General features: G+C 45.2%; 57 protein-coding genes, 2 pseudogenes and 1 riboswitch (2 of these 60 cut by a window edge). Of the genes and pseudogenes, 19 read left to right on the forward strand and 40 right to left on the reverse strand.

The genetic code is table 11. The features are described from left to right. Positions 1–834, reverse strand: partial view of a MerR family transcriptional regulator gene (locus tag BN1546_RS05570; protein WP_090736387.1) — the 5' portion only. 9 nt of this gene lie to the left of the window's left edge; the window shows 834 of its 843 coding nt (coding positions 1–834); its start codon is at positions 832–834; its stop codon lies off the left edge, out of view. A gap of 304 nt (positions 835–1138) precedes the next feature. On the opposite strand from BN1546_RS05570, the gene BN1546_RS05580 reads away from it, so the two are divergent. From BN1546_RS05580 to BN1546_RS05590, 3 genes and pseudogenes are all read left to right on the forward strand, one after another. Next, on the forward strand, positions 1139–1702 hold the full coding sequence (locus tag BN1546_RS05580; protein WP_090736392.1) for a GNAT family N-acetyltransferase: 564 nt from the start codon (positions 1139–1141) through the stop codon (positions 1700–1702). Further along, positions 1702–3420: an ABC transporter ATP-binding protein gene (locus BN1546_RS05585; RefSeq protein ID WP_090736395.1), complete on the forward strand. Its 1719-nt coding sequence runs from the start codon at positions 1702–1704 to the stop codon at positions 3418–3420. The genes BN1546_RS05580 and BN1546_RS05585 overlap by 1 nt, the downstream gene beginning before the upstream one ends. 148 nt (positions 3421–3568) lie before the next feature. Beyond that, a pseudogene (locus BN1546_RS05590) lies at positions 3569–3844 on the forward strand (transposase); the annotation flags it as partial. A gap of 213 nt (positions 3845–4057) precedes the next feature. On the opposite strand, the gene nikC reads toward BN1546_RS05590, so the two are convergent. The 23 genes from nikC to BN1546_RS05700 all read right to left on the reverse strand — a co-directional run bounded on the left by nikC (position 4058) and on the right by BN1546_RS05700 (position 25874). Further along, positions 4058–4969 carry a nickel transporter permease gene (gene nikC, locus BN1546_RS05595; protein ID WP_090736398.1) on the reverse strand — a complete coding sequence of 304 codons (912 nt, stop codon included), beginning with the start codon at positions 4967–4969 and terminating at the stop codon, positions 4058–4060. A 35-nt stretch (positions 4970–5004) separates the two neighbouring features. Further along, complete coding sequence (locus BN1546_RS05600; RefSeq protein WP_090736401.1) at positions 5005–6009, reverse strand: ABC transporter permease; 1005 nt, start codon at positions 6007–6009, stop codon at positions 5005–5007. Between the two features lie 29 nt (positions 6010–6038). Then, on the reverse strand, positions 6039–7694 hold the full coding sequence (locus tag BN1546_RS05605; protein ID WP_090736403.1) for an ABC transporter substrate-binding protein: 1656 nt from the start codon (positions 7692–7694) through the stop codon (positions 6039–6041). A 1109-nt stretch (positions 7695–8803) separates the two neighbouring features. Beyond that, complete coding sequence (locus BN1546_RS05610; protein WP_090736406.1) at positions 8804–9769, reverse strand: glycoside hydrolase family 25 protein; 966 nt, start codon at positions 9767–9769, stop codon at positions 8804–8806. A gap of 151 nt (positions 9770–9920) precedes the next feature. Continuing rightward, complete coding sequence (locus tag BN1546_RS05615; protein ID WP_013369788.1) at positions 9921–10367, reverse strand: phage holin family protein; 447 nt, start codon at positions 10365–10367, stop codon at positions 9921–9923. An 86-nt stretch (positions 10368–10453) separates the two neighbouring features. Beyond that, entirely contained in the window at positions 10454–10720 is a 267-nt protein-coding gene (locus BN1546_RS05620) for a hypothetical protein (protein WP_090736408.1), read from the reverse strand. A gap of 58 nt (positions 10721–10778) precedes the next feature. Further along, positions 10779–11390 carry a hypothetical protein gene (locus BN1546_RS05625; protein ID WP_090736412.1) on the reverse strand — a complete coding sequence of 204 codons (612 nt, stop codon included), beginning with the start codon at positions 11388–11390 and terminating at the stop codon, positions 10779–10781. A 14-nt stretch (positions 11391–11404) separates the two neighbouring features. After that, positions 11405–13969, reverse strand: a complete 2565-nt coding sequence (locus BN1546_RS05630; protein WP_090736415.1) for a hypothetical protein — start codon at positions 13967–13969, stop codon at positions 11405–11407. Position 13970: 1 nt separating this feature from the next. Continuing rightward, on the reverse strand, positions 13971–14645 hold the full coding sequence (locus BN1546_RS05635; RefSeq protein ID WP_058829099.1) for a YmfQ family protein: 675 nt from the start codon (positions 14643–14645) through the stop codon (positions 13971–13973). Then, positions 14638–15789 carry a baseplate J/gp47 family protein gene (locus tag BN1546_RS05640; RefSeq protein WP_058829098.1) on the reverse strand — a complete coding sequence of 384 codons (1152 nt, stop codon included), beginning with the start codon at positions 15787–15789 and terminating at the stop codon, positions 14638–14640. Before BN1546_RS05640 ends, BN1546_RS05635 begins: the two co-directional genes overlap by 8 nt. Further along, positions 15789–16259, reverse strand: coding sequence for a DUF2634 domain-containing protein (locus tag BN1546_RS05645; protein WP_090736419.1), 471 nt, complete (start codon positions 16257–16259; stop codon positions 15789–15791). The genes BN1546_RS05640 and BN1546_RS05645 overlap by 1 nt, the downstream gene beginning before the upstream one ends. Next, positions 16246–16653, reverse strand: a complete 408-nt coding sequence (locus tag BN1546_RS05650) for a hypothetical protein (RefSeq protein ID WP_090736422.1) — start codon at positions 16651–16653, stop codon at positions 16246–16248. Before BN1546_RS05650 ends, BN1546_RS05645 begins: the two co-directional genes overlap by 14 nt. Beyond that, positions 16646–17626, reverse strand: a complete 981-nt coding sequence (locus BN1546_RS05655; RefSeq protein WP_090736424.1) for an XkdQ/YqbQ family protein — start codon at positions 17624–17626, stop codon at positions 16646–16648. Before BN1546_RS05655 ends, BN1546_RS05650 begins: the two co-directional genes overlap by 8 nt. Continuing rightward, on the reverse strand, positions 17623–18261 hold the full coding sequence (locus BN1546_RS05660; protein ID WP_090739129.1) for a LysM peptidoglycan-binding domain-containing protein: 639 nt from the start codon (positions 18259–18261) through the stop codon (positions 17623–17625). The genes BN1546_RS05655 and BN1546_RS05660 overlap by 4 nt, the downstream gene beginning before the upstream one ends. Positions 18262–18300: 39 nt before the next feature. After that, on the reverse strand, positions 18301–20199 hold the full coding sequence (locus BN1546_RS05665; RefSeq protein WP_090736427.1) for a phage tail tape measure protein: 1899 nt from the start codon (positions 20197–20199) through the stop codon (positions 18301–18303). A gap of 181 nt (positions 20200–20380) precedes the next feature. Then, positions 20381–20815 carry a phage tail assembly chaperone gene (locus BN1546_RS05670; protein WP_090736430.1) on the reverse strand — a complete coding sequence of 145 codons (435 nt, stop codon included), beginning with the start codon at positions 20813–20815 and terminating at the stop codon, positions 20381–20383. Between the two features lie 68 nt (positions 20816–20883). Then, positions 20884–21291, reverse strand: coding sequence for a phage tail tube protein (locus BN1546_RS05675; protein ID WP_025678602.1), 408 nt, complete (start codon positions 21289–21291; stop codon positions 20884–20886). Positions 21292–21413: 122 nt separating this feature from the next. After that, on the reverse strand, positions 21414–22880 hold the full coding sequence (locus BN1546_RS05680; protein ID WP_090736433.1) for a phage tail sheath family protein: 1467 nt from the start codon (positions 22878–22880) through the stop codon (positions 21414–21416). A 2-nt stretch (positions 22881–22882) separates the two neighbouring features. Next, positions 22883–23101 carry a YqzN/YkzM domain-containing protein gene (locus BN1546_RS05685; RefSeq protein WP_013369774.1) on the reverse strand — a complete coding sequence of 73 codons (219 nt, stop codon included), beginning with the start codon at positions 23099–23101 and terminating at the stop codon, positions 22883–22885. A 10-nt stretch (positions 23102–23111) separates the two neighbouring features. Further along, on the reverse strand, positions 23112–23972 hold the full coding sequence (locus BN1546_RS05690; protein ID WP_013369773.1) for a hypothetical protein: 861 nt from the start codon (positions 23970–23972) through the stop codon (positions 23112–23114). Next, positions 23969–24103 carry a hypothetical protein gene (locus tag BN1546_RS27730; protein ID WP_255305603.1) on the reverse strand — a complete coding sequence of 45 codons (135 nt, stop codon included), beginning with the start codon at positions 24101–24103 and terminating at the stop codon, positions 23969–23971. Before BN1546_RS27730 ends, BN1546_RS05690 begins: the two co-directional genes overlap by 4 nt. Positions 24104–24424: 321 nt before the next feature. Beyond that, on the reverse strand, positions 24425–25279 hold the full coding sequence (ant(6), locus tag BN1546_RS05695; protein WP_090736438.1) for an aminoglycoside 6-adenylyltransferase: 855 nt from the start codon (positions 25277–25279) through the stop codon (positions 24425–24427). Positions 25280–25385: 106 nt separating this feature from the next. Then, entirely contained in the window at positions 25386–25874 is a 489-nt protein-coding gene (locus BN1546_RS05700) for an ArpU family phage packaging/lysis transcriptional regulator (RefSeq protein ID WP_013369770.1), read from the reverse strand. A gap of 276 nt (positions 25875–26150) precedes the next feature. On the opposite strand from BN1546_RS05700, the gene BN1546_RS05705 reads away from it, so the two are divergent. The 4 genes from BN1546_RS05705 to BN1546_RS05720 all read left to right on the forward strand — a co-directional run bounded on the left by BN1546_RS05705 (position 26151) and on the right by BN1546_RS05720 (position 30085). Further along, positions 26151–26624, forward strand: coding sequence for a helix-turn-helix domain-containing protein (locus tag BN1546_RS05705; protein WP_013369769.1), 474 nt, complete (start codon positions 26151–26153; stop codon positions 26622–26624). A gap of 11 nt (positions 26625–26635) precedes the next feature. After that, positions 26636–27061, forward strand: a complete 426-nt coding sequence (locus BN1546_RS05710; protein WP_090736441.1) for an ImmA/IrrE family metallo-endopeptidase — start codon at positions 26636–26638, stop codon at positions 27059–27061. Between the two features lie 196 nt (positions 27062–27257). Next, on the forward strand, positions 27258–29165 hold the full coding sequence (locus BN1546_RS05715) for a 5'-nucleotidase C-terminal domain-containing protein (protein WP_090736444.1): 1908 nt from the start codon (positions 27258–27260) through the stop codon (positions 29163–29165). A gap of 248 nt (positions 29166–29413) precedes the next feature. Next, the gene (locus tag BN1546_RS05720) at positions 29414–30085 is read left to right on the forward strand and encodes a 3'-5' exonuclease (protein ID WP_013369766.1); all 672 of its coding nucleotides are present in this window, start codon (positions 29414–29416) and stop codon (positions 30083–30085) included. A gap of 42 nt (positions 30086–30127) precedes the next feature. On the opposite strand, the gene BN1546_RS05725 is transcribed toward BN1546_RS05720, so the two are convergent. The 3 genes from BN1546_RS05725 to BN1546_RS27235 form a co-directional block, all read right to left on the reverse strand. Then, positions 30128–31111: a helix-turn-helix transcriptional regulator gene (locus tag BN1546_RS05725; RefSeq protein ID WP_013369765.1), complete on the reverse strand. Its 984-nt coding sequence runs from the start codon at positions 31109–31111 to the stop codon at positions 30128–30130. A gap of 71 nt (positions 31112–31182) precedes the next feature. After that, positions 31183–31950: a hypothetical protein gene (locus BN1546_RS05730; protein ID WP_013369764.1), complete on the reverse strand. Its 768-nt coding sequence runs from the start codon at positions 31948–31950 to the stop codon at positions 31183–31185. A gap of 224 nt (positions 31951–32174) precedes the next feature. Then, positions 32175–32330: a hypothetical protein gene (locus BN1546_RS27235; protein ID WP_013369763.1), complete on the reverse strand. Its 156-nt coding sequence runs from the start codon at positions 32328–32330 to the stop codon at positions 32175–32177. A gap of 312 nt (positions 32331–32642) precedes the next feature. Between BN1546_RS27235 and BN1546_RS05735 the strand changes: the two genes are divergently transcribed. The 6 genes from BN1546_RS05735 to queF all read left to right on the forward strand — a co-directional run bounded on the left by BN1546_RS05735 (position 32643) and on the right by queF (position 37054). After that, positions 32643–33083, forward strand: a complete 441-nt coding sequence (locus BN1546_RS05735; RefSeq protein ID WP_013369762.1) for an SH3 domain-containing protein — start codon at positions 32643–32645, stop codon at positions 33081–33083. A gap of 25 nt (positions 33084–33108) precedes the next feature. Further along, positions 33109–33813 carry an AIM24 family protein gene (locus BN1546_RS05740; RefSeq protein WP_025679469.1) on the forward strand — a complete coding sequence of 235 codons (705 nt, stop codon included), beginning with the start codon at positions 33109–33111 and terminating at the stop codon, positions 33811–33813. 85 nt (positions 33814–33898) lie between these two features. Then, a riboswitch (PreQ1 riboswitch) is annotated at positions 33899–33942 on the forward strand. A gap of 134 nt (positions 33943–34076) precedes the next feature. Then, a complete protein-coding gene (gene queC / locus BN1546_RS05745; protein WP_025679468.1) occupies positions 34077–34760 on the forward strand; it encodes a 7-cyano-7-deazaguanine synthase QueC in 684 nt (227 codons plus the stop codon). Further along, on the forward strand, positions 34753–35244 hold the full coding sequence (gene queD / locus BN1546_RS05750) for a 6-carboxytetrahydropterin synthase QueD (RefSeq protein ID WP_013369759.1): 492 nt from the start codon (positions 34753–34755) through the stop codon (positions 35242–35244). The genes queC and queD overlap by 8 nt, the downstream gene beginning before the upstream one ends. Next, the gene (queE, locus tag BN1546_RS05755; RefSeq protein WP_090736446.1) at positions 35237–36130 is read left to right on the forward strand and encodes a 7-carboxy-7-deazaguanine synthase QueE; all 894 of its coding nucleotides are present in this window, start codon (positions 35237–35239) and stop codon (positions 36128–36130) included. Before queD ends, queE begins: the two co-directional genes overlap by 8 nt. A 426-nt stretch (positions 36131–36556) precedes the next feature. Continuing rightward, positions 36557–37054, forward strand: a complete 498-nt coding sequence (gene queF, locus BN1546_RS05760; RefSeq protein ID WP_007429143.1) for a preQ(1) synthase — start codon at positions 36557–36559, stop codon at positions 37052–37054. 129 nt (positions 37055–37183) lie between these two features. Here the strand turns inward: queF and BN1546_RS05765 are convergent, their stop codons facing one another. From BN1546_RS05765 to BN1546_RS05785, 5 genes are all read right to left on the reverse strand, one after another. Then, complete coding sequence (locus tag BN1546_RS05765; protein ID WP_013369756.1) at positions 37184–38017, reverse strand: AraC family transcriptional regulator; 834 nt, start codon at positions 38015–38017, stop codon at positions 37184–37186. 217 nt (positions 38018–38234) lie between these two features. Beyond that, positions 38235–39626, reverse strand: coding sequence for a glycoside hydrolase family 32 protein (locus tag BN1546_RS05770; protein WP_090736449.1), 1392 nt, complete (start codon positions 39624–39626; stop codon positions 38235–38237). Next, positions 39619–41877 (reverse strand): beta-glucosidase BglX, encoded by a 2259-nt coding sequence (gene bglX, locus BN1546_RS05775; protein ID WP_090736452.1) that lies wholly within the window; start codon positions 41875–41877, stop codon positions 39619–39621. Before bglX ends, BN1546_RS05770 begins: the two co-directional genes overlap by 8 nt. Positions 41878–41895: 18 nt before the next feature. After that, a complete protein-coding gene (locus BN1546_RS05780) occupies positions 41896–43302 on the reverse strand; it encodes a sucrose-specific PTS transporter subunit IIBC (RefSeq protein ID WP_013369753.1) in 1407 nt (468 codons plus the stop codon). Positions 43303–43578: 276 nt separating this feature from the next. Then, a complete protein-coding gene (locus BN1546_RS05785; protein WP_090736454.1) occupies positions 43579–45348 on the reverse strand; it encodes an acid phosphatase in 1770 nt (589 codons plus the stop codon). 287 nt (positions 45349–45635) lie between these two features. On the opposite strand from BN1546_RS05785, the gene BN1546_RS27240 reads away from it, so the two are divergent. Both BN1546_RS27240 and BN1546_RS05805 read left to right on the forward strand, forming a co-directional pair. Beyond that, the gene (locus tag BN1546_RS27240) at positions 45636–46322 is read left to right on the forward strand and encodes a hypothetical protein (RefSeq protein ID WP_058829086.1); all 687 of its coding nucleotides are present in this window, start codon (positions 45636–45638) and stop codon (positions 46320–46322) included. Between the two features lie 207 nt (positions 46323–46529). Beyond that, positions 46530–47797, forward strand: a pseudogene (locus BN1546_RS05805) (MFS transporter). Between the two features lie 112 nt (positions 47798–47909). Here BN1546_RS05805 and BN1546_RS05810 read toward each other — a convergent pair. Continuing rightward, on the reverse strand, positions 47910–48833 hold the full coding sequence (locus BN1546_RS05810) for an EcsC family protein (protein ID WP_090736457.1): 924 nt from the start codon (positions 48831–48833) through the stop codon (positions 47910–47912). 130 nt (positions 48834–48963) lie between these two features. Here BN1546_RS05810 and BN1546_RS05815 point away from each other — a divergent pair, with 130 nt between their 5' ends. Beyond that, positions 48964–49440 carry a GNAT family N-acetyltransferase gene (locus BN1546_RS05815; RefSeq protein ID WP_090736460.1) on the forward strand — a complete coding sequence of 159 codons (477 nt, stop codon included), beginning with the start codon at positions 48964–48966 and terminating at the stop codon, positions 49438–49440. A gap of 62 nt (positions 49441–49502) precedes the next feature. Here the strand turns inward: BN1546_RS05815 and BN1546_RS05820 are convergent, their stop codons facing one another. After that, positions 49503–49928: an Lrp/AsnC family transcriptional regulator gene (locus tag BN1546_RS05820; protein WP_090736464.1), complete on the reverse strand. Its 426-nt coding sequence runs from the start codon at positions 49926–49928 to the stop codon at positions 49503–49505. Between the two features lie 158 nt (positions 49929–50086). Here BN1546_RS05820 and BN1546_RS05825 point away from each other — a divergent pair, with 158 nt between their 5' ends. After that, on the forward strand, positions 50087–50839 hold the full coding sequence (locus tag BN1546_RS05825; RefSeq protein ID WP_040101953.1) for an MBL fold metallo-hydrolase: 753 nt from the start codon (positions 50087–50089) through the stop codon (positions 50837–50839). A 79-nt stretch (positions 50840–50918) separates the two neighbouring features. Then, complete coding sequence (locus BN1546_RS05830) at positions 50919–51824, forward strand: glucose 1-dehydrogenase (protein ID WP_090736467.1); 906 nt, start codon at positions 50919–50921, stop codon at positions 51822–51824. A gap of 105 nt (positions 51825–51929) precedes the next feature. Here the strand turns inward: BN1546_RS05830 and mmsB are convergent, their stop codons facing one another. From mmsB to BN1546_RS05855, 5 genes are all read right to left on the reverse strand, one after another. Continuing rightward, the gene (gene mmsB / locus BN1546_RS05835) at positions 51930–53093 is read right to left on the reverse strand and encodes a multiple monosaccharide ABC transporter permease (RefSeq protein ID WP_013369743.1); all 1164 of its coding nucleotides are present in this window, start codon (positions 53091–53093) and stop codon (positions 51930–51932) included. Next, positions 53077–54627 (reverse strand): multiple monosaccharide ABC transporter ATP-binding protein, encoded by a 1551-nt coding sequence (mmsA, locus tag BN1546_RS05840; protein ID WP_040101956.1) that lies wholly within the window; start codon positions 54625–54627, stop codon positions 53077–53079. Before mmsA ends, mmsB begins: the two co-directional genes overlap by 17 nt. A 32-nt stretch (positions 54628–54659) precedes the next feature. Continuing rightward, positions 54660–55745 (reverse strand): multiple monosaccharide ABC transporter substrate-binding protein, encoded by a 1086-nt coding sequence (gene chvE, locus BN1546_RS05845; RefSeq protein ID WP_058829081.1) that lies wholly within the window; start codon positions 55743–55745, stop codon positions 54660–54662. 382 nt (positions 55746–56127) lie between these two features. Then, positions 56128–56454 (reverse strand): nucleoside triphosphate pyrophosphohydrolase, encoded by a 327-nt coding sequence (locus BN1546_RS05850; RefSeq protein WP_090736469.1) that lies wholly within the window; start codon positions 56452–56454, stop codon positions 56128–56130. Positions 56455–56491: 37 nt separating this feature from the next. Next, positions 56492–56995, reverse strand: coding sequence for a hypothetical protein (locus BN1546_RS05855; RefSeq protein WP_025678889.1), 504 nt, complete (start codon positions 56993–56995; stop codon positions 56492–56494). A gap of 210 nt (positions 56996–57205) precedes the next feature. Between BN1546_RS05855 and BN1546_RS05860 the strand changes: the two genes are divergently transcribed. Further along, entirely contained in the window at positions 57206–57553 is a 348-nt protein-coding gene (locus tag BN1546_RS05860) for a helix-turn-helix domain-containing protein (RefSeq protein ID WP_025678887.1), read from the forward strand. A 42-nt stretch (positions 57554–57595) separates the two neighbouring features. Here BN1546_RS05860 and hcp read toward each other — a convergent pair whose 3' ends face one another. After that, a protein-coding gene (hcp, locus tag BN1546_RS05865) for a hydroxylamine reductase (RefSeq protein ID WP_025678878.1) crosses the window boundary here: on the reverse strand, positions 57596–57671 show its end. Its footprint extends 1217 nt past the window's final position; the window shows 76 of its 1293 coding nt (coding positions 1218–1293); its start codon lies beyond the right edge, outside the window; the stop codon is at positions 57596–57598.

Genomic DNA, 57671 nt, shown 5'->3' on the forward strand with positions numbered 1-57671 from the left:
TTGATAACTCGCCTCACGCGTTTTTACTTTCACACTAATTTTTGTAATATAATCTTTTTCCTCTTTTGCTGCAATCGAGTGCAGTAAATATTCCTCATAAATATCACCATCTAACGCCAACTGCTCCTGTTCTAAATAAGCTAGTAGCGTATTATAAGTCTCAGTCTGTGAGATTTCATCATAAGGTCCTTGATGATAAATGACCGCGTAGTGTCCAGCTGGTTTCATTCTTGCTAACGGGTCATCTAGGCGACAAAATAGGTAGCTTACGCCTTCAAACTTCTTATTTAAAAAATCTTCTTTTGTATACACAGTACCGTATGCGGCTGTGCTTTTAATCCCAAGCTTTTTTAAAAATGGCGTAGTTTGCTCGTAAAGTTCCTCCATTGATAACGACGACCAATCTATTTTCTCGTCGCTATACACAACAGGTTCGGCTGGTAATTGCTTCATCAATACTTCTTCAAATGATACTTCTTCCATCTCTTTTGTCAGGGCAACCGTTCGTTCTAGGAAAAACTGAATATCTTGTAACTTTTGAATTTCCATTGCCACTTTTTCTTGCTGTTCCATTGCTAATTGTTGTAACGCTTGTACGTTAGGCGCGTCAAAATACGTTTTGAGTTCTTTAATCGGTACCTCAACTGCACGAAGCGATTGAATCGCTACAAATTGATCGAACTGCTCAAATGTGTAGTAGCGATAGCCATTATCAAAGGTGCCTGCAGGCTTAAATAAATCGATTTTATCGTAATAAAGTAATGTATCTTTATTGATTTCAAGTAACTTGGCAAATTCGCCTGTCAAATATGTTTTTTCGAATGTATTTTTCATCTCTTTTCACTTCTTTCTTTACTCTAGAGTTACTCCATACCTTACACTATTCCTTGCAAACATAACACGAAAACATAAATGAGACAAGCAATTACTAAGGTGTTGAACGCACTTAGGTTGATGAGGAAGAGTGCCATGGGGTATATTGATCAATTAATTGAAAACTACGGGTACGCAGCGGTTTTTATATATGCCTCTAAAATCGTACATGCTATATGCTGGGGTGAGTGCTTTACTTTGGAGTCTACTATTTTTAACAATTGGACGAATATTTTAATCAGTTTAAGAGAAAGGTGTTTTAGCGATGACAAAACAAAATGAACAAATTACGATAGTCCCTGTACCGCAGGAAGAGCTAGCAATATTTAAGGAAGAATTACAAGAGGCATTTATGAAAGGGTTACAAGATAGTTTTCAAGAAGCAGAGGATCCAACAGAAATGGGACCAATCCCATCCGATGAGGATTTCGAGCATTCACTCACTGCAAAAGATTCAGTTGTGCGTCAAATTGTACTAAATGGCGAAAGAATCGGTGGCATCGTATTAAAAATTAATCCCGATACACAGCGAAACGAAGTGGACTTCTTGTATACAAAGGCTAATGCACACGGCAAAGGTCTTGGTACAAAGGCATGGGAAGCGATAGAAGCAGCGTTCCCAAAGACGAAGGTTTGGGAGTTACATACACCGTATTTTGAAAAGCGGAACATCCATTTTTATGTGAATAAATGTGGCTTTAAAATTGTGGAGTTTTATCACCGAGGCAATCCAGGACCGAGTATTGAAGGAGAAGAGCCTGAATCTGATGCAGATTATGAGTTTTTCCGTTTTGAAAAGGTCATGACAAAAGAAAGCAGTGAAGCGTAATGCAAGGAAAGGTCTCACAGCTTTGGGCATTGATGAATCGCAGTCAAATGGCGAAGGGGCAATTAGTCTTTTTATTTTTCATTAGTTTAGTGGAGGTAGCAGCTGGGCTTGCTGTCCCCCTGTTAACGATGAAGCTCATTAATCAAATTTCAGATGCGGGTTTTGCCGTAACATCACTCTTGCCAGTCATTGCGATTTTAATTGTTCAAGCGATGTTAAGTGCCATTGCGTTTTATCTGATGCGCCGTTTAGGTGAAAAGGTTGTCGCGAATTTAAGGACAGAAGTATGGGAACATATGCTACATTTACGTTTATCGTATTATGATGCGCATGAATCAGGCGAAACGATGAGCCGCATTACGCAGGATACAAATGTCGTGAAGGAGTTTGTGACCGAGCAGCTCGTGTCCTTTGTGTCAGGACTATTTGCGATCCTCGGTGCCGTTGTTGTTTTACTATGGATTGACTGGAAAATGACATTGCTACTCCTGATTGCTGTGCCACTGACAATTTTTGTGACGTATCCATTAGGCGAAAAAATGTATGCCATCTCAGTAGAAAATCAGGATGAGCTAGCAGGCTTTGGTGGACGATTAGGACGTATTTTATCGAATATTCGTCTTGTGAAAGCGTCGCAAACGGAGCAGCAGGAGCTAGCAGGCGGTAAAAAGCAAATTCAGCAGCTGTACAAGTACGGTTTAAAGGAAGCGAAGATTGTTGCGATTCTTTCGCCACTGATGACGCTACTCATGATGGTCGTATTGATTGCGATTTTCGGCTATGGCGGCTCACAGGTAGCAACAGGAGCAATCACTTCAGGCGAGCTTGTTGCCATTATGATTTATTTAGTGCAAATTATTATGCCATTTACACAAATGGCGACGTTCTTTACCAATTTACAAAAAACACTTGGTGCGACAGAGCGTATTGTTGAAGCACTCAATGTGAAACGTGAAGTGCAAGACGGGAAACCAGTATCTGCTACACCACTACCTATCCACTTCCAAAACGTATCGTTTAAATATAATGAAAAGTATGTATTAAATGACATGACATTTACGTTAGAACCGAATGAAACGACCGCCTTTGTCAGCCGAAGTGGTGGTGGGAAAACGACGATGTTCTCCCTTATTGAACGATTTTATGACGTGACATCAGGTGCGATACTGTATGGTAACGAAAACATTGAGCAATTTAACTTAACAGAGTGGCGTGGGCTGTTTGGCTATGTAAGTCAAAATGCACCGTTATTAAATGGAACGATTCGTGACAACATCATGTACGGGACGAATGGAGCAAGCGAACAAGAGGTACTTGCCGCATTAAAAGCAGCCTATGCCTATGATTTTGTCATGCAGCTGGACAAACGCCTCGATACAGAGGTTGGTGAAGGAGGTATTAAGCTTTCAGGTGGTCAAAAACAGCGTATTGCGATTGCTCGTGCGATTTTACGAAATCCGAGAATCTTATTACTTGATGAGGCGACATCGAACTTAGATAACGAATCAGAGCGTGAAGTGCAGCTTGCCCTTCAAGCGTTAACGAAAAACCGGATGACGATCATCATCGCCCATCGATTATCTACGATTACAAGTGCAGACCAAATCCTTGTCTTTGAAGAAGGACGCCTGTCAGGTCAAGGCACACATGAAGCATTACAAAAAACACATCCGTATTATCAACAACTTTGGCATAATGGTCGTTTGACTGAAGATTAGACTATAGGATCATTGCTTCCTTCCATTCCCATACGCTGCGAAGCAGCGGGGAGAAGGTTAGTAGCGTCTCCAGTCGGGTACGGCTCTCCTCTACCAGCGATTCCGCAGGCGGATTGAGTAAGCGATGGTGGGCTTTTAGGTAAGTCCTTCATCCTCCCACTATGGGATGGTCGTCAAGGTAGATATAAAAAGGGATGTACGCCGCTATTCAAGTCCGCACCGAGATACGCAACGTTGGAAAGAACTATACAACGAAAGAACGAGCGTGGAACGTTGTAATTCTCGGATGAAAACCTATTTGACCGCAGATGCCATGCACATCTGGGGGATTCAAAAGGTGACCACTCACCAATACCTAAATGCCATTGTGTTGCTTGCTTCTGCGTTAGCCATGGCCCTTCCATTAAAGAAAGCTACCGCTTAAATTTTTGATTCAACAGAAATTCTTCAGGTCTGTCCATTTTTGGAATTCAAGGAGAAACCGAGCTAAAATGCTGTTCGAGGCTTAAGATACTGATGCCTAATTTTCAAAAACGGAATTATGCAAAATGCTCATGTAAAAAGGTGTCCCCCAGCCATTTGATTCAGGCCAGAGAACACCTCTTTGCTCAACTTTATATACCTCACCACTTTTGCTCTAACGCTTTGCTCTTGGGTCCAATACATCCCGCAGGCCATCCCCCATCAAATTAAAGCCCAATACGGTCAGCATGATAGATATGCCTGGGAAAATAACTGTCCACGGCGCATTTTGGATATATTGCCGCGAATCGGACAACATTTTGCCCCACTCGGGTTCAGGAGGTTGTGCACCCAAGCCCAGAAATCCGAGCGCTGCCGCTTCAATAATGGCCGTTCCGATCCCCAACGTCCCCTGTACGATGATCGGTGTCAGGCTATTAGGCAGAATATAACGGAGTATGATGCGCCGATTATTAGCCCCAAGCGCCCGCGCAGAAGTAATATACTCCTCCGTTTTAACACTCAGCACCTTGGAGCGAACCAATCGCCCATACGTTGGTACATTGACAATGGCAATGGCGTATAACGCATTTTCCAACGAAGGCCCCAGAATGGCCACAATAGCAATTGCCAGCAAAATCCCCGGAAATGCCAGTAAGATGTCGAATAGGCGCGAAATGATCATATCAGCCCATTTTCCATAAAATCCGGCAATTAATCCTAAGGCCGTTCCTACAATCATTGAACCAATAACGGACAAGAAACCGACCCACAACGAGATTCTGGCGCCATACAGCGTACGAGTCAGCAAATCACGACCAAGATCATCGGTACCGAACCAATGCTCTGCGGAAGGAGACTGCAAGCGGCTCACCAAATTTTGCTCTTTATAGTCAAAAGGAGCGATCCAGGGCGCGATCAAAGCAATGATGACAAAGAAGATAATAATGCTCAGACCGACGAATGCCATTTTATTGTGACGGAAAGCTCTCCACGCATCTCTCCAAGGGCCTGACACCGCAGGCAAATGCGCCAATGTACTACGTGTCGTCGGTATGTTATTGGGTTCGATTGAAAATTGTGACATCGGACATGCTCCCCCTTGACCAATTGACGACTTGATTACTGATAACGAATACGCCGGTCGAGAACAGCGTACAGCAAATCGACAATCAGATTAATGATGACGAACAGGAACGCAATGATTAAAATTCCGCTTTGGATAACCGGATAGTCACGCGAGCTGATCGCTTCAAAAATGTACCGTCCGATGCCAGGCCAGGCAAATATGGTCTCTGTCAGTACGGCGCCTCCCAGTAACGACCCAGTCTGAAGACCGATGACAGTAAGCACAGGGATCGCAGCATTTTTAAGCGCATGTTTGTACACGACTTGAAAAGATGCCAGCCCCTTCGCCCGAGCCGTGCGGATATAGTCCGCATCCATAACCTCCAGCATGCTGGAACGGGTAATACGCGCTATGACCGCCATTGGAATCGTCCCCAGTGCGATACTGGGCAGGATCAAATGCTTGGTGACGGTCCACACCTGATCCATACGTCCACCTATGAACGCATCAATCACGGCTAGATGTGTCACAGCTTCCACCGGATCACGGGAATTCATGCGTCCGATGGAAGGGAGCCAATGCAGCTTATTAGCAAAGATCCATTGCTCCATCAAGCCTAACCAAAAAATCGGCATCGATACTCCGACCAGGGCAATGACCATGCTGACATAGTCAAACCAGGAATTTCGCTTCCAGGCACTCACGATGCCTGCATTCATACCCACGACAACGGCAAAAAACATGCTTGCTACCGTCAACTCCAGCGTAGCCGCCAGATAAGGGACCATTTCCCGGGCAATCGGCTGCCGGGTGCGAATGGAATCGCCCAAGTCCCCTCGTGCCAGTTCACTTAGATAGGTCCCATATTGCTGTAACCACGGCTTATCTAGCCCTAATTGCTCACGCAGCGCCTGTTTGGACTGTTCCGTGGCCTTGTCCCCGAGTATCGTTTCTGCCGGATCACCGGGAATAGCATGAATAATCGAAAACACGATAAGCGTCATCCCCAGCAATACGGGAATCAATATGGCCAGTCTTTTTACAATATATGAGTTCATATGCTATTCACCGCCTGCTTGCGTTTAGGCTATTCAAAATAAATATTACTATACGCTTCCATACCTGCTGGAGAAGGTACAAAACCCTTAAGATTGGCTTTGCCTGCCATCAACGGTGTGCTGTGAACCAAGGGAATCCAAGGTGCATCCTGTTTAATAATGACTTGTGCTTGTTTATACAATTCCGCACGCTTATCTTGATCAACCTCAACCTGCGCCTTCACCAGTATTTTGTGAAGTTCCTCATTCACATAAAAACTGCGGTTATTGCCTGGGATCGTATCCTTGTCCAGCAATGTGTAAAGGAAATTATCCGGGTCGCCATTGTCCCCATTCCATCCCAACATGTACAGATCATCCTTCTCTCCAGCTTTAAGATCATCCAGATACGTAGCCCATTCTGGAGATTGGATGTTGACTTTGACTCCTATTTTTTCAAAATCAGCTTGAATGGCCTCTGCTACCTTTTTGCCGTCAGGCATGTATGGACGAGATACAGGCATTGCATAGAAGGTTAACGGCTCTGGAAGTCCGTTAGGGAAACCCGCTTCCGCTAGCAAAGATTTAGCCTTATTCAGATCATAAGTGTAGTCCTGAATGCTTTCGTCGTATCCCCATAACGTAGGTGGCATCGGATTGACCGCAGGCTTGGCCTCCCCCGCAAACAATGCATCAATAATGGCCTGTTTGTTCACTGCGTGATTCAGCGCCTGCCGCACCTTGGGATTATTAAATGTCTTTTTCTTTAAATTAAATCCAATGTATGCCACATTAAAGGAGGGACGTTCAATTTTTACCAACTCGCTGTTACCTTCCAACTGCTTCGCATCATCTGGATTCAAATCTTCCATCAGGTCAATTTCCCCGTTTTGCAGAGCATTAAATCGCGCAGTGTTGTCTGGGATAGAACGAATGATGACCTTAGCCAGCTTTGGCTGTCCTTCTTTCCAATAAGTTGGATTCTTTTCTAATGTGATCGTATCGTTTCGTTTCCATTCCTTAAATACAAACGGCCCTGTGCCGACCGGATTACTCTTAAAATCAGCCTTTTTCTCCTTAATAGCCTTGGGACTTGCAATACTAAAGGATGGCATAGCGATATTTTGTAAAAAAGGAGCCTGCGGCTTGTTCAGTGTAAACTGAACGGTACTCGCATCCACCGCTTTAACCTCCTTAATCACTCTACTTCCATCGGGCCCGAACATAGAATCATAATAGTCAAACGAGTCACCCTCAAATTTGTATGGACTTTTCGGATCAACCCAGCGGTCAAAGTTAAACACAACCGCTTCTGCGTTAAAGTCACTTCCGTCATGGAATTTTACGCCCTGACGCAGCTTGAACGTATAGACAAGTCCGTCCGGTGATACTTCCCAGCTCTCTGCGAGCCCCGGCTGAATCTCCGTGGTACTTTCCTTGTATTCCAGTAGTGTATCAAACACCTGCATTCCGATTTTTAACGACTCACTTTCAGTCACAATGGCAGGATCTAGCGCCACGGAATCCCCGCCACGCCCATAAATCAACGTGTCCTGCGCGCCTTCTCCCGCTCCACCTGAAGGTTGTCCTGCTTCTGGTTTTGCTCCTTCACCTGATCCCCCACAACCGGAAAGCACCAAAACAGTTCCTAGCGCAAGTACCAGCAATACGGTCCAGATTTTGTGTTTTACGTACTTTTTGCTCATGCAGCGAACCCCTTTCACACCTTATATATTGTTAATTCGTTGATACCCGATAAATACCAATTCTTTGGATTGGCATGACAAGCTTGTCCTCAAGCTGTAGCCCCAAGTTCCGAGTTCATCAAATAGGTGTAGTAGTAGGGAAGGTATGAAGGTTCTGGACAGGCTTTTATTGAAGAATACAGGCACAGACAGCATTCATAATCTAGTGGTGTTAGAGGTGCAGTAGGGTAATGGAATAGATGTAATGTCATAAAAGGGAAGAGGATTGTGTTAGGTCATGGAGAATGTGTGATAAATACTCACAGATAGTGAATATTAGTTTCATACAAAGTTGATTATTGGATACTTTACTATAAAATCTGGAAGCAGACAAGGGGGTTTTTCATACATTACCATATGTTTTTATACATCATGTTAATTAATGTTACAAATCAATTCACACGTTCATATCAAATAAAAGCTCCTGCTTGTGGTCCTCAACCTCCAAGCAGGAGCATGTTCTTACCTCAAAAATGTATTCAGCACCAAACCTACAGATACGGCTTGAGCACCTTTTACGATGGAAAAATGATCGCCAGGCACTTTATGGGTATACATTTCCCCTTTACAATACAATTCCCATCCTTTATATCCTAATTCCCAGGTATGTTCTGAAATAAACAAACATACAGTGGCTATTACAGCTCGATCTGGCTGGTAAATATGCTGCAGTGACAGCGTCTCAGAATTGCCAAAAGCTCAACACGTTCTTTTTGCTCTTCCAATTGGCGGGTCATTTCAAAAACAATCGTCCTCATTCCGAATATGTATGTCCAAGCTATAATTCAAATCATTGATTTTACGGTTCGTCAGCAGAATGTTCATTTCACACCTTCGGACTTTGAAACTTCTCAGATTAGTCAGGAGGATATTGAGTTGCTTTTCGAATAAAGGTACATTTTGCATTTGCCCTTTTTCGGGATTCAGCATATTTGGAGGTCATGAAGAACATTACTTAACCATAAGGGCAGGCGGCCGCATTTAACCGCCTGTTTATTTAGGCTTCGAACGTAGCTGTTTTACTCATTTTATTTAAAAGTGGGATGGGCAGTAATGAGGTCCTTCGAAGATTACTTGGTTGTTTTAAACGCACCCAGACGGTTCAGCACGACCAGTAAGCGATAAAAATCATAACTGCTTGGCAGCTTCGCATCCACAATCGGGCTTGCCGGATTAACTGCAACGGCAGCAACCATCGCTTCCTTGGCCCAGGCCGGTACAGGCATAGCCTGACGCGCCTCCAGTTCAGCTACTCGCTGATCCACCTTTTTAATGTAAGCACTCTGTTCATTTAATGTTTGCTTGAGCACATCTCTACTATTTTCAAGGGCGGTGACCTGCTGCTGCAGGGCCTTAAATGCCGCTTTTTCCTCTGCTGTCATTGGCTCTTCCCCCTCTTCTCCTGCAAATGCTTGGCGTAGCTCAGCCTCTGTTCCGGCATATACATTCAGATCAACAGGCCCTTGAATGCCATCAACCCGTCCACTGTCGCTGTATTGCCAGAAGTCCCAGCGCCTCCATGCTGTTGTATCACTGGGTACCCGTGTACTATAACGTGCAATCCACAGCTTATAACTACCCAGTAGGGCTTTAAAATGGGCAGCAAAAGCATTGCCCGTATATACCATCGGCTTGCGGCCGCTTACTCGTTCAAATTCCGTCAAAAATGCCAGCGCTACCTCATGAATCGCGGCCGAATTAAGCTTTCCCGGATTATTTTCATAATCCATCACCGCTGGCAAGTCCAGCGCTTTCGCACCACCCACCTGATCCAGCACCTCGGCGAAATGTCTGGCTTCCGCTTTGGCTGCGTTTACACTGGTCGCATCTACAAAATGGTAAGCTCCCAGCAGAAGCCCGGCTGTCTTGATCCCTTTTGCATTCGTAATAAACGTCGGATCAACGTAACGCTGTCCTTGACTTGCTTTAATAAATGCAAACGATTTACCATCGGCTCGCACACGTTTCCAATCAATCGTTCCCTGATATCGGGATACGTCAATGCCTTCGGCAGCATTAGGGCTGCGATTTTGCATAAGGCGCTCCCTCCTTGTCATTCATAATGTTGTAGCACTCTGTCTCTGTTGTATATGCTTGGACCATGGAAACGGTCTGGGCTTTTCCACTTTTACGCCGAAAAAAGGCGAAAGGTAGTCTTCCTTTTTTGTAATGGCGACGGTCAGCACTTTATGAAGCTTTATTTTCTTTGTCGGAAGGGTCGGTTGGCTTTATTTTTTTCCCACTCGATTTGGACTCAAAAATGGCTACCGCATTCCGCAAAATATCCGGCATCGGCACTCCCATTCTGCCCACATTTTCTATAATGGACAACAGCTCGTTCGCCAAATAAAAGAAAACGACGGCATCCCGGAAGTAATGTGCATCCCCGAGAATACCGTCGATTAGATGGGCTACCGTAATGAGCAAAAACACGGTAACCTTGCGAAAAATACCGTAATACCCTTGGCGGCTTTTCAGCTCCCCATTAATCCAGGCCGCTGCCCATCCGGTGAAAAAGTCGATCACGACCATCCACCACAGCAACGTCAACATTGTAGTCCACCCCCCGAAAAAATATCCGATCAAGGTCCCCGTGGAAAACCCCAGCCAAATCTGATCGATCTTTTCATGCATGTTTGTTCCCCCTTTTGAACCTAAGTGTAAAGTGAATGCCCTTGGTTGATCCAAGGGCATAAAAACAATGAATTTTATTTTGTTCTCTATACTGTCTTCTTCCGAAAAATAGAGTTATACCATTTAACCGCTTCTTCCTGTTCATTCAGAACATCGGTTGATGACGAATCTTTTACGTTGCCTGCTATTAGATCAGAACGCTTAGATAAAATAATCTTCATTACTTGTTCACGCTGTTCCTCATTTAAAGCGTAGCTTCCCATAATCGTTGCTATATCGCCCTCACCCCGCTCATAACGAGTGATGCAAGCATGAGCACAAATACGCATTTGAGCCTCTGTTAAAGCTGTCATGGTTATGACTTCACCTCTTTTTATAAAGATTGTTGTTACATATAATCCTCAGTACACGTTATTTTCCTGTGTTACCAAGCATGAGCTGGGTCAACGTCACTTCGAGATCTGCAATCCGCTGCTTCAGTTGATCTGTCTCACTTGGCTGTTGCTCCGCTTTTTGTGTCAGTTCCTTAATTGCTTCATCACTCAGCCCTTCACTCCAGAACGTCGCCGGGTCTCTTCGTTCTGGAGTCTTAAAAGTGGGAGCAGGATATATAGGTTCGGCTCCACGCTCGTTTTCCGGCTTATTTCGCCACTCATCATGCTGCTTCTGAAATAAAGCTTGGGATTCGTTGTTCAACTGATCAAGGGCTTTTTGTGCTTCTATCAGCTTTTGATTATATTCCGCTTCATAGGTCAGCCAACCTTGGATGTCAAAACGAGGATGGTATAAACCAGGTGGCACTGGAATCCCTACTGTATAACCAGCAGGGATGCTTTCTGAATTGGTTGCATCTATGGTACCAGTGCTACTGTCAGCAAGCCGATGGGTGTCTAGTTGCTGGTTTGTATCAGATAGCGTAGGCGAAGATGGAGTATAAAAAGGAAGGATACCTAAAAAGGCATCGTCCACCAGCTCGTCCTCTAGATAGAGACCGTTTGTATTTACTTTAGGTACTGCTTTCATTTGTCAGACCTCCTTTATTTTTCTGCGAGAAATGGCGGCAAACTGTCCAAACTAACCCACCCAGCATCTGTTACCGTGGTACCAAATACAGGTACTATCAAAACACTGCCATTAGAGCCAATATTGACACGTCCTAAAACATCACGCGTATTGTCGGTATTTGCCGCCACTACTGCTACAATTGTTAGCGCTGGTCTGTACCCTACTGGCAATTGGAATACCGGAGTTCCGAATGTTCCAGGTTTAACTACACCTTTTACGTGGACATACCCCGCCGAATCCTTTAAGTAAGACACCAGACTTATATCTGTAGCCCTGTTAGTCCACCCATTAAGCAGCGTAGGCGTAAGCCATGCAGGATTATCTTTGTCAGCCTTCTTGTTCTCCAACAAGGACACCCTTGCCGTGTTTTGCTGCACACTATCCACCAAGTCCGACAGCAACGTTTTTTCATTCGCTGCATAGTTGCCCGTGAACGATACGACAGGCGAACGCTCAAAAGTAAGGTAAGTTACACTATAGGATGATCTAGCGTCATGATCGGCATCATATTGCTGCGCCAACGCTCCCGCACTCGTAACCATTCTATTGGTTATCATCCATGCGTGATCTCGTTCTCCATTTTTATAAATCGCCAAAATATCTGATGCTTTTTGTTTAAGCCACGCCGTAGCAGTGTAGTTTGCGTTATTGACATTCCATAATTTTTCCACAGGTTGTTGATACGTCTCGTTTCGTTCACGCAATACAATCCCCGTACCTACTTCAACCAGATTGTCCCCCTCGTTAAAGGATAACTGCCCCTCTAAAATAATCGGCTCTACGGCTGGAGTTGCAAGTTGGTATACAAGTTGATGCGGTGTGTACCCTGCATATGCTTGTTGCGGTACGGATTGAGTGAAGTTAGGCAATCCAATACGTTGCACCCAATACTTAGTACCTGTACCGTTCCACGTTGCCGTAGTGGAAGCTTGGGCATTGGCTGGCGTTATGGTATTAGCGTCATAGGCTTTATAACCGTAAAAGTAAGCTTTTATGTCATCGGAATTTGGAAAATAGCTGTCAGCCCATCCGCTATCAGCAATTGGGATAGCTATATAAACGTCTCCGGCTGCTGTGACTGCATTTGTATCAGGATTACTTCCTGTATTTCCTTGTGGCAATAGCTTACCGTCAAACTTCGTACCGATACCACTTCCCGCTATTGCGCCAGGTGCCAGCCCTACTACTTTTACCTGTCTAAGTCCAGCGGCAGAAGAGTCGCCAAGCACCCATGCCTTGCCACCATCCAACGTTAACCCTTGCCATTTCTTAGCCTTGAAGTATTGTCCATCTCGCTCAAATACCGTGTCCGCATTATCTCCTGTAACTGGATCTGCGTACAGGTCTGTCTGCAACGCTAGCATGGAGTCTGCACGGGGTTTAAAAGGCTTGACCGTGCTGCCGATGTTCAGCATTGGCTTTGTCATGGTGACGGCTGTTGAGGATGTGCCTAGCAATCGGATATTAGCAGCTTGACTCGTTGCTGTGAATGTGGCGCTTAACAACCCTGAACCCACTGCCTCAACTATAATAGCGGACTCAGGATCGTCCGTAACCGTAACCCTACCAGTCGCCCCACCCGATTGAACTGATACAGTGTACTTTTGTCCGGGCACTAGCGGCGATACAGTGTGTACTATTTTGTTATCCAACGTGACAGTAATGCTCTTTTCGTCCACTATGGTAGGTGTCCCCTGTTTGGCTGACCACTCAAAGAAAGAAGGCAACATATTCTCCCCATACCGAATCGCATACGGATTACGCACAGGCATAATGCTATCCACATATGGATATTTGATAGCTACCTGTTCAGCAGTCATGCTATCTAAGGCAGCATAATCTGAAGCGTTAATCTCATAAAGACGAATAGCGTCTGCATAAAAAGCTTGGCCAGTTGCTGTTGAAATTGATGTAACTTCCAAGTTCATCGCAGTATCGTTTGTCGGTGCACATTTTGTATAGATCGTTACAAATCGACTCTGATCTTTGGACTGTTTGAGCGCCTTATTACCACCTGTAGAAAAGTTTACATAGATATTATTTGAGGCATTGATGTTTTTAACCTCAGCTAGGGCGATATAGTATCTTCCACCAGTAAGCTTTAATCCGGTACTATACACGTTATACACACCGGAGGCATTCTTTGCAGTAACCTTGATAGATCCCGTACCCTGCACCTTATTAGATGTATCAACTGCAAGATCAGCTTCCCAACCTAAAAGGCTGCCGATTCGGTCACAAGAGCCTGCCCGCCCCAACAAATTCACCAACGTACGTCCGCTTAGTCCCGTCAACGAAAATGGCGCGGCCTTTTCCGCATGAACAATCTGTAACCCAGGTTCCAAAGTTACCGCCTTGCGTTCCGTCGTATCCAGACGCTTCTTAATCTCATTTACACTGTCATTCACACCACCAGCAAATTTATCAACAGCTCGCCAGTTTTGATCCAAGTACTTCTCTAGATCAAAATACGTGGTTTTGGGCGATGTACGGTCAATTTGATTTAAACCAAGATTCGGTGTTTTTTCGCTTGCCATTTTATGCGCCACCTCCTAAATATCTATCCTGTGTTGTATGTTCATTTTCATAGAGGGTCATAGACTCCACTTCGGCAATGGTCAGGTAGCGTAATTTGTACTCCACCGCCATATGAGCGGGCTTGATCTCCTCAATGGCTGCTTTCAGGTCCTCCACGTTGGGAGGAATCCCAATGGTATCTATAAATTTGACCGTAAATCCCCATTCGGCAGGATGAAAAGTAACCTCTACCGTGCCTCCGTCATACGCTTCAGCTACATTTTTAACAAGCCGGCCGGAAAAAGTTCCTGCCCCTCGCAGCTTCGATTCCACCACGGCACGCCGTTGATCCAATGGCTTCGCCAGGTCGGTTTCGATCCCCAGCTCCATTTCCCAGCGTTCCAACCCCCAGGTGGCAGTACGTACGAAAAACTGTCCCACCGTTGCGTCCATTGCCAGATACAAAGCGTCCAATTCGCTTCCTTTAGCATCCATATCAGAACGCATCACACGTGAGGTTTCATAATAGGCTGGCAAATAGGAAAGCAGCTCGCGTCCCCGCTCGCTGCTCATTTGACCCATTGCATCTTCCGCTTTCGTTACTCGATTAACAAAAGTGTCACTACGGTTTGCACGTTTTCCCTCGTCTGAGTTATTCAAAATCTCTTCAAAACTGTTCATTCCGCTGTTACTCACTGACGCTCACCGTCCCCAGCACGGCTACCTGACCTGATCCAATCTCAATATTCTGATTGCTCAGTCCATTAATTTTCAGTTCAGAGAAATCAATAATAATTGGAATGTCCAGCAGCACAGCGGAAATCCGGGTGTACCGTACCAACGGATCTGCCTTGTAAAAAGCAAGCTGCTTCAAATACGTCCGCACACCGTTTTCAATCAGTTTTTTGATTTCATCCAGTGTGGACGGCTTCTCTTTGGTGCGCTGTACCTTGACCGAAATGTTTATTTCCACTTCAGCCGCTGGCATAACCGTCACCACGGGGCCCGCTGGTGCTAGCCCTTCGCCTTGCCCATCCTGGGTCGGATCAATATACTTCTGCACTGCAGCCACGATATCCGGGCTGGCTGCTCGTTTATCCGTATCCAGCACATATAACCCCACTGTTCCTGGCCCTTTCCACAGCGGAACAACCTCCACGCCACCAACGCCAGCTATCTCATTCGCCCACTGGGTATACTGTGCCTTGTTACCGCTTGTGCCCTGATTCCGCACCTTGGCATAAAAACGCTCCAGCAACAGTTGGTCGCTCTCAACGTCTGTGCCGCTTTTGGTTTCCTCCGTATTGATCACAGAGGAAACCCCGCTAATCGGAGTAGCCATCACCTGGATGACGCCTGCTGGAACATTGCCGCGGCGTCCGGGATTAACCGCCCGAATGACTGCTTCTCCTGTACCCTGTTCATCCAGCGTGACCGATGCCGTGGTCGCATACTCAATGGAGGCTTCCCCGGATACATCATCTGCCGGAGTCGCCACCAACGTTCCCGCTGGGACAGTTGTTCCCGCTGTGCCTGTGAACCTGACCTTACCTGAAGCAGCAACGGCTTCCCGCCGTGTCACTCCATGTTCTGCTGTCCGCAAATCCAGCTCCGGCGAGCGAAAATCTGGGTTATCGCTGGCTGCTGTGCTGGCAAACCCCCGACGCAGCAGCTCCTGCGCCCAGATTGCGGCTTCAGAGAGCATAAATGCCACCGGCGCCTGCGCATCCCAAATAAAAGAGCCCTCAGACTTATCGATGTCCGAGGGCACTTTTTCCAGCATCCGATTTAAAATTTCTTCTTCCGTCTGGTCTACCAAATATTCCGGCAAGTCTGCCATTAGATCACCACACTTTCCACAATTTCCGTTTCATCCCGCACGTTCGTAATCTGGCAGCTAAAATAGCATGCCTCGCCTTTCCAGCGAAACGTGAATTGATCCACACTAGCCGTACGTGCATCTGCTAGCAACGCCTCTGTGACCATGCGTTTAATTTCACTTTCCTGCACACCGTGCCCATAGCTGCTGCCAATCAGCTCCTCCAGCTCGCTTCCATAGTCGGGTGAATAGATCACATGACGGTAGCGAGGAGTGCGAATCGCTTTTTCACACCACTGTACCCAAGCTTCTTTCTCGCCTGTAGTCACGATTTTACGGCTAGGGCTCATAACAAACTCGCCAGCTTCAAAATCAAACCTCCAGCTTCGCCCAAATACCGCACGGTTATCCTCCAGCACATCTGGATTGGTCACATCTGTGTCTGTCCAAATCATATCATCTGTTTCTGGAAACAAATTAGCCACGTCCATTCACCACCTTGCACACGACCACCACATCGTTGCCACTATTCACCCGCATCGCCAGTACACGATCCCCAGGCTTAAGTCCTTTGTTCAAACTCAGATTTACATCCTCCAGCTCATCTTCCCCGATATAAAAGGAAGTTTTCAGCTCTTTGCCTTCCCAATTTTCTGATTCCACCGAGGTTGAGATACCTTTGTACATATGGCGTGGTACAGATAGCAGTCCCGGCAGCTCGGCGACTAGATAATCCTGAAGCTCATGTTTAAAATCGTCCAACTTGAGTCCTGTGGAGGTGATGGTACCTAATACTGCACCAACTCCACTCAGCGCTTGCCGGGTGTGTCCCACCATGGACGACTGCATTACACTTACAAATGCACCATAAGGATCTTTACTCAAGAAAATACCTCCTTTTAACCATATCGAAGGAAGCGAGCTCTAAAGTCATATTCCCCGGATTCCCCAAATCCCGACTGACTGAAGTAACAATCAGTTTTAATCCTTGTAACATCACAGCTTCACCGGCACGTATGGTGTTAATATCTGGTAAATTAACTGTAAAAGTTTCCTGGATTCCAGTTAGATGACTTTTAGCTAGCTTACTGGCTCCACCAGCTACTTTAACTTGATCATCTTCCACAAGTTTTTGCAAAGTACCTAGCGCCTTAGTATCCCCTTCCGCTACAGCTAGTATCTTTGACGGCACCTCTTGTCCGCTTCCTGCGTTTTCATCAGCTGTCATTACTTTGACTTTAGTTACGGCTCCCTCAAGTGTCCGTAACTGCGTAAGGTCAATAAATCGGTCTAGTACGTAAGGGGAAGGATTACTACCGATTTTAAACAACTCCAGCCCAGAACTTGTCATACGTAACTGATACAAGTCTCCGCCCAATTTTGCTGTCTCTTTCAAATCAGCAAGCATCATGGAATATAGGGTCTGGGCACGATAGATACCTTTTCCTAACTGCACCTTCGTATCGGGTATTGAAGCAATCTGAAACTCCCAATCCTTTGAGTATTTCCGCAACCTTTGCGTGGCTGTCTGTCCTTTGGGAAATAAATATTCATCTTCAGATTTATCCAAATAAATTGTCCGATCATATACCACCAGAGAGAAACGTTTTGTGCCGCTGTTAGAGCTCTCTACCTCCCACACAACAGCAGGGTGGAGAAGTGGTACCTTCGCGTTTTTTCCAAATGGAATTCCACTGACGCGAATAGGCATTCCTGGGGTAATTGAGGGTATATCTTGAGAAGCAGCTACACGGATACTCGCCTGATATGCAATTTGGTTTAGAGCATCTTTTAAAGTTATTTTCTCAACCAGGGGGGTAAGATCATATTTATCTTGGAGTATTACTTGGTAGCTCATGGCATCACCAGCTTTTGGCCCACTTTGATCCTATTCGGATTGTTGCCTATGGTCTTTGTATTCAGTTGATATATACTTTTCCATTTGGAGCTATCCCCCAACTCCAGCTTGGCAATTTTAGAAAGCGAATCTCCAGTTTTGACAGTGTACGTCTTAGATTTGGTTTTAAGATTCGTGCGTGGAAGCTTACTAGAGTTTACTTTTTGGGGGGAATCCCCTTTTCGCAACACTATTTTGGGTTCACGCCATGTACGCAAAGTAATTTCAAAATATATATCTCCTACTTCCCCTCCCCGAAAAGTAGTATTATGGGCAATGATAAAAACAGGAACATTAATGAGCGTATTTGTAATAATAAATTGACAAGGATTCTCTGCTTTTAACATTGCATTCAACCTGTTCATCGCTTCGTTAGGGTCTGGAATATTTTTATATCGACAATAAGATGCATCATACACCTTAGGAAAAAAAGAAGAAAAGGTGATTTCTTTCACCTTTTCTCCTTGTGGAAAATCAAATTCTCCATGTGTAAGCATCGTAACTGTTTCATACCCTTTTTGCCGTGAAATATTCACCTCTTCGGGATTAACTGGGAATTGAAACACGCTTTGACCATTAATCAGAAAAAGGTCTATACCCATAGCCTCCCTCCTTTCTGCTGTGATAGATTTACATTAAACTAGTACGGCTTTACCTTTTTTAAGAGAGCTACTATCTCCTCCTCCCTTTCTATTAATAATCGCCTGCCGGACTTCATTCACGATTCGGTATCCAACTTGAAGTGCCATCGTGTCGAAATCAATAGAATCTTCTTGAACTGTTACCTGTACTGCTCCAGGAGGTAACGTTACACTAATTTGGTTGTTCGTTTCTGTCTTGAAATCCTTGAGAAAGCCTGAAAAGCTACTCATTTGTTCATCCGTTATTTGCACGAATTGAGGAGCTGGTTTTCCTCCTTTCGCCGTAGGAATCTGTGAACCACCTGGCCCCATGCCTTGAATTACCTTGGAGCGGTTTTGGGCATCCTGAATAAAAGATGGTAATGGAAGCCCCGGATCAACCGAAGGAAATCTTGACAGAGCTAACGACGCCACAGGTATAGTGGAAGCGGGATTATAAGATTGTGATGCCTTAATTACATAACCAGCAGGTTGTGATTTCTCAGGCTTATTTGAATAACCAAATATATTGGAGAGGTCATTTTTCAAACTTTCTGTTTGATTAGAAAACCAATTACTTACATCAGATGCTTTATTACTCATCCAATCCGTTGCTTGTGAAGCTTTTTCTCCAACCCAATCTTTTGCAACACCGGCTTTCTCGCCAATCCAGTCCTTTGCACCAATAGCTTTTTCTCCAACCCAATCCATTGCAGAAGTAGCCTTTTCTTCGACCCAATTACTCATTTCAGAGAACTTTTGACTCAGCCATTCACCTGCTAAACTATCTATTATAACACTTGCAATTGCACCAATAAGGCCACCGATTAAAGTACCTATACCTGGAGCAATCATTGTACCAATGGCTGCGCCAGCTGCCGTAAGACCGCTTCCCAAAACTGCTGATGTAATGACAGCCGGACGTTCTTCTGGCGAAGCAGTAGCAATGTCAGCAATATCTAAAACAATACTAATCGGGCCAAGTATCTTCTTGCCCCCCTTCATAGCTCCCTTAGCTAATTTTTTTAGTGTACTGCCAGGATTTTTGCCAAGCAGCTTTTTTCCGAAATTTAAAATTTTCCCAAGTGTCCCCGCATTCCCACTCGGTTGTCCCCCTGGAACTGGCTTAGATCCAGGTTTCGGGCTGACAATACGTTTTACCTTTTCCCACAGCTTAGGAATTCCTCGTTTTTTGCTAGGACTTTTTTTGTTGCGCTTATTTTTCTTTTTGCTTTTGCCATCAGGCCCATCTTGTTCAGCGATGCTTTTTTTACTTTTTCCTTTTTTCCCACAACAGCAACAATTACAGATCACCTTAACTTTTGGGGAAACTCGAATAGGACCTGTTTTTACGTTGATTTTAGGCGCATATTTAGGAGCTGCGACTCTAATATTCAATCTTGGTGGTTTAACTTTGATATCGTAATTAAAGTTAAAGTCAAATTTAGGATCCTTAATTTCTACCTTTGCAGTAACACTGATAGACTTGTTCACAATATTTGAAACATTTAAATTATTTCCTCCGTTGCCGCCGCTAGCTTTTTTCTTATTCGTTCCTTCTTGATCAATGCCTGTTTTAGCACGTGCAACAATATAGGCATCCCTTAGGCTTTTTAACTTTCTGATAAGCGCTTCAAGCACCGGGGTCGCCTTGTCAATGAGAAAGACTTTTGGCCTAATGCGTAGCCGGCTAAGACGAACAGCTAGGCTATAAATATTTCCAAGATGCCTATGCATATACTTAAGTTCCGTATTCAGCTTAATCAAGCTCTGATAACGGGCACGTCCTAGGCGATCAGAAAGCCGTTGTATCTGCTCAATATAGCGACTTGTTGCTTTAAGTTCCCGGTTTGTAATTATCAAATCCTCTACATCTGTAACAATATTAACTCTATAGTTACTTGATCCTGCCATTTACTCACCTCCTTACGTATCTATCATTGCTGTATTTGCTTGGATAATGCGTCTAGTTCCTCTTCAGCAAATGCAATTAACATGGATTTTTCACCTCTGTTTAAGGTCCAAAACTCTCCGGGACGGAGATGATGCCGTATCCACAGATGATACAGCACCGATGTCATTCCGCCGGAGCGAATCAGTTTTTTAGATCATCAATTTCCACACCGAAGCCGGACAATTCCAGCACCTTATCCCCTACTGCATCCAGTTCACCTGCCAGAAGCATTCGACGTACTGCCTGTTCACCACCAGACAATTTAAGTCGGCTAGTAATTCGCGGATCACCCCATCCGTTAATTTGCAGACCTTTTACTTCTAGACCAGCCGTAGCTTCTGAGATAAGCAGTGCATTGAATGTTTCTGTATCTACTTTTTCATCCACACGGCCTTTAACCGTTTTACGAATTGTGCACCGTTCACGGATGCTATCTACTTTGTTGGATGTCAAACCACGAAGTGTCAGAAGCATATCCAGGCGCTGAATACGAACAGTTTCCTCTGGTAATTTATCTGCAGCTTCAAAAAGACTATCCAAAATTTGTTCCTCTGACATATTTTCAGGCAAACTCATATTTAATCCCCCTAATAAATTTTTGAAAATTGGGCCCGGATTACTCCAGGCCCACCATAACCAATAAATTATTCAGCAACGATAGGATCAAGCAGCTCATAGCCTTCGAAGGTGAAAGTAGTTTCTTCTGGCACTTCTTCCCCTGCAGTCCAGTTAGCCAATTGAATTTTATCCGGCATGCAGCGAATCAAACGGACACGTTCATGTCCAAAAGATTCGGGATCGTCCAGCTTGGAAATAATATCGAATTTCTCAAAACCACGACGAATCATATCAGAAGTTACTTTGTAACCACTCATCGTTCCAGTACCCTTTTTAGCTCCATTTTTATGGACTTTCCACGTATTACCTACCAAATTCAGTTCTCTTTTATCAATTTCCACGCTAGCTTCCAGCTTGTTAATATGTGTCTGCCATACCCCATCAATATATGCCTGACCAAACGTACCTAAAATGACTCTTGAAGCATCCAACATTTCTTTTTCCTCCTCAAAATAATTCATAATATAGTTCGGGATTTCACAAAATCCTCGTTGTTAAAAAGCTACTTTATTTCTGCTGATTGCATGCGAAATGCTTATACGCGTAAAATGCTTATTTATTGCACGTAAAATGTGCCGAACAGCTGCTCCATCACGTCGGTGAGCTTCACATTCCATTGCAGGAACACTTGATCCGGCTCCGGTTTGATGACTGGCGCATCACCGTAGTAGGCTGGGTCGAGAATGACATCGTAGCCATTTGCCTCGATCACGTTGCTCAGCGACAGCTGTGCCAGGTATTCTTTGATCGCACCGATGAGTGCCAGACGGCCTTCCACCGTGTTGTTGATTTTGCCAATGTAAGTCTCTTCGGCTGCACGCTGCAAGTCAGCGTTAATGGCATCCATAACACGGATGGAACGGATTTTCTTCCATGCGTTGTTTTGTCCGGCAGACGGGTTCACCAAGCTGTTGATTCCACGCAGCGCTTTGACCTGACGGCCGTCGAAGAACAGGAGGAACACACCGTTACGGACAGCCTGTTCCTGCTCGGAACGTGTCCAGCGGCGGGTTACATCCTCAAAAGGCGTAACCGCGTACGTTGCGGATTGATTCAAGCGTTGGCCTGCGATCAGCCCGGCTACATAGGCAGCCGTTTGGGCGGAGCTGTAGTCCGTACCTGCCAGGCGTACACCTGTACCCACATTCACGATGCCTTCATGGTTCAGCGCCAGGGAACGTGCAGAGGCCAAGCTGACGGCTGTTTTGGACACATCGTCTGCCGCAGAACCGCCGAATACAGCGATGACGCCTTTGCCTTCGCTCCGCACACGTTTGATCCAGGCAGCAAAGCTTTGCAGCAATGCCAGATCGGCTGCATAATCGAGGGCCAGCACATTAAACTCCTGTCCTTCAAGTGCTTCCTGCATGGCGATGTAATCGGCATTAACCAGCTTGCTATTGCCGCTATTGCCGCCTGTCAGATGCACGCCGCTAACATCCGCTGGAATGCCACCTTCGCCGACAACCTCGGCCTTCACCCATACGTTTTCGCTATTTTCGTTCAGCTCCTTGGCAATCGAAGCAGCCGTACCGTCACTGCCTTTGTACGTACCCAGCAGCTTGGTTCCTTCATAAAGGCGAACCTCACGAGCTTGCTCGTCACCCAAAGTCGGCTGTACCGTTACGGCAAAACCATTACCGCGGCTTCCTGTGTACAAAGCCTTCAAACGCAGCACGTCGGTCGGGGTCTCGCCACCGCTTTTCAGCGTTACAGACGCTTCAGCAGCCGTGTCATCTGCCAACCGGTAAGCGAGCAGTTTTTTCGGACCTCCCAGCAAAGCCAGATACAATGTGGAATATGCTGTCGCACCGTTCTCACTGTCGCCGGAGAAGATTTGGCTAATAGCCGTTTCACTGCCAACCTCTACAAACTCACGTACAGGGCCCCAATTTGCCTTGACGGGTACAACGACCGTACCACGTGATCCACCTTGAATCGCTGAAGCTGCTGCTGCCTGAAAATTCATATACAAACCCGGCAATACCGGTTTATTCGTGTTTTCCCATGTTCCGCCTGCCATAATTAATCCACCTTCGCTTTCATAAATTGTTCGATTTTAGTGTGTGCTTCTGCTACCGTAAACAGCTTGTCTTGTGCGCCAAAAAAGGCGCCTGCCAGCACTTCTTCTTTCACAGAAAACAATGATTCTGCGTGCTCCTTTAGTTCCTCCAGCGTGTAGCGTGGGCCACTCGCTTCCTGCCCGTCATGTACCGGGGCCTTTTCTTGGTTTTCCAAGGTCACTCGGACCACCTCATTTCAAAATAGGATGAATTTCCACTCTGCGAATCAATGCCGCTTCCTCAGCCGGACGCATACGCCGCTGTACCAGCGTCAGCCGAAGCTGACCGTCTAAAATGGCATCTGCCTGCAAATCGGCTGATGCTTCAGCCGTAGACATATAACGGCCCTTGTCCTGCTCCAGAGGAAGCTGGATTTGAGCGGCAAAGCCTTCGACCAGCGCGGAAGCTGCGCGATTCTCTTCGGTGGTATCCGGGGCGGTGATATGCCCGATGAACCGTTTGCGAAGCTCATACATGGAAGCTCCCGCCATCCGGGTTTCGCAGCCGCTCAGCCGCCATAATACCGCGTGGCTTCCCGGCTGTGCAGGCCATGCGTCCGCGTATACCGACCACGATTCGCCCAGTTGCTTCTGCGTCCAGCGGACCAGCGCTGCCAGCCATTCTTCTGGCTGTGCTGCACCAGGTGCTGGAGTAGCCGAACCGCCTTCCGTTTCAGGCACATACACGCCAAACCGCAGCGTTCTATAGGCCTTGCCCGTAACCGTGTCCAGCTTTTCTGCATCCCGCACGCCCAAATAGTGTGCGGTAAAAGCCGACGTGTCCTCACCTTTGCCTGTCACCGATGCCCGGTGCAGTCCGGCAATCAGGGCATTCGCCCATACATCGGCCTGCGCCAGTCCCGCTTGTCCTGCATACAGCTTGATACGAACAACCTGCCGGTAACCAGCCCAGGAAGACTTCCAGATTTCCTCGCCTAGCGCCATAACAGCATACGGTTCCTCTGCCGTCTGCGACGGGGGCTGAACATCGTATACACGCCCTTGCAGTGCTGGAATAATGTCAATGAGCTTTTGCTTAAAGGCTTGTCTCATCCTGTGGCATGCCACCCTTGCGTATCCTGTGCTCGCATGTTGTGGCTGTTTAGCCAGGCTTTTTTCCACTTCCATGTTCTCATCTGGCGCAGCCTTGTACTCATGCATTGCAGCATCCCTTGCTTAGGCAACACGACTCCTCCTTTCTATCAATGAATTCCCGGGAAGTGACAGAGACGATCACCGCATGAAAAAACCGGCCCTATTGGCCGGCTAACGTTTGACTGTGTGTGTCTTCGGTATGTCCTCTTGTCTTGATTCCCGATGATATAATCTTACACCCTTATAACGAATGCGTTGCCGGAGAAATGGACGATAAAAGTAGAGACTAGGGATGAAGTTAGGCGGCATTTTGCGAACGTTTGTTCCTATGTTTAAAAATGCGTTTAATCTCCTTGTTGATGCTGTACACAAAAAATAACCGCCCTTTAAAAAGGCGGTTATTATATCGTTCAATTCAATGAATTATAAATATTTACAGTGTACCTAGTAACGGCTTCATCGTATTCCGGATACTCATATTTCAAACTGCTTGCCACAGCCTTAGCGTATGTTCTAAACAATGAATAACAAGTAAGTAAAGACTGCCACATTTCTCGATAGCCGTTCTCAGAGTAAGTAGATAGTAGGCTTTCCCAATCTTCATTAGGAAGATACTGATTTATAAATTTATAGTTTTTTCCTACACTAAAGGTGTACCCTTGCTCTGATCCAATCTTCCAAGCCATCATTCGCAACAAATTAGGTCGTGCAATCTCGTTCAAATGGTCAATAGCAAACAGGATTTCTTTTCTCGCCAATCCTTTTACGATATAAGTTGAAACCATCCAAAATTCATTACAGCAATCATCAAATTCCCTTGCAGTGGGCTTTTTAATCCAATATTGATGATCGTTTGCGATCACTTCCTCTTGGATCAGCACATCCTTGTCGAGCAGAACCTCAACTAAACCATCGCTATTCATAAAATAATCCTCTACCTCGTTTACAGGGATCAGTGTCAGATCTAATTTGTTTCCATCCTCAAAAAGAATGATATATGAAAACCAGTTACCTAGTTCTGATGGAAAAAGCTCCATATCCTCGGGTTTTTGCATCATAAGCCTATCCCCAAACACGTTCAGCCATTGATCACTTTCCTTGAAAGAATCCATATTTGTTACAAAGTAAGAAATATCATAATCTTGAAATGAATCAGGAGGAACATTGAAGTTTGTACGTGATCCTTCCATCGTGACCAATCGTATTCTTTTATCGTTCATAGCAAACTTTACAAGCATATTCATCATTTCTTGTTCACTTCTCAATACATCCGTCCTCCGTTCCCATTTTAATTGAGACCTATGCTTCTTATTCACCTTTATGGTTCATACTCCTTGCTGTCTAAGTTAATAGAGCCACAGACTGTGACCCCTATGCATTTACCGAACCCAGTCTTCGATCCGCGCCCTTCTGCAAGCTTGCCAGATTCAAAACGCCTTGGTCTGCCAGCGCTAGCGCCATTTTATAAAAAGCACGCGTGCGAAGCTTCGTATACGTATCCTTGCTGACTGGTGGGTCCAACACATAATTATAAACCTTGTAATCGAACACATCGTCATCTTTTAAATAACGTTCACGGATGAGTAGCTGTTCACGTTCATTCAAGCGGCTCACTACAGCATCCACCATTTGGCAATAGGCCAAGCGGGCTGCAGGAGCATCTACATTATATACAGCAGTCCGGGCCGTTGGATCGCTTGTCACATTCGTGGGTCCGTTCGGGCGGTCCGTATAGCCAGCAGTAATAAAGCTTTCCCGATCCATAAAGGTTATTGTTTTATAAATCCGGTATTTCTCAAATACACCCTCCAATGCATTCTGCGTTTTGCGACGGTCTAATTCGGGTAAGTTATTTCTCATGAAAAGCAACACTCCTTATATTATGCCTTTTGACAATGATGTATTTTTAAATAAAAAACGCACTTGTTTACATTTTGTTCCCCTTTTGTTCGTATCTTGAGTATAACATAACATTATTTAGGATAGGTATCCATCGTGAAAAAAAGCAATATAGCCCCAAAAACAGGATATTCGCTCTACTTTTCTATGCCTTTTGGCATATTACGTGCTTTTACTATTTACCTAATGGTATAATAGAGCTGAATCTATGATTCTATTGCAGAAAGGAGCTCCATTGTGGAACAGCCAGCATTCGGAACCTACCTAAAACAGCAGCGTGAGCACAAGCAATTGAGCATCAACCAATTGGCAGATGCCGCAGGTATTAGTAATTCACAAATTTCCCGCATCGAAAATGGACTGCGCGGAGTTCCCAAACCCTCCACCCTCCGTAAAATAGCGGACGCGCTCAGCGTATCCTATACCGAAATGATGAAGGCCGCCGGATATTGGGCAGATGATGATTCTATAGAGCAAAATCCGCATGAGCTTTATCGTTCTACTGTACCAGAATGGGCAAACTCCAAAGACCGCCGGGATTTTAAAAAAATGCTGGAGGAAGACGACGAATTAATGTTTGATGGCATTCCGCTCGATGAAAAAGACCGTCAACGGATCAAGGACGTACTGACAGGCCTATTCTGGGAAGCCAAGCAAATGAACAAACATAAAAAGCCCGCAGATCCCGGGGCGAGCAAAGATCAGGGATAGCAGGTGAACGCATGAACGAACTCATTCACAAACTTGTCCGAAAATACCGTACCAATTGTCCCTTCGATATTGCGAAAGCCCTAGGCATCCATATCCGATATTGCGATCTGGGTTCCACAACCAAAGGGTTGTATTACCACAAGCTGCGCAGAAGATTTATCGTCATTCACAACGGCCTTACACCAGAATGGGAACGGTTCGTCTGTGCGCATGAATTGGGACATGACCGACTGCATAAAGGCATTAGCCGCTTTTTTATGGAGGAACATTCCTACTTTTCTCCAGGAAAATTCGAACAACAGGCTAATCGCTTTGCCGTGCTGTTGCTGAGTGCAGGGAATCCACCGTTGGCTGACGAAACATTGGATCACTATTTACCCCGGATCGGGCTGCCCAAAGAGACTGCCCTTTTTTTTAATCATAAAACAGAACAATAGTTCCTATTCTATGAGTTGATTGTCTATTACTTCCTCTATAATATAGGTAACTAGATGGTGGATTTAACAACCGATATCTCAAAAAAAATGTAGTGCTTTGATATAAAATAAGAGTTATTTTTACAATCATCTGATAAAATGTGGACGTAAGCGGTTTCTCTAATTCATTCATTTTATGGGAGGTTGAAGGAACAACATGAACTCATGGAAAAAACTCTCGTCGATCTTGACGACCGCCGCGCTTCTACTTGGTTGTCTCGGCACAGCAGCAGCGGACCCAGTTGCTAATGCGGGAACAGCAGGAACGGGAACAACACCGTCTCCAGTCAGCGGTAAACACATCACCATCCTACATACGAATGATACCCATGCCCACGTGGTCGCCAACGACAAGGAAATGGGCTTCGCCAAGCTGGCGGGCATTATCGATCAATATCGCGCCGCCAATCCCAATACATTACTGCTGGATGATGGGGATACCGTTCATGGAACGACCTTCGCTACTTTAGTCAATGGTGAAAGTATCGTAAAAGTAATTAATAAGCTGCGCTATGATGCAATGGTTCCGGGTAACCATGAGTTTAATTACGGCTGGAAGCATCTGGTTGAGCTGAGTAAAGAGATTCAGTTCCCTGTACTGAGCGCCAACATTAAGCAAACGGACGGAACACGTTTGTTCCAACCGTATACTATTAAAGAAGTGGATGGCGTTAAAATCGGTATTATCGGCCTAACTACGCCTGAAACGGCATATAAAACCAATCCTAAAAATGTGGAAGGCATTCAATTCACCGACCCTGCGGCTGAAGCCAAAGCGGCCGTAGACGAAATCCGCAGCAAAGTGGATGTCGTTGTTGCTCTGGGTCACCTGGGACAAGATGCGTCCAGTAAAGACACCAGCCTCAAGGTCGTGAAGGAAGTGCCTGGCATTGATATTTTCATCGACGGACACAGCCATACCGTGTTGGAAAAAGGCTTGATCGGTGACAATGGCACGTTGATCGCTAGTGCAGGTGAATACACCAAGTATCTGGGTGTAGTGGATCTATGGGTCGATGGCGGCAAGGTTGTCCAAAAACAAGCGAAGCTGATCGATTCGACTCAAGCTGCTGACGTTCAGCCTAACGCTGAAATTGCTGCATTAATCGCCTCCATTCAGAAAGAACAAGAACCTATTCTTAAAGAGGTTGTAGCACAAACAAGTGTAGATCTGGAAGGGGCGCGCGAAAAGGTACGTGCGGGTGAAACCAATCTCGGCGACCTGCTCACCGATGCTATGCGTGACGTTACGGGAGCAGACGTGGCTTTAACAAACGGTGGCGGCATCCGGGCTTCCATCAAAGCAGGCACGGTTACCAAGGGAGACGTCATCACCGTACTGCCTTTCGGTAACCAAATCGTTACCCTGAAAGTGAAAGGCTCTGACCTTCAGGCCGCACTGGAAAATGGCGCAGCCTCCTACCCGGAACCGAGCGGGGGCTTCCCACAAGTATCCGGCATCTCGTTCAAAATAGACACCTTAGCAGCCAAAGGCAGCCGTGTTCACTCCATCCTGATTGGTGGAAAGGCCCTTGATCCTGAGGCAACATACACACTGGCTACCAATGATTTTACTGCTGTAGGCGGTGACCAATATACGATGTTCGCTAAATACCCACAGGCAGGTATGTTCGGATCGCTGGATGAAGCGTTAATCCGCTATATGCAAAAAGTGGGCTCTGCTAGCCTGCAAGCACAAGCGGCCGGCCGTATTCAAGAAGCCAAGGCAGACGGAAAAACTTCTGTCCCTGCCACACAAGCTGTGCCGTCTGCTCCGACCACGACGCCAGCACCTCTGCAGGAGATACCGCAATCCGATTCCATAGCGGCTGCGAAACCAGCACCTGTGAAACCGGCACCTGCAAAGTCTCAAACTAGCAAGCCACAGCAGGTATCGACTACTGCACAAGCTGCAAATAGCCATGTATATGTTGTGAAATCCGGGGATACACTGTATGACATTTCCCGTAAACACGGCACTACCTGGCAACAGCTTCAGCAGTTAAATAAGTTGAAGAATCCTCACCGCATTTATCCGGGGCAAAAGTTAGACCTCCCTGCCTAATTCAATAGCTAGCATAAGAAAGCAGCGTTCGGAATCCTAGTGGTTTCGGATGCTGCTATATGTTAGGAGTTTTTAGATATGCGATAGTCCAAGCCCATTTGGACATCGCATATTTTTTTTGAAAGCAAGCCTTTTAACCGCTGACAAGTTGTGAACCGAGAGGTATGATGGAGAAGAGTTATTCGGGCAGAGAACATTTGTCCCGGTATCCATCGGGATCAGTTATGTGTGTGGAAGGAGTCCTTTAAATGCAATACATTATTTATGATCTTGAATTTACCGTTAGCCGTAACGCCAGATATTCCTCCGAAATCATTGATATCGGTGCCGTCAAAGTTATTCATGGAGAAGATGGTCTATTCGTGGCGGATACGTTTCACAGTTTTGTGAGACCATCGAATCGGCCTGTAATCTCTACAGATACTGTTCAATTTACGGGTATTACTCAACGAGACATTGATGCCGCTCCACTCTTTCCTGAAGCTGTGAAGCAATTTATTGCCTGGCTAGGCACGGATTCGACCTATTATTTATGCGCATGGGGCCCGGATGACCGTCAGAAGCTGGTATCCCATTGTCGTACTCATCATGTAGATCTCGGTTGGATTCATAATACAAATGATATACAGAAGCAAATTTCCCGTCTGTTTAGTTCCAATGGAAAGTATCGTCAGTTGAGCCTGTCTCAGGCGTTGGAATTGTGCAACATTGAGTTTGACGGTCAACAGCATCGAGCACTGGATGATGCCGTGAATACTGCTCAGGTTTTCATGCACCATTTTGATCGTCTTACATTAGTTCATAATGCTGCCGATGATGAAGAAAGTCGCGGCTCAAAGCTCGTCTACTCTTCGCCAGAAGAAGAACAGGAGCAGTACAGTCCCTTCGGCAATCTCGCCAACCTGTTTAAGGACCGTTAAGCAGATAGCTCCCCGGCCCGTCCCGGGGGATCTTCCCCCCTGTTATTCTTGATTTCCAGCCTTCTTATCGAAGTAAAACGCCCCCCAGGTTCGCAGCATTTCTTGCATACGTTTGCGGTACCGTAAAGGTTCCAGAATCTCGGCTTCAGCTCCATAGGATGTGAGCCAATCCAGAAATTCACGGTCATGATTGACCGTCACCTCAAACAACAAACTTCCATCCGGCAAATCCTTGAGAAGAGGCTTGATGAACAGTTCCTCTTCTTTGACCCGATATACAGAATCGGCAGAAAAACGTACCACAAACCGAATATTTTGATTTCCTTTGGTCACCGACCAGGTACCTTTAAAAAACATTTCCATTTCAGATGTATTTTTTTGAAACGTATACGGCAAAATCCTCATATTCCGAAAGCGGCTGATCCGAAAGGTTCTCATGGCGGATTGCTTATGACAAAAACCAAGCATATAGAACCGCCGGTCTTGAGGAACCAAACAATAAGGATCTACTTGCACCAATGATACATCTTCATTTTGAGGCGAGCTGTATTCCGCTTCAATTGTCTGCTGCGTAAGACTCGCCAAAACAATCAGCCTGAGCAGATAGGGCTGGTTTTCCCGATCAAGTGTCGAGCCGAGCCGGATGATATTTTTCATTTCCTGCGCGAAGCTCGTCTGGTCCATCTTTTTTTTCTGACTAGAGGCCATCACTTTCTCATAAGCACTTTCAAAAGCTGGCGGTAAAAGAGGCTTTATCGTTTCCATCATCTCTCCCAGCTTGGTAAAAGCCTCTGCCTCTTCTTCTGTCCAATTCAGAGGATACAAAGCAAAATTGCTAATAAAAATGTACCCCTTGCCATGCCCCATATTCGCGATCGGAATATGCATAGCGCTTAGCGCCTCCATATCTCGGTATATGGTACGTTCTGATGTTTCACAACGTTCGGCAAGCTCTCTTGCCAATATCCCCGGATTTGCCTGAACAATAGTAATAATCCGCATTAAACGTATCAACCGATCAGTCAAGGAAGTCTCTCCTTTACAAAAAGATAGTAAATTAGACTCACTAATTTGCTCAAATAAACTAGCATAATTATCTATCTCAGCCTATCATTCTCCGTAAAATGAACATCTCCTATCGATATTTCCTTATTAAAAAAGACCTTAGAGCTATACGCTTTAAACGATACAAAAGGCCCACTCCATTTATTGCGTAGGGACAAAAGTAACTCGGCTTCCTCCAGATAGTCCATGTCTTCGCTTCTGGCTGCACATATAAGCAATTCATCTGCTTGTCTCGTAAGGATGAACGCTCCTCGCTCAGGTTCCCCTTTCTCGTACATACGCAATGCCTTTTTCACAATTGGGGACGTCTCATTCAGCTTTATGTATTTTTCCACCTTCGGGTTGGATGGCATGCTCAGCAAACCAAGATGATGCGTGTAATGGATATAGAGCTGGTCCGTCCGGATCAGCGTTCGCTTTTCCTGCGATGGCTTGCGCCAGCTCCACTCGATCATTCCAATCGTATGTCTTCCGGACGCGTGAGCAGGGATAGAAAACGTCAAAATAGCTTGTCTATATTTGCCCCGCCATACATCACCACAGTGAACAAACATGCAATCACCGTTTTCTGATTCTTTAAACCCGAGTCTCACCCCTTCAACTTTTAATAGATTTACCCCGTTTTCTGGATTGAACTGAAGTTGAAGGTCACATCCCGCTGCCTTCGGTATTAGGTTCCCTTTTCTTTTACGTATAGCTCCATAGCCCCATTCTATCAGTAGATTTACTTGTTTGGACCCATTCGCCGATATAGACTCTCTGTCCCATGTGTACGTTACATTGAGCATTGACTTCACCACTGGTAAATTCCCCCTAAAAGAACATGTAACTCTAAATTAACAGTGTTATCTGACACTATATTGTCAGGGAACATATGTTTGATTGTGAAAATTATACATGGTAATCTTTATGAAAGGGGACCTAATTCGCGAAATAACATTTTAATCCTTTCCAATTGCATGAATACGCAAAAATAGCCCGGCGTATGCCGGGCTACATGATAGTCTACTTCATATATTTAAACTTATGAAATTGAAGTTTCCGTTAAAGAAACATTCGTCTTTGTGCAAACATCGGATATAGGAGCAAAAGTAGTGCTGTCCACGATGAGCTCCTTTGATAATGGCTTTCCATTAACAGTAATTTTTAAAATGGTATAGTTTTGCTCTCTGTCGTTCATCTTTCAAAATCTCCTTCTATATCTATTTTTAATATATTTCAGCTCATATATTCCTATTCAAGCCCTGATCAGGTGCGGGTTGTTCTTTACTCGTTTGTTGGGAAAACTGCCGGAATGTTGCCGCTTCCTTGATATACCCGTTTTAAGGTACACTTAAACTAATATATCGAGTTTTTTTGATAATCTTTTCCCGTATTTGTCGTCTGTATATTCTAAAACCTGCATCCAAATCATTATATTGTACGTAACCATGTGATATGGGTAATGATCTGTAACATCTAACATCTTGGTTTATCAAAAGGGGGACATCTCTTGGCACGAGCAACTTGTCGCTTGGCTTTGTACCGCCGCATTGTCTGCGCTGCTATAGCACTTTTGTTTATTTTTGGGGTAACTCGTGTACCCGAAGTTCATGCTGCTTATTGGGATGATGTATATCAAGGCTTTGAGCAGTTTTCGCGGTTGCCCGGCGATGTGTACCAGCTCAAGGAAAGCTACCGACAAACACAGGAAGATCTGGAAAAGGCCCGCACCAGCATTGAAACCTATCAGAAGCAGAACGCCCAACTGCTGGAGCAAAACCGCAAACTGAACGACACTGTTACAGAATTAAAAAATCTTCAAACCCAGCGCGATCAGGCTTCACACCGAAATAAAATGCTCATCATCACGGCTATCATTCTGCTGGCCGGTTATTTTATCGGTATCCGACTGTTGCGTTACGGGATGCGTCGACGTTCGGGAAGATACTAACTGCCTGAAAGGATGAAAGGTCTGAATGGACATACAAGCAGGACAACACCATGATGAAAGCGTCGGTTCAGTCGTAACGCTCGACCTGACTGAAGGGGAAAAGCTGCACGTTCTGCATCCGCAGCAAATTATCGCCTATCGCGGCCCCAGTGCAGGCCGTAGTGATAAACTGATGAATATTAAAGGCATGTACCGCAAGCACAAACTGATTCAGGCCGATTTCACAGGGGCTTGCCGGCTAATTGCCGCACTTCCTCCTGGCTTTAGTCTGAAGATGATCAAGCTTGAAGGAAGCGACGATTTGCTATACGATTTCCGCAACCTGTTCTGGTACAGCGCCGGCATCCAAATGCGTACCAAGCTACTAAGCATGAAAAACATGTTGTTTAGCCGTGATGTCATTAAAATGAAATTTGACGGTATAGGTCACATTGGTATTTTGACACAGGGATTGGTATGTCAAGAACAGCTTCATCCATCGGAGCCGATCTATGTCGATGCGAGCAGCGTCATAGCCTATCCAGAAAACGCCAAGCTGGAGTTAACCGTATACGGTAACCATCTGGCCAGCCAGCATATGAACTATCATTTTAAAATGACTGGACATGGTACTGTATTATTTCATGCCGGTGAGCATCATCGGCGGCTTCAGCAGGATATGAACGACGATGGCGTGATCAAACGACTTTTAAGGGAAATCATTCCGTTTGGTGGAGTGTTTATCAAATAGTCCTGCCATGCTATAATGGCAATGCTATTAATGAAGCTGTCTGTCCTCGTGGCAGATGCTAATGAAGAAAATCCATGCATAACGCATGGGAGAGGTTCGCGAACTCCCTCTATAAAAAACTAACGATGCTTTGTCCTCCGCATTTGAAAATGAACTTGCGGGGCAAGGCCTGTTTTTTGTTGAAGCCGGTTCAAGAACTCTCTTTCTTCCACGTGACAAGACGCTGTGTCTTACACCATTCCAAGAAGATCGAGAGGTTTTTTATGTTTACAAACGAAAAAGCAGTCGTCGTATTCAGCGGCGGCCAAGACAGTACAACCTGTTTATTTTGGGCAAAAAAACATTTTGCCGAAGTAGAAACTGTGACGTTCGATTACGGTCAACGCCACAAGCAGGAAATCGAAGTTGCCGCCGGAATCGCCAGCGAGCTGGGTGTTCCGCAAACGGTACTGGATATGAGCCTGCTCAACCAACTTGCCCCGAATGCCCTCACACGCACCGACATTGACATTACTCAAGAGGAAGGCGAACTGCCTAGCACATTTGTAGACGGTCGTAATCTATTGTTCCTGAGCTTCGCAGCGGTTCTCGCCAAGCAAAAAGGAGCGCGCCACCTCATTACAGGCGTTTGCGAGACAGATTTCAGCGGCTATCCCGATTGCCGGGATTCCTTTATTAAATCGCTGAACGTCACACTGAACCTTTCGATGGACTATCCCTTTGTGATTCATACCCCGCTCATGTGGTTGAACAAGGCCGAAACCTGGCAAATGGCCGATGAGCTGAAAGCTTTTGAATTTGTAAGAACCCGTACACTAACGTGCTATAACGGCATCATTGGCGATGGCTGTGGCGAATGTCCTGCTTGCAATCTCCGTCGTGCCGGACTAGAGCAGTATCTCGCGGTGCGCGGAGCTTCCTCCCAAGGAGTTGAAGGTCATGCGTGAGCCAGGTACCTTTCGCATTGTCGACAAGCTCCAGCAGTTCGGGACAGACATTGAGCGCTCTCAGCTGCGCTATCACCGCAAGCGTGTACTTGTTAGCAAACAATTTACGTTCGATGCAGCACACCATTTGCACTGTTACGAAGGCAAATGCAAAAATCTGCACGGACATACTTATATCGTCGTATTTGGCATAAGCGGTATACCGGGCGAAACAGGTCTAACGCTGGATTTTGGAGATATCAAAACGATCTGGAAAGAGCGAATTGAGCCTTTTCTGGACCACCGTTACTTGAATGAGACGCTTCCTCCAATGAATACAACGGCGGAAAATATGGTCGTCTGGATCTTTGAACAAATGGAGTCTGCCTTGACCTCGGATGCATACTGCAATCGTGTTGAAGGTGGACGTACCGAATTTGTAAGGTTGTTCGAGACACCTACCAGCTACGCCGAGTTTCGACGGGAGTGGATGTTCGATGAGTAATACTGTAACTGCTAATACCGTAAATGCTATTACCGTAACTACTCACCAACCTACGATAACCCTCGATAGGGCTAAAGCAGCCCCTATTCCTGTGCTTGAGGTGTTTGGTCCCACCGTTCAGGGCGAAGGTATGGTCATTGGTCGTAAAACGATGTTTGTTCGTACCGCAGGTTGCGATTACCATTGCTCATGGTGCGACTCCGCCTTTACCTGGGACGGCAGCGCCAAGGATCAAATCCGTCGTCTCAGTGCCACTGATATTTGGCAGGAACTAAAGTCCATCGGCGGCGAACGGTTCTCGCATGTGACCCTTTCCGGAGGCAATCCTGCCCTGCTGCCACAGCTTGGGGCGCTGATTACACTGCTACGCAGTCAAGGCATTGCCACCGCTGTCGAAACACAAGGCTCCCGTTGGCAGGAATGGCTGTACGATATCGATGAAGTGACCTTATCCCCGAAGCCGCCCAGCTCTGGCATGACGACCAACTGGGAGGTGCTGGATGATATCGTAACCCGTCTGTCAAACCAAAAGATAGCTGGAGCGTCCAAGTCTGCGACAAACGTCTCGATCACAACGTGCAGCAAGCAATCGGAGGATGAATCAGTCAGACTCTACACTGGTGCATGCAGTTTGAAGGTCGTCATCTTCGATGACACCGATCTTGCCTATGCCCGCACCATTCACGATCGCTACCCACATATACCGTTGTTCCTCCAGACGGGTAACCCAGATGTGAACACGGAGAACACCGGACAGATCGCGGAGTCTCTGCTCCATCGTTATGAATGGCTTATCGACCGCGTCATGGACGATTCCCGGCTCAACGATGTAAGAGTACTCCCGCAGCTCCACACCCTCGTATGGGGCAACAAACGCGGTGTATAACATGCATATACAATATATTCCATATGGTCTGTATGTGATACACAATATACGCCAAATTCACCGTAGTACTTTTCAACATCTATAACTATAAATCAAGAGAAGCCCTCGTCCGCGAGACGGGGTTTCTCAATAAAATAACGCTCCTTAAATATAAGGAGCGAAATTTCACTTCTGCCCAACCCACATGTAAACGGGTAGGGACTTTATGGTGTTGACGGCGGTCGGCAGCGGAGCGGAGGATTTGAAGCTGGAGAAGCGTTAGCGTTCGCCTTTGAAATGGGATTCTAACCTATAGATCTTTTATCAGAAAGAATCCCATTTCAACAGCGATCGGAAGCTCAAATCCTTCGCGAAGCGACCTCCCCACCACCATAACTCCCTCTCCCTTTTACCAAACTAAACCAACTTTAAGGAGCCTCACTCAACATGACCGGAAGAAAACCTGAAGAAATGACCGACGTTACCCTACTTGGCAATCAAGGCACACAATACACTTTTGCCTATGATCCCGCCATTCTCGAAAGCTTTGATAATAAACACCCGTACCGTGATTATTTTGTAAAATTCAATTGTCCAGAGTTCACCAGCCTGTGCCCGATCACAGGACAACCTGATTTTGCAACTATCTACATCAGCTACATTCCTGATATTAAAATGGTTGAAAGCAAGTCCCTTAAGCTGTACCTGTTCAGCTTCCGCAACCACGGTGACTTCCATGAAGACTGCGTCAATATCATTATGAATGACTTGATTAAGCTGATGGACCCTCGCTACATTGAAGTATGGGGCAAATTCACGCCACGCGGCGGCATCTCGATCGACCCGTATACCAACTATGGCAAACCGGGAACCAAGTATGAGCAGATGGCAGAGCATCGTATGATGAACCATGATATGTACCCAGAGACGGTGGATAATCGTTAGGCTGATCCTCTCTGTGCACTTGCATACAAATAAACAAAGGGCTGTCCCAAAGGTCACAAAATGACTCAGGGACAGCCCCCATTTTCTAGTCTATTGAAATCATCCATAAAAGGATTACGCTTGTGTCGTTTACACACTCAGATCAAATTTTGATTTTTTATATTCATAAGGGGTTTTACCCATAACTTCCTTAAAAGCTTTTCTAAACGATTTTTCGTTGGGAAAGCCCGCCTCGTAAGAAATTTCTGTAAGTGACTTATTCGTTGTTTCCAATAAATCGATTGCCTTTTCCAAACAAAGAATTTGCTTGTACTCCGTAAACGTCTGACCTGTATATTCATGAAACATTCTCGACAAATACGCCTCTGAATAGCCGCAGATTCGGGCTGTTTTCGCCAGACTAATATTTTCAGCGTAATGCTCTTTTATAAAATCCATGATCGTCTTTATCTTTCGCTGCTTTTCGCTAAATACCTCTGGCTGTATGTCTGCTGTCTGACTAAAATGATTAACGAGCAAATACTTAAGCTCAATAATTCGGCTTTGCTCTAAAATATAGTCATATTTCCCTTTGGAAATATGCAGGTTATATATATCCATAAATAACTCTCTTAATTTAGAAAGTATAGTATGTTCAACTTGTCTCTCTTGCGTGTTTAATTGGATGAATACTTGTTCATTGGCAAAAAAGGTAGCTGGAAATTGCAATACAACAACTTGATTTTCCGTAATACTTTGGGTGGAGTGCGGTACATTGCTATTAATAAAAAGTGCATCCTTTTCCTTCAAAATGGTTATCTTTCCTTCATGCCACACTTTGAGGCTTCCACTTGTACAATAGATTAATTCCATATTGCTGTGAAAATGCATGGGGATGACTCTTTCTGTATCTGTCGATTGAAACATAAAGAGGTTAATCATTTTTCTTCTGTCTATTTCAATATGTTCATAAATTTTTTTCATACGACACCTCATCAACCAGCTATGAGTAATCAACAGTAATTTATATTCAGTCATATACTCTAATACTCATACTATACCGATAGTAAAATGCCTACACAAGCTGAAATCTCTTCAGCCGACTAAGACAAAAAAAAGGCAGTTCTTCTCGCAAACGGAGAATGAACAGCCTTTCCTTGCCTGTTTTTAGCTCTGCAGGTGAAAGATAAAAAATATCGTTTTAATGATTGATTATGGCTCCACATTCCTGCAGCTGATAAAGCTCAATTTCTCCTTCATTATCTCCTGCATCAAGCATCACACTGCGCTGTTCCGTATCTTCCAAGAAATAACGCAGAGAAAATACTTCCTCGCCTTCGTTCACAAAAATCTCCAGACTTGAGCTTTCTATAAATATTTGCATGTCTACAAGTTGATTGGCTAATGTTGCTTTTCTGTACTCCCTCTGGTTCGTCAACCAGTTGGTTCTCCATACGGTTAAACTGTTTTCTTCTGAATCATAGTCAATTTCCACAGCATTTCTTACTATCATTTTGAAGTTCTCTGTAAGCTTCGAAAAATGAACAATGCATTCCACCTGCAAGGAAGGCAGCATCCAAACCCCATTTTTGTGAATGTTCTCCTTAGAATGCACACCATCCAATCTTAACAACTGTAATTCCGGTAATGGTTTCTGGTATAGCACACCGTTAGACAACACTATTTCTCTAGGAAGGGTCAGCGCATGAATCCAGCCTTCCTGAATAGTTGGAACAGCCCTCTCTGCTTCTTCATTCATGGCGCTCATCCATCCGAACATAATGGTTCTATCATTCACCTTAAATGATTGTGGCGCGTAGAAATCAAACCCCCGATCAAGCTCTTTAAAATGGGCAAGGTTCCCGCTGAATTTTCCTGTATCCATGAATTTCCCAATAATATATCCCGATTGGTTAGGGTTTCTATAATATTCGCCTGCCTCTGGTAAACCCTGAGGAGAGAAGACAAAAATATCATTTTCCGCAAATTGAAGTAGATCAGGACATTCCCACATATATCCAAATTCATGGCCATGATCCAAAAATGATCCTAGACATTCCCAATCAGACAAATCTGTAGATTTGTAGATAAGCGTTTCTCCAGTCAGATCCTCTCTTTGAGCGCCCACGATCAGCCACCAGCTCCCGTTCCGATCTCTCCATACTTTCGGATCTCGGACATGTCTGGTATAGCCTTTGGGATGTTCGAACAAAGGACCCATTTTCTGAAAATGCTCCCCATCTTCCGAAATGGCTGCGCATTGATAGCTTTCCTTGACTCCATCATTTCTGATTACATTTCCTGTGTAAAACAGATACAGCATTTCATCATGAACTATAGCGCCTCCAGAATAAATGCCATCCTTGTCATACCATTCCGAAGGCTCCAGCGCTACACCCTTTCTTTGCCAATGCACCAGATCGCTGGAAACAACATGGCCCCAGCATTTATTTCGATGTTCGGTTCCTTTGGGGTTCCACTGATAGAAGACATGATATTGTTGATTGAAAAAGGCAAGTCCATTAGGATCATTTAATAGTCCGTAAGAAGGAGTAATATGATATTTAAGATGATAAGCGTCGCTTTTATTCATGTCTATCCTCCGGTAACAAAGTAAAACTAAAGCTTAGCAAAATTTCTTGTGAGCTTGAACCGATATAAACCTCAAATTCGCCTGGCTCACTCTTATACTCCATTTCACGTCCATAAAATTTAAGCATGTCCTCATCCACTGAAAATTCCACAATTGTAGTCTCGCCGCTTTGTAAAAATACTTTTTTAAAGTCTTTTAATTCTTTAACGGGTCTTGCAACACTTGCAAATTTATCGCGAATATATAATTGAATCGTTTCTTTCCCAGCATACGTTCCAGTATTGGATACAGAAATACGGATATCCACTGACTCATTTGTTTTCATTTCCTTTTGGCTGACGGTTAACAGACTGTATTCAAATGAGGTATAGGATAGGCCATAGCCAAACGGATACAAGGGTTCGTTCACTTCATCTATATATCGGGACGCAAAGCGATAAGAGCCATTTTCCTTTAAATTCGGTCTTCCTGTATTCAGCTCATTGTAGTATACCGGAATTTGTCCGACGCTACGTGGAAAGGTCATCGCTAATTTCCCAGACGGATTTACTTCCCCATACAGTATATTGGCCAGCGCTTCTCCGCCCATCGTTCCCGGATACCAGGCCTGAACAATGGCGTCCACTTTTCCAGCAACATCGGTAAGGATCAGAGGTCTTCCACTATATATGATCAGAACAATCCTTTTGCCCAATAAGCTTAATTCATGAAGTAGTCTCAATTGCGGCTCTGGAAGCGTCGGATTCGTTCGTGATCCACCTTCTCCGCTCTGATAAATACTTTCTCCCAAGGCAAGGACTATGACTTCTGCTTCATTTGCATTCCTAATGGCTTCTTGCAGTAAAACTTCCTCGGAACCTGTTTCAACAGCCAGCTTGTCCGCATATTTATCGAACGTTTCCCTTGCATCAGGAGGTAGCAGATAACTTCCTCTGCAAACCGAAAGATTGTCGGGGCCAACAAGCTGTAACAACCCCGTTTTCAAATTTATAGTGTCTGTCTGCTCTCCCTTAATCGCCCACATGCCCAAGGTAGAATTTTCTTCTGCATAGGGACCAATCAAAGCTACCTTCGTTTCCTTTGACAACGGCAATACATTATTTTTATTTTTCAGCAGCACAACGGATTCTTCTGCCAAGGACAGTGCCGCTTGTTTATGTTCGTCTGACAGAATACTGCTTGTTGAACGTTTAACAATTTCCTGTAATCCGCGGTATGGGTCCTCGAACAGCCCCAAATCATTTTTCAGCTTTAAGACACGATATACAGCTTCATTCAGAAGCTCCAACATATAGTCATTATTAGAAATTACATCTTTCAATTGATTAGCGTACACTGCCGTCTTCATATCCACATCTACACCTGCCAACAGTGCCAGCCTGGCAGCGGAAGCCTCGTCTTCGGCATAACCATGCATGATTAACTCTTCAATAGCGGCGTAATCCGAGATCAATACACCGTCAAAATTCATTTCCTGTCTTAGTACATCACGGTTAAGCCACTCGTTTCCAGTCGCAGGGATACCATTCAACGTATTAAAAGCCGTCATGACAAGCTTGGCACCCGCTTCTATTGCAGCTTGATATCCAGGCAAATAATATTCTCGCAATGCATGCTCCGATAGATCCACAGCATTGTATTCACGTCCGGCGACAGGCGCTCCATAAGCGGCAAAATGTTTGACGCAAGCGGCAATTTTATTGGCTGGCACGGCTGTACCTTTCAAGTTGCTGCCCTGGATTCCCAGAACTACGCTCTGGGCATATTTCTTTGCCAACAATGTATCTTCTCCAGGCGATTCCATCACCCGCCCCCAGCGGGGATCTCTAACCATATCTACCATAGGAGAAAAGGTTACATGAATGCCTTCATCGTAGCATTCCTGAGCAGCAATCGAAGCCGCATTCTCTATCTCCTCATAGTTCCAACTACATGCTTGAGCAATCGGAATCGGGAAGATGGTTCGGTATCCATAGATAATATCTGCCATGAATAACAGCGGAATTTTATGAACCGATTTTTCCAAATAATCAGTTTGCAACCGGATTATTTTTTCCGGGTTGGTAATGTTTAATATGGAGCCCGTATTATAAATATTATAGTCCGTATTTAGCCCTAGTTTTTTCAAAGGGCCCGTCACAACCGTATCCATGTCGCCTTCAAAAAAATCACCGGTTAGTTGGATGAGCTGGCCAATTTTCTCTTCTATTGAAAGACTGTTCAATTTTTCAAGCAATGTTTTGTTGTCCATGATTTTCTCCACTAAATTTTATTTGTTCTCTATTTTTTCTTTAAATCCAAAGATCCACGTCAACGCAAATGCTACACCAAAACCGATTACACAAACCAAAGCATACAGAAAAATTTGATTATTCAGATACAATAACAAACCAGGTATAGCTGTAATCGACATGCCTGTTGCTTGAACATTAAAGATACGTGCAAAGAATCCTCCAACCGCTCCTCCAATCAAGCCCATCACGAATGGTTTGCCATATCGAATGTTCACCCCAAAAATAGCGGGTTCTGTAATACCGAGCAGTGCAGACACGGCAGACGGGTAGGCAATAGATTTGGTTTTTAATCTTTTGGATTTCAAGCCGACAGCTAACGCCGCACCCGCTTGTGCACAAATAGATGCCGAACTGATCGGGTTAACCATATTCCAGCCGCCATCCACCAGCATCTGTATTTCGATCAGGTTCAACGCATGGTGCAGTCCGGTAACGACAATAATCTGATTAATGCCGCCATAAATAAATCCGCCAATGCCAAACGGCAACTTCAAAATAGCTGTAACTGCCGATAATATTAAAACCTCTACTTCATGGAAGATGGGACCAATCACGAACAAGCCCAGTACCAGTGTGAGCAATAATGTCAGAAACGGTGTCAAAATCAAGTCCAGTGCTTCGGGAACGGATTTCCTGATTCTCTTCTCCATCATCGCTCCCACGATCCCTATAATGAACGCCGGCAGAACTGAACCCTGATAGCCTGCGATTTTGATGAAGCCCAAAAATAAAAGAGGTTCCTTCACATGTTGAGCGACATCCCAGGATGTAGGTAAAGAAGGACTTACCAGCATGAGTCCGAGCAATATCCCCAAGATCGGCGACCCGCCAAATACTCTGAACGCTGACCAGCATACCAGCACAGGCAAAAAGGCAAACGCGGTATCGGTCAGTATTTGTGTAAATAATATGAAATTCGCAGAAATATCATCCGGTGTAAGTCCAAATAACTGAAGCAGTGCAGGCTGAGTTACCAAGCCCCTAACTCCCATAAACAATCCGGTAGCTACCAATGCTGGGATAATGGGAACAAATACATCTCCGAAAACCCGAATCATTCTTTTGAAAAAGTTGTCATCTTGTGTTGAGGCCTTCTCTTTCAGCTCTGCCTTTGATGTAGCAGATACGTTCTGGCCGACCATTGCTTCGTAAACCTTGTTCACGGTACCGGTTCCAAAAATAATTTGATATTGTCCGGAGGTAAAAAACACCCCTTTTGCCTTATCAATATTCTCAATAAATTCATCATCAATAATGTCCCTGTCTTTTACAATCAATCTCAACCGTGTAGCACAATGTGCCATAGAAATAATATTGTCTTCTCCGCCAAGCCCTTTAATGACATCCTGGGCTATTTTAACGTATTCTTTCTCAAGACTCATCAGTCTTCTTCCTTTCCTCTGTTCCTCTTAGTTAGTCTGTACCTTTAAAACTTGGACTAATATGCTTCTTAAGAATAACATGACTGCGCTTTCAAACAGCGCGATTATTTTACTACATTAAGGTCAAATTTTGACCTTTTTATACCCTTGGCTATAAATAACTCTGAGAAATGGGCTTTTTACGGGAACAAAAAATGCACCTTAAGAATGGGCACTGGATAACTTCATGGTTTATCCGGTGTATTCCAAAGGTGCACCTTAAATTGTCCTATTTGGTTACTTCGTGACTTTTAACTGAACACTATTGGCTGTATAGACAACCTTCACTTTATAATTGCTTGGTAGACCTGCTGCTTCAATGGAAGAGAATGCCCCATTGCGTTTACCGTAGGTTAAAATGGTGGCACCGCTAGCTGGTACATATTTGTTAGAAAAATTCAGGCGTAATTTCCCGTTAAGTTGGGCTGTTCCCTTAATTTTAAGTACGTCATTTTTACTGCCTAGGTTGAGTTCAAGTTTTCCCTTGGCAGTTTGTTTGTAATTCCCGCCAACAATCAGCTTTCCAGAATTGTTTTTAAGAAGAGTTCCCCCGTTATTCGTAACTGCACCACTTCCGAAAGCTGCCTCCGAATTACCTTCGAGTATGCCTTGATCGATCTGTGTACCGCCGGAATACGTATTGCCGCCCATAAGCTTCAACGTACCTGTTCCCTTTTTAGTCAGCATTCCAACACCGGAAATATTGTTGCGCCAGCGATCCAATGCATTGAAACCGCCTTTGGAAGCATCCATATTCACCGTAACATGATTGACAAAAGCACCGTAGCCATCCGCAGCGGAAAACAGGTTTAATCGTCCCCATCCCTCAGCATCATCCAGCACAGGATAGCCGGAAGGAATCCCCGTGGTAGCCAATACCCAACGGCGTTGTGTGCTGTCAAGGTAAGGTAGGCGTGTTTCTAATAATACCTCCGCTCCCTTAGGCACTGTCATTGGCTTCGTCGTTGGATTAATCGGGCTGAATCCGTACGTTAATCGTTGATTATAATTTTTCTTGTTTGTAGCATAGTTGCTGAAACGATCTAGGGCTGTACCTTTTTGGGACAGCAATTGTTTATGAGCATCCTGATAAGCTGCTTTCTTCAAGCTGCTATTGGCTGGATCAGACAGAATAGCAGCAGCCATCGCTGTTGCCATGACACGTCCTCCCATGACATCAAGTGGTGAATGCATGCCAGCAACAACACGGTTATTGCCCAACTCCGAAGCTCGTGTCAGTAATTCCTGATAACGCTCCGGTACGGCATAGGCCATAGCAATAGAACTGAGATACGCAGCATTGGTATGACCGCTTGGAAAGCCGCCATCATTAGTAGCATCAGATTTGAGCGCAGGGACCAGGCTCGGGACAACCACTGAATTATCGCTCCAGCGAAACGGACGAGGATAACTAAAGTAAGACTTAGCCGGGTTCGTCGTAGAGTAGTCCCCGCGCAAGGTATTGACCAAATTCACGACGTTGCCGAGACTGGAGCTTGTATCCCCTGCGTTTGTTCCCTCATCTTCATATTTTTTAGTTGTAGCATCGGCCGGGACGTCGTTGATTGTTGTCGTGGCGCCTGCCTTCTTTCGATATACATCAGTGAGCGAACCCAGACCGTCGATTACACTGTAGCTCTGATTTCGACGATCATCCAAATAAGCCGCATCGGCCTCACTGGAAGTGCGACGGGCAGCGATATCAATTACCTTTTGAATATTAGCATCCAGTACATTGCTGTTTAGCTTGGTGCCCGTGTCCCAGGTAGCGCCGGGAGTCCAAAGCTTATTAAATTCAGAGAGCAGCCCGAGAGTCGGATTGGAGCTTTCCGTCTTATTAGCAGCACTATTATTTTTATAATGATCTACAAAATATCCCCATGACGGTTCTGTTGGAGTTACTGTCGTTGGCAGCGTGGCCGCACTCGCATAACTTCCACTTAGAGAACCTAGAAGTAAAGGTAAAGATAATAATGCAACTGATAGTGGTTTCCTTAGCAATTTCATTCTCAAATCAGATCCTCTCTTCTCTTGTGCTCTTCATACTGTTTCTACGGAGCTATTGTCTATACAACAAGTTGTATGACATAAAAAATCATATCTTAAGTTTGTTAAATAAAGAGCTTAGTTTTGTTAAATTCTTCTTGTTTATTTATATGTAAAAGGAATATCAGCAACATTCAACATAGAAATAGTTTTATGGTGTTTGTAATACTTTCACCATGTTGATGTGTCCTTATGATCAATATAGTTGGAGCAGTAGAGCATAAAATTTAATTAAGGTAGGTTGTCTTATGAACGAGGAAACTATTGCTTTCAAGTGTGGAGCGTGTCAACAGGTACCAGATAAACCCCTATTAGAAAACAAAGATTTTGAGATTGTAGCCATCGAAGATACTATGGACTGGGCAGATTTCAAACATGATACTCCAGATCTAAATAGTGAGATATGGGAAAGAGCATTGAACCCCCCGGCAGAAGGTGACTTAAAAAAAGTACAAGTATATTTTCCTTTTCATATGTCCGTTGGAGAAACTTTTTGGACTTTATTCAGACCTGCTTATTCACATTTTAATGGTTGGGAAGAACAACCTGATGAGATCAACTTCTCTGCGTTTATTAAATGTAGATTTCAAGACATCATCTCCAAAAATGAAAAAAGAGCTTGGATCCATGTCAGAGTGGAGCAAGTCCTTTTTTTGAAAAATGTATGTAATGAAATGCCACCCCGTGATGGAACAGGCTATCTGGATTCATTTCATATGTTTGGAGAGCCTCAGCTATTGCAATACAAGGATTGGATTCTTCTTGATGCAAACGCACAAAGTAATCTTGGGATTTGGGCATTAATCAAAAGAGTTAAGGATGATAACCATTTGGTGGCATATGGCGAATGGGAATTTCATTCCAATATAGTCTACTGTGGAAATCTAATAATCCCTGAAGACGAGTTGAACCCATTCATGCATGTTAGAGAGTAAAATGATAAGTAAAGGATATCTTATACAGATACAATGCACTCAGAGCAAGATAATCTATTGTGAATTAGAGGATCGAGCAATAAAGAGTATCCAGCAGAATGGGCAAGCAGCGATGAGTAAAGGGGGACTTTATCCCACTTTCAGCCATTTGCTGCAAACGGATTGCTTCCTATATCTTAAAATATACATACATATCCGGAGGTTGCCATGACTACTAAATCCGCTACAAAAAAAGAAACGGGCCAATCGCTCCCCCTTCAGGGCCGCAAGCGAAAGGCACCGTTTTTTCGATTCTTATTGCGATCAGTTTCGTCCATCTGTTCAATGACTCGATTCAATCGGTCATTCCAGCGATCTTTCCGATCTTGAAGGAATCTATGAGCCTGAGCTACACGCAGATCGGCTGGATCTCATTCGCCATCAACTTTACAGCTTCAATTATGCAGCCTGTAATTGGCTTGTTTTCGGACAAACGGCCTACGCCCGCTATCCTTCCTATCGGTATGGGCTTTACGCTCACTGGTATGCTGCTGCTCGCCTATGCTGCCGATTATAAAGCGGTGCTAATCGCAGTCATCTTCGTGGGTTTAGGCTCAGCTGCCTTTCACCCCGAAGGCTCGCGTGTATCCCATATGGCGGCAGGATCACGCCGGGGATTGGCACAATCCATTTTCCAGGTCGGCGGCAATGCAGGTCAATCGCTGGCACCGATGCTCACAAGCTGGATTTTTATCCCGTTGGGGCAGTTTGGCGCCATCTGGTTCACAGGCATTGCGGCAGCCGGAATTGTAGTGCAATCGTTCATTGCCCGCTGGTACGGTAACGTCCTGCGTACAGAAGGCATTGCACGCAAAAAAACGGTGACACGCCGCATGAAACCCGAAGTGCGCAGCCGTATTATGTTTGCCATGATTGTCCTCATTCTGCTGGTATTTGTTCGTTCGTGGTATTCGACCTCGATCGGCAGTTACTATTCGTTTTACCTGATGGAAGTATTTAAAATGCCATTGGCTGACGCACAGCTGTACATTTTCCTGTTCCTCGGAGCTGGAGCGCTGGGCACCTTTTTTGGCGGCCCGCTGGCAGACCGTTTTGGTAAACGCAATATGATTTTTCTGTCCATGGTATTAGCTGCACCGCTGGCGCTGCTATTGCCTTATGCCAACCAATTCTGGACGGCGATCCTGCTGGCGATTATCGGATTTATTATGTTGTCCAGCTTTTCGGTCACAGTCGTATATGCACAGATGCTCGTGCCTGGCAAAATCGGGACGGTGTCCGGTCTCATTACAGGCCTGGCTTTTGGTCTGGGCGGTGTGGGCGCACTCGTGCTCGGCAATTGGATCGACAAAGTAGGCATCACCAACATCATGTTCCTGTGTGGCTTTTTGCCACTGCTCGGCATTTTAACCTTCTTACTTCCTACAGACAAAACCCTGAATCGCTGGGCGGAAGAAAATGGAGCCGAAGTGTAACAGGCAACCGTGTGGCGGCCATCATTGGCCGCTGCACACCTTCATAAACAACTAACTCAAGCTCCATTCCTCATTTCTACCCCACTCTTCATCTCTCCTGCATTCCTTACTTCTACTCCAACCCATTCTCTACTTCTGCTAAACGCTTTAAAATACGACGCTTCCGATACAGCATTTTCCCCGCTTCAGCTACGTCACTAATCGCACTTCGATTGGCAATGGAGCCAAACAAAATGCCTGCAATCGGGACCATTTGCAGCAGCTTTTTCCATCCAAACTGATCGCGATAGGTGTTAATGACCTCTTTCCATCCCTGCATCTGGGAAAAAACCTGTGCCTGACGTGAAGGATCATCGAACAAGGCCAGTTCCTCTAATACAGCCTTTTTACCCACAATATCGGATGAAGCAAATTGCATACATTTAATAATAAAAATGCGTTCCTGCTTATCATGGGGGTTAAAGCCATAGCACAAAGCGATTTCCTGAAGCAACTTGAGTGACAAGCCGAGCAAAATAGGGATATCCGCCGCAATCGTAAACACACCGCCAATCCCCGTGGTTGCTCCCTGAGCGGTGGCAAAGGTAATGCGTCCCGACGTCATATCGTCCGCAGTCTGATCCATGATCGTTAGTGGGAGCTCTGCCGCCTGCTTCAAATCCCACGTGGATTCCTCACTATGCTCCGCATCTGCATTTTCCCCGGCACGGAGCTGATCCTCCGGATCCGAGGCGAAATCTGCACCATTTTGCTGAATTATATATTCACGGGCCGTCTTGTTTAACTTGCTCAGAACCGTTTCTTCTTTCACCAAATATTTGCCACCATTCTGAATGAAGCTGCCCATCTCATTAAGCAGTTGCTCCAGCTTGTCTTTAATGATTTTGGGCGTCAGCCGATCCAGCAGCATAAAGGGCCATCTACCGATTTTTTCCCAGAAAAAAATATCCTTCTGCTCCTTCTCCCACTTCTCAATATGCTTCAGCTCTTGGTGCAATACATCCTGACTTTCCCGATATTCTATAAGCGGCTTCATAAGCGTAGATGTCTCCTTTTGACTATGCTAGTTTATGTATGGATAATACGTAAGTAAGACGAGTTTAGGTTTCTTTTTTTAGCAACGAGATGTATAGTAAGTTGAAATTTGTACAGATCGGAGTGTAATGATGAATAATATAGAGCTTGTCCCTTACCATTGTGAGCATGATGCTATTTTACATACCTTTTATTTGCCTGAGGAGCAGAAGCAATTTACTGGAATGCCAGCTGAAATGCTGGCACTAGCCAAGGAAGACCCACACCGCCATCCTGTTGTCATTACGGCTACTGGAAGGCCGGTTGGATTTTTCATTTTATACGATGGAGATGAATTAGCAGACTATACGAATACTTCTGAGGCACTGTTGCTACGTGCGTTTTCTATTCATTATGCAGATCAAGGACAAGGGTTCGCTAAACAAGGACTGCTTCTGCTACCACAGTTTATCTCTAGACACTTTCCACATATTTGCGAGATTGTACTGGGCGTCAATGCCCGTAATCATGCTGCCCAAAATCTGTATCTCAAATGCGGCTTTATCAATGAAGGTAACACTAAAATGGGACAACACGGCTTACAGCATATTTTTAAAATGAGCGTATAACGTTGACTTCAATTGCCCTCGTAAACAAAAGCTTTCGGCACAAACGCCGAAAGCTTTTATTATTAAATTAGGCCAATTGAAAAGCTCAATTTGTAGTTACCAAACTTCGTAAGTTCATCCAGCATGGTATTTAACTCTGACTGTGATGACATGCGAACCCGCATCCAATAACAGCCCTCCCCACTTACCCGATGGATTTCGACAATAGAGGGATGCTCCCGTGCAAAAGTCTGAAAAGCACTGTGAGTCGTTCCTGAATTCAGAAAAACCGTAATAAAGGCATGAATCGTCTGCCCAATTTTCTCAGGGTTCCAACGCAGTGTATAGCCTTCAATAATACCTGCATCCTGCATTTTTCGAACACGTGCCCCTACTGCTTGGCCTGTCAAATGAACAAGCTGACCAATCTCCTTGTGCGTTAAAGAGCTGTCTTCAATTAAATGATGAAGAATGCGCAGGTCGGTCTCATCAGGTACGAATAGTTCCATAGTTATTTTTCCTTTCATGATGAAACGAGAATGCTGGTTTTCCTTTCAGCAGGCCGTAGCCTGCATGTTCTTGCGTCAGATATGATTGTAGCAGAAACAAAGAACGGCCGAAAATACATTCGGTCAAAAAACATTTACGATCAAAGGAGCTTCTATATATGAAAATCACACTAATCCGCAACGCAACCTTATGGATCGAATACGCTGGAGTAAAATTTCTGATTGATCCGATGCTGAGTGATGCTGGCCTAAATCCACCAGTTCCCAATACGGAAAACACTCTCCGCAATCCGCTGGTTCCCTTGCCACCACAATGGCAGACGCTTGGACAGCCTGACGTGGTCATCGTCACGCATTTGCATCCAGACCATTGGGACCCGGCGGCAGTACGCTGGCTGGACAAACAAATTCCTGTCTTCTGCCAGCCCGGAAATGAAGAACAAATCATGGCTGACGGTTTTACACAGGTTACTCCGATTTCGGTGGCTGGCTCAGTCGGGAAAATCGAGATTACCCGTACAACCGGGCATCACGGTACCGGAGAAATCGGGGAACAGATGGGACCCGTATCTGGCTTTGTATTTCAGGCTCCAGGTGAGCCTGTCGTCTATGTGGCCGGGGATACCATTTGGTGCAGTGAAGTTGCGGAGGCACTGGATAAATTCCGCCCTGACTGGACGATCGTGAACGCTGGAGGAGCGCGGTTTACGGTGGGTGATCCCATTATTATGACTGCCCAAGATGTAACGGCTGTTGCACAGCATGCCCCTTACACACAAGTCGTTGCTGTCCATATGGAAGCAATCAACCATTGTGTACTGACTCGCTCCGAGCTTACGGAACATATCAATCGTGAAGGTCTGGAGAAGCGTGTCCATATTCCGGCAGATGGAGCAACGATTTCGGCATAAGGTGATAACTCCCGATTCACCGTTTGCGCCCATTTCGAATATATTGGATTTCAAAACGCCTAAAAGAAGGGATTATTAAATGAATTGGCAATATCAACATCCTTATTATGGTACAGAAACCCAATGTAAAGAAGTTCCGATTGCTTTTCCTCCCCAGCATCAATATAGACAGCCGGGGTTGGAATACCTGGTGGTTCCACGCCCTATATTTGATAATCCAAAGTATATCGGCACGGGAAAGCTTCAGGATCGGGTGGCTATTATTAGCGGCGGGGACAGCGGCATTGGTCGCGCGGTTGCAGTGGCTTTTGCCAAGGAAGGAGCCGATGTGGTCATTGCCTATCTCGATGAGCATCGAGATGCTATGGAAACCCGTGATGTCATTCACAGGCTTGGCCGACGTTGTTTGTTAATTCCGGGTGATCTAAGGCTAAGAAGCAACTGCTGTCTGGTTGTTCAAAAAACGATGGAAACCTTCGGTCGTATTGATATCCTCATTAATAATATGGGTGTTCAGTTTGTGCGCGAATCGTATCTGGATATCAGTGAACAGCAGCTTCGTGACACGTTTGACACGAATATTATTTCGTTCTTCCATATGACTACAGAAGCCTTGCCGTATATGCGGGCAGGGGCCAGCATCGTCAATACAGCATCGGTTACAGCCTATGTTGGGCAAAAAAATATGATTGACTATTCAGCTACCAAAGGAGCCATTGTCAGCTTCACGCGCGCTTTGGCTAACAATCTGGTCGATCAGGGTATTCGCGTGAATGCCATTGCTCCCGGTCCGATCTGGACTCCGCTGAATCCGGCCACACAGTCGACCGAAGTCATCCGCACCTTTGGCAGCAATACGCCGATGAAGCGGGCTGGGCAGCCTTATGAATTGGCTCCTGCCTATGTGCTGCTGGCTTCGGATGACGGCTCCTACATTACGGGCCAAACGCTGCATGTGAATGGCGGACAAATGGTGACGACTTAGTTGGGTTGGCTGATAGCCATAAGGCCTAACATACAAGCAAACCTCCAGCATCCACAAGTTAAGTGGGACTGGAGGTTTGTTTATTTTACAATATTGAATATGATCTTAGACTGATCTTTTGTTTTTGTTGTAAATATCGAAGGCAACCGCCAGCAGCAGTACCAAGCCCTTGATGCCTTGCTGCCAGTCAATACCGAGGCCGATCAGAGACATACCGTTATTCAGTACGCCCATAACCAAACCACCGATAATGGCTCCAAAAACCGTGCCGATCCCGCCTGACGCCGAAGCTCCACCAATAAAGCAAGCTGCGATGGCATCCAGTTCAAAGTTCGTACCCGCTCTCGGCGTAGCCGCGTTCAGACGTGCAGCAAAGATGAGACCGGAAATGGCAGCCAATACGCCCATGTTGACAAATACCCAGAATGTTACTTTTTTCGTTTTAACACCGGACAGGCCCGCTGCCTTTTCATTTCCACCCAATGCATACACATGACGACCCATAATCGTACGGTTCATGACAAAGGAGTATACCACGATCAGGATGAACAGCAGGACAAGAATGTTCGGTATCCCCGCATAGCTCGCGAGCATGAAGGTGAACAGATTAATCACAGCAGCCACTACGATCAATTTGAGTACAAATAACGCCTGTGGTGGAACCTCAAATCCATATTTAAGCTGAGAACGGCGTTCACGAAGTTCATTCACAATAAACCATACCGTAAGAGCAATGCCGACAATGATGGATACTAGGTTATAACCGGTAGCTGAAAAATCCGGCAGGAAACCTGAACTGATTTTCTGAAATCCTCCCGGGAAAGGAGAGATCGACTGGCCTTCCAACACGATCATTGTCAATCCGCGGAAGAGCAGCATCCCCGCCAAGGTAACGATAAATGCCGGAATCCGTACATAAGCGACCCAGAACCCTTGCCATGCCCCAATCAACGCTCCGACCAGCAAAGCTGCAATCACAGCGATCCAAGCTGGAAGCTGCCAATCGACCATCATAATGGCGGCAACCGCACCGACAAAAGCGGCTATGGAGCCGACGGACAAGTCAATATGCCCAGTGATGATAACCAGCACCATCCCGATGGCCAGCACGAGAATGTAGCTGTTTTGCAAAATCAGATTGGTAATATTAATCGGCTTCAACAGCAAGCCGCCTGTCAGCACCTCGAACAAGATCATAATGACGACCAGCGCAATCATCATTCCATATTGGCGGATGTTATTTTTAAATAGTTTAGTTATGGTTTCCATGCTTCACGCCTCCTGACTTGGTCATATATCTCATCAACGTTTCCTGCGATGCGTCCTCACGGCTAACCTCTCCGGTGATCCGCCCGGCATTCATGACATAAATCCGGTCACACAAGCCTAGTACCTCTGGCAGCTCAGACGAAATGACCAGCACACCCTTACCCTCAGCGGCAAGTCGATGAATGATCGTGTAGATTTCATATTTAGCACCCACATCTATGCCGCGCGTCGGTTCATCTAGAATCAGAATATCCGGTCCGGCAAAAATCCATTTGCTCAGTACTACCTTCTGCTGATTGCCGCCACTCAGATTACCGGTTTTCTGTAAAATGCTCGGCGCTTTGATGTTCATGCTTTTTTTCATTTCCTCTGCAACGACGACTTCCTCCTGCTCATTGACCACAGCGCCCTTCGTCAGCTTGCTCAGACCAGTTAACGAAATATTACGCTTGATATCATCCATTAAAATGAGGCCATACTCCTTGCGATCCTCCGTCACATAGGCAAAACCGTTGTTAATCGCGTCCGTAACCGTGTTGTTCTGGATCGGCTTACCGTCCTTAATCAGTTGACCCGAGATATTGCGTCCGTATGACTTGCCAAAGATACTCATCGCCAGCTCGGTCCGTCCTGCTCCCATCAGCCCGGCAATACCGACAATTTCACCGCTGCGAATATTCAGATTCACCTGATCCAGCACCTTGCGGTCTGCATGATGCTCGTGATACACCGTCCAGTCCTTCACTTCCAACACAACTTTGCCAATCTCGGCATGACGCTCTGGATAACGGCTGGTCAAATCGCGTCCAACCATCCCGCTAATGATCCGATCCTCTGTGACCTCATCCTTTTTCATATCCAGCGTCTCAATCGTCTTCCCATCCCGCAAAATCGTAATCGAATCCGACACCTTTGCGACCTCATTCAGCTTGTGGGAGATGAGAATGCAGGAAATGCCCTGTTTTTTAAACTCCAGCATCAAATTAAGCAGATTTTCACTATCATCCTCATTCAATGCCGCTGTTGGTTCATCCAGAATAAGCAGCTTTACCTTTTTAGAGAGCGCTTTCGCAATTTCGACCAGCTGTTGCTTGCCGACCCCGATGTTCGTAACCAATGTATTGGGATTTTCACTCAAACCGACCTTAGACAGCAGATCGCGTGTCCCCACAAAAGTCTCTTTCCAATCAATCACGCCGCCGCTAGCGCGCTCGTTGCCCAGATAAATATTTTCCGCAATCGAGAGATACGGGATCAATGCCAGCTCCTGATGGATAATGACGATGCCCAATTCCTCACTCTGCTTGATATCCTTGAACTCACACGTTTTGCCTTGGAAAATAATATCCCCTTCGTAGGTTCCATGCGGATATACACCGCTCAGTACCTTCATTAGCGTCGACTTGCCCGCACCGTTCTCGCCGCACAGCGAGTGAATCTCGCCTTCCTTGACCTTGAGATTTACATTTTCCAATGCCTTTACGCCAGGAAAGGTTTTGGTAATTCCCTTCATTTCCAAAATGATTCCAGTCATGGGATACGCTCCTTTCGGTTGGATTCTTACTCTTATTTGAGACCAATTTGCTCTTTGGTGTAATAGTGACTGCCTACAATATCCTTCTCCACATTCGTCCGATCCACCGAGATCGGATCAAGCAAGTACGCAGGAATTACCTTTTTACCGTTGTTATAGGATTTAACGTCATTCACTTCCGCTTGCTTGCCCTGTAAAATGCTGTTGGCCATCACGACCGTTTGCTCAGCCAGCTTGCGGGTGTCCTTAAATATGGTTTGTGTCTGCTCTCCAGCCACAATAGATTTAATTGAAGCCAGTTCTGCATCCTGTCCCGTGATGATCGGCAGTGGCTTATTCGCTGATCCATATCCGACCCCTTTGAGGGATGAAATGATACCGATGCTAATGCCGTCATACGGGGAGAGTACAGCGTCCAGATTGGCCCCTGAATAGTAGGCACTCAGCAGATTATCCATCCGCGATTGTGCTAAAGCTCCATCCCATCGCAGTGTAGCAATCTGCGCCATCGTCATCTGTTTGCTGCGCACAACCAGCTTACCGGAATCAATGTATGGTTTAAGTACAGACATCGCACCATTAAAGAAGAAATAGGCATTATTGTCATCCGGCGATCCGCCGAACAGCTCGATATTGAAAGGGCCCTTGCCATCCTTGAGACCCAGCTTTTTCTCAATATATGCCGCCTGTAGCACGCCTACCTTGAAGTTATCAAAAGTCGCATAATACGTCAGATACGGTGTGTTGCGAATCAGACGGTCGTAAGAAATGACTTGAATCCCTTGGTCGTGTGCCTTCTGAATTACATCCGTCAGCGTGTTCCCATCGACCGAAGCGATGACCATAACATTGACGCCCTTGGTGATCATATTTTCGATTTGGGAAATTTGATTTTCCACCACGTCCTCGGCATACTGTAAATCCGTTTTATAGCCTTGCTCCTGAAACAACCGAACCATATTCTCCCCGTCCCCTACCCAACGCTCGGACGATTTGGTCGGCATGGAAATACCCACATAGCCTTTTTCCTTGCTGCCCGTTCCACTCTCCGCCAGATTGCAGGCCGAAAGCATCAGGGCCAAAATCAGAAGCCAAACGACAACAGCTCCTTTTTTCATATGAAGTTCCCCTTTCCTCATGTGATGCAGGTCATTTGAAGGTAAGGATTTTGTAAAATCCTCAGGTCAGTGCTAATTAGATCTGTAATTAGATAGCGCTTACATAAGTGAGGCTATGAGCACCTCTCCTTTTTTTATGTGCAAACACATGGTATCATTCCAGGCCGGGAAAGGTCTTTGCAGGTTTTGAACTTTTTTTATAAAATTTTAACCTTTGTGTGGGGGAAGGTATTACTTTAATAAAAAACAATGAGGGGCAATGGAGGGTAGTTGCAATTGATTGAAAAGCTATTTTTAGATGCGGAGCCAACAGCTTTACCCCAGAGGCATGTTGTATTCCAGCTATAAGCTCATGCGCTAAGTTATCCGAATGAGCTTGACGTTAAACTTCATCGACATCAATTAAGAACACCCGCTCCTGGAATCCGCCTCGTGCCTCGGTTTTGGCCGCCCGCAGCTTGTCCAGCTCGGTTACATTCGCTCCATGTACTTCTGCCAGCGCTCGGATGACTTCCAGCATATCCGCCAGCTCTTCCAGCGCATCCTGATCTTTGTCCGCTGCAAAATATTCCTCAGTCTCTTCACGAAGCTTCGTTCGCAGTTCCTGCTTATACTCCTCTGGGTCCAACATGCGTGTCCGACATTCCTTGCCCTGAGACATAATGATATGCGGAATCCGGTCCCGCACCAGCTTGTTGTATGTAGGCAAATCAAATAACATCCTTTCTGATGTGGAGATTAATAATTTAATTGAACGGGTTTTCTTTAAAAATAGACGGATACCTCTTCGATGGATTAGCTACAATCCGCCGTGATAGCCGCTCTAGAATAGAGTCTGTTTTATAAAGCAACAGGTCTACTTCCTCCTGCCTCATCGTCTCCCTGGATGTTTCATCCTCTCCGGAAACCAGATAATGCACGGTGCCCATAAACAGCACCATATCTAAACACGGCTCCGCATCCAAGCGAATTAGCCTGAGCAGATCGTTCATGGATAGGCTGATGGATAAAGGTATAATTTGATTTCGATGTACATATATGGCCTTCGCCATTGAAAACATGGCGCGATCACAAAGAATGAGGCAGTTTAGCCATTGATCATGATCACGCATCATCTGGGCAAGCTGCATTTGGTATTGGGCAAGCTTTTGAAAATCCAGCATGCAATTCAATATGTGGGTGTCACTATACTTAGGCAATTTAAAATCAGCTTCACTATGTAGTTGGTTGCTTAAGGAGTAATGTTTCATGGGGGGAATCAACTCCTGAATTAGAATTTCATAAACAGTGTGAGCAACGTAGCATATCAATGGACCACTAAAATGTATAATTTTCTAGCTATCGGACAAGCTTCATAATGAATATTACTATATAGTAGTTTTTAATTCAATTTACTTACTAACGCATATTAATTAGATGTAACTCTTTCTCTACACTTCTAACTATAGAGAGGTGTATTCATGTCAGAACTTTTAGAATTAGTCGGTACACGTATCCGAGATATTCGAAAGTCCAAAGGGCTTTCGCAAGAAGCTTTAGCCGAACAAGCAGGATTCAATTCGAGTTATATTGGTTTCATCGAGCGTGCGGAGAGAAATATATCTTTGAAAAATCTGGAGAAAATAGCGAAGGCATTGAACGTGGGCGTCTATCAATTGCTTACATATGTGAAGGAAAATGATGAGCTTACCGAAGAAGATTCGAGTATAAAAGCCATTTTGTCTCTCCTAAGAACTCGTGAATCCAAAGATACTGAGCTGGCCTTAAAGATTCTTACGGATATATTTATTAGAATGGATGAACGATGAAACAAAAAAAGGAACTGCACTCTGCAGTTCCCTACCTACCTCTTACGACAACGCCAGCATCGCTTTCATATCTTCCTCTGCGGTCGTAATTAGCTTCAAGCCAAACATATCCACCAAC

The organism is Paenibacillus sp. Mc5Re-14 (assembly GCF_001049835.1).
Taxonomy (GTDB): Bacteria; Bacillota; Bacilli; order Paenibacillales; family Paenibacillaceae; genus Paenibacillus; species Paenibacillus polymyxa_C.

Excerpts from the sequence above, each read along its gene's own strand:
- BN1546_RS05690 (WP_013369773.1), bottom strand. The coding sequence starts at position 23,972 with ATGAGACAAGCCTTTAAGCAAAAGCTCATTGACATTATTCCAGCACTG.
- queE (WP_090736446.1), top strand. The coding sequence starts at position 35,237 with ATGAGTAATACTGTAACTGCTAATACCGTAAATGCTATTACCGTAACT.
- BN1546_RS05770 (WP_090736449.1), bottom strand. The coding sequence starts at position 39,626 with ATGAATAAAAGCGACGCTTATCATCTTAAATATCATATTACTCCTTCT.
- BN1546_RS05605 (WP_090736403.1), bottom strand. The coding sequence starts at position 7,694 with ATGAGCAAAAAGTACGTAAAACACAAAATCTGGACCGTATTGCTGGTA.
- BN1546_RS05625 (WP_090736412.1), bottom strand. The coding sequence starts at position 11,390 with ATGAAAGCAGTACCTAAAGTAAATACAAACGGTCTCTATCTAGAGGAC.
- BN1546_RS05600 (WP_090736401.1), bottom strand. The coding sequence starts at position 6,009 with ATGAACTCATATATTGTAAAAAGACTGGCCATATTGATTCCCGTATTG.
- mmsB (WP_013369743.1), bottom strand. The coding sequence starts at position 53,093 with ATGGAAACCATAACTAAACTATTTAAAAATAACATCCGCCAATATGGA.
- BN1546_RS05615 (WP_013369788.1), bottom strand. The coding sequence starts at position 10,367 with ATGCATGAAAAGATCGATCAGATTTGGCTGGGGTTTTCCACGGGGACC.
- BN1546_RS05860 (WP_025678887.1), top strand. The coding sequence starts at position 57,206 with ATGTCAGAACTTTTAGAATTAGTCGGTACACGTATCCGAGATATTCGA.
- BN1546_RS05640 (WP_058829098.1), bottom strand. The coding sequence starts at position 15,789 with ATGGCAGACTTGCCGGAATATTTGGTAGACCAGACGGAAGAAGAAATT.
- BN1546_RS05780 (WP_013369753.1), bottom strand. The coding sequence starts at position 43,302 with ATGAGTCTTGAGAAAGAATACGTTAAAATAGCCCAGGATGTCATTAAA.
- BN1546_RS05855 (WP_025678889.1), bottom strand. The coding sequence starts at position 56,995 with ATGAAACATTACTCCTTAAGCAACCAACTACATAGTGAAGCTGATTTT.
- queD (WP_013369759.1), top strand. The coding sequence starts at position 34,753 with ATGCGTGAGCCAGGTACCTTTCGCATTGTCGACAAGCTCCAGCAGTTC.
- BN1546_RS05680 (WP_090736433.1), bottom strand. The coding sequence starts at position 22,880 with ATGGCAGGCGGAACATGGGAAAACACGAATAAACCGGTATTGCCGGGT.
- queC (WP_025679468.1), top strand. The coding sequence starts at position 34,077 with ATGTTTACAAACGAAAAAGCAGTCGTCGTATTCAGCGGCGGCCAAGAC.
- mmsA (WP_040101956.1), bottom strand. The coding sequence starts at position 54,627 with ATGACTGGAATCATTTTGGAAATGAAGGGAATTACCAAAACCTTTCCT.
- BN1546_RS05815 (WP_090736460.1), top strand. The coding sequence starts at position 48,964 with ATGAATAATATAGAGCTTGTCCCTTACCATTGTGAGCATGATGCTATT.
- BN1546_RS05630 (WP_090736415.1), bottom strand. The coding sequence starts at position 13,969 with ATGGCAAGCGAAAAAACACCGAATCTTGGTTTAAATCAAATTGACCGT.
- BN1546_RS05740 (WP_025679469.1), top strand. The coding sequence starts at position 33,109 with ATGGACATACAAGCAGGACAACACCATGATGAAAGCGTCGGTTCAGTC.
- BN1546_RS05675 (WP_025678602.1), bottom strand. The coding sequence starts at position 21,291 with ATGTTGGATGCTTCAAGAGTCATTTTAGGTACGTTTGGTCAGGCATAT.
- BN1546_RS05765 (WP_013369756.1), bottom strand. The coding sequence starts at position 38,017 with ATGAAAAAAATTTATGAACATATTGAAATAGACAGAAGAAAAATGATT.
- BN1546_RS05620 (WP_090736408.1), bottom strand. The coding sequence starts at position 10,720 with ATGACAGCTTTAACAGAGGCTCAAATGCGTATTTGTGCTCATGCTTGC.
- bglX (WP_090736452.1), bottom strand. The coding sequence starts at position 41,877 with ATGGACAACAAAACATTGCTTGAAAAATTGAACAGTCTTTCAATAGAA.
- BN1546_RS05710 (WP_090736441.1), top strand. The coding sequence starts at position 26,636 with ATGAACGAACTCATTCACAAACTTGTCCGAAAATACCGTACCAATTGT.
- BN1546_RS05825 (WP_040101953.1), top strand. The coding sequence starts at position 50,087 with ATGAAAATCACACTAATCCGCAACGCAACCTTATGGATCGAATACGCT.
- BN1546_RS05645 (WP_090736419.1), bottom strand. The coding sequence starts at position 16,259 with ATGGACGTGGCTAATTTGTTTCCAGAAACAGATGATATGATTTGGACA.
- BN1546_RS27235 (WP_013369763.1), bottom strand. The coding sequence starts at position 32,330 with ATGAACGACAGAGAGCAAAACTATACCATTTTAAAAATTACTGTTAAT.
- BN1546_RS05720 (WP_013369766.1), top strand. The coding sequence starts at position 29,414 with ATGCAATACATTATTTATGATCTTGAATTTACCGTTAGCCGTAACGCC.
- BN1546_RS05810 (WP_090736457.1), bottom strand. The coding sequence starts at position 48,833 with ATGAAGCCGCTTATAGAATATCGGGAAAGTCAGGATGTATTGCACCAA.
- BN1546_RS27240 (WP_058829086.1), top strand. The coding sequence starts at position 45,636 with ATGAACGAGGAAACTATTGCTTTCAAGTGTGGAGCGTGTCAACAGGTA.
- queF (WP_007429143.1), top strand. The coding sequence starts at position 36,557 with ATGACCGGAAGAAAACCTGAAGAAATGACCGACGTTACCCTACTTGGC.
- BN1546_RS05820 (WP_090736464.1), bottom strand. The coding sequence starts at position 49,928 with ATGGAACTATTCGTACCTGATGAGACCGACCTGCGCATTCTTCATCAT.
- BN1546_RS05580 (WP_090736392.1), top strand. The coding sequence starts at position 1,139 with ATGACAAAACAAAATGAACAAATTACGATAGTCCCTGTACCGCAGGAA.
- chvE (WP_058829081.1), bottom strand. The coding sequence starts at position 55,745 with ATGAAAAAAGGAGCTGTTGTCGTTTGGCTTCTGATTTTGGCCCTGATG.
- BN1546_RS05670 (WP_090736430.1), bottom strand. The coding sequence starts at position 20,815 with ATGAGTTTGCCTGAAAATATGTCAGAGGAACAAATTTTGGATAGTCTT.
- BN1546_RS05700 (WP_013369770.1), bottom strand. The coding sequence starts at position 25,874 with ATGAGAAATAACTTACCCGAATTAGACCGTCGCAAAACGCAGAATGCA.
- BN1546_RS05715 (WP_090736444.1), top strand. The coding sequence starts at position 27,258 with ATGAACTCATGGAAAAAACTCTCGTCGATCTTGACGACCGCCGCGCTT.
- BN1546_RS05830 (WP_090736467.1), top strand. The coding sequence starts at position 50,919 with ATGAATTGGCAATATCAACATCCTTATTATGGTACAGAAACCCAATGT.
- BN1546_RS05665 (WP_090736427.1), bottom strand. The coding sequence starts at position 20,199 with ATGGCAGGATCAAGTAACTATAGAGTTAATATTGTTACAGATGTAGAG.
- BN1546_RS05610 (WP_090736406.1), bottom strand. The coding sequence starts at position 9,769 with ATGCAAAATCGCAGCCCTAATGCTGCCGAAGGCATTGACGTATCCCGA.
- BN1546_RS05785 (WP_090736454.1), bottom strand. The coding sequence starts at position 45,348 with ATGAAATTGCTAAGGAAACCACTATCAGTTGCATTATTATCTTTACCT.
- nikC (WP_090736398.1), bottom strand. The coding sequence starts at position 4,969 with ATGTCACAATTTTCAATCGAACCCAATAACATACCGACGACACGTAGT.
- BN1546_RS05585 (WP_090736395.1), top strand. The coding sequence starts at position 1,702 with ATGCAAGGAAAGGTCTCACAGCTTTGGGCATTGATGAATCGCAGTCAA.
- BN1546_RS05655 (WP_090736424.1), bottom strand. The coding sequence starts at position 17,626 with ATGAGCTACCAAGTAATACTCCAAGATAAATATGATCTTACCCCCCTG.